The 57,671-nt window shown below is 48.4% G+C and carries 45 protein-coding genes and 1 tRNA gene (2 of these 46 only partly in view); 8 read left to right on the forward strand and 38 right to left on the reverse strand.

Annotation, left to right across the window (positions count from 1 at the left end):
• The 16 genes from mltG to BO18_RS15485 form a co-directional block, all read right to left on the reverse strand.
• Window positions 1-666 carry the 5' portion of an endolytic transglycosylase MltG gene (mltG, locus tag BO18_RS15410; protein ID WP_051688810.1) on the reverse strand. The gene continues 549 nt to the left of window position 1, outside the view, so 666 of the gene's 1,215 nt are visible here — the first part of the coding sequence; the start codon lies at window positions 664-666; the stop codon falls past the left edge of the window.
• Window positions 667-699: 33 nt separating this feature from the next.
• Window positions 700-2,550, reverse strand: coding sequence for a translational GTPase TypA (gene typA, locus BO18_RS15415; protein WP_034447742.1), 1,851 nt, complete (start codon window positions 2,548-2,550; stop codon window positions 700-702).
• 129 nt (window positions 2,551-2,679) lie between these two features.
• The gene (gene der, locus BO18_RS15420) at window positions 2,680-4,011 is read right to left on the reverse strand and encodes a ribosome biogenesis GTPase Der (RefSeq protein ID WP_034447745.1); all 1,332 of its coding nucleotides are present in this window, start codon (window positions 4,009-4,011) and stop codon (window positions 2,680-2,682) included.
• A gap of 83 nt (window positions 4,012-4,094) precedes the next feature.
• Window positions 4,095-4,280: a 50S ribosomal protein L32 gene (gene rpmF, locus BO18_RS15425; RefSeq protein ID WP_028507159.1), complete on the reverse strand. Its 186-nt coding sequence runs from the start codon at window positions 4,278-4,280 to the stop codon at window positions 4,095-4,097.
• 45 nt (window positions 4,281-4,325) lie between these two features.
• Window positions 4,326-4,742, reverse strand: a complete 417-nt coding sequence (locus BO18_RS15430) for a DUF1934 domain-containing protein (protein WP_185752477.1) — start codon at window positions 4,740-4,742, stop codon at window positions 4,326-4,328.
• An 11-nt stretch (window positions 4,743-4,753) separates the two neighbouring features.
• The gene (gene murI, locus BO18_RS15435; protein WP_051688811.1) at window positions 4,754-5,593 is read right to left on the reverse strand and encodes a glutamate racemase; all 840 of its coding nucleotides are present in this window, start codon (window positions 5,591-5,593) and stop codon (window positions 4,754-4,756) included.
• A gap of 30 nt (window positions 5,594-5,623) precedes the next feature.
• The gene (locus BO18_RS15440) at window positions 5,624-6,601 is read right to left on the reverse strand and encodes an RluA family pseudouridine synthase (RefSeq protein WP_034447749.1); all 978 of its coding nucleotides are present in this window, start codon (window positions 6,599-6,601) and stop codon (window positions 5,624-5,626) included.
• Entirely contained in the window at window positions 6,594-7,718 is a 1,125-nt protein-coding gene (locus tag BO18_RS15445; protein WP_051688812.1) for a CPBP family intramembrane glutamic endopeptidase, read from the reverse strand. Before BO18_RS15445 ends, BO18_RS15440 begins: the two co-directional genes overlap by 8 nt.
• A gap of 79 nt (window positions 7,719-7,797) precedes the next feature.
• Complete coding sequence (locus tag BO18_RS15450) at window positions 7,798-8,652, reverse strand: DUF1295 domain-containing protein (RefSeq protein WP_051688813.1); 855 nt, start codon at window positions 8,650-8,652, stop codon at window positions 7,798-7,800.
• Between the two features lie 5 nt (window positions 8,653-8,657).
• Window positions 8,658-9,371: a 5'/3'-nucleotidase SurE gene (gene surE / locus BO18_RS15455; protein ID WP_034447751.1), complete on the reverse strand. Its 714-nt coding sequence runs from the start codon at window positions 9,369-9,371 to the stop codon at window positions 8,658-8,660.
• Window positions 9,372-9,470: 99 nt separating this feature from the next.
• A complete protein-coding gene (locus BO18_RS15460) occupies window positions 9,471-10,001 on the reverse strand; it encodes a hypothetical protein (protein WP_034447753.1) in 531 nt (176 codons plus the stop codon).
• Window positions 10,002-10,075: 74 nt separating this feature from the next.
• Window positions 10,076-10,849: a nitroreductase family protein gene (locus BO18_RS15465; RefSeq protein ID WP_034447754.1), complete on the reverse strand. Its 774-nt coding sequence runs from the start codon at window positions 10,847-10,849 to the stop codon at window positions 10,076-10,078.
• Window positions 10,850-10,975: 126 nt separating this feature from the next.
• Window positions 10,976-13,231, reverse strand: coding sequence for a glycoside hydrolase family 9 protein (locus BO18_RS15470; protein ID WP_034447757.1), 2,256 nt, complete (start codon window positions 13,229-13,231; stop codon window positions 10,976-10,978).
• Window positions 13,232-13,398: 167 nt separating this feature from the next.
• Window positions 13,399-13,472 (reverse strand) — tRNA-Gln (locus tag BO18_RS15475).
• 112 nt (window positions 13,473-13,584) lie between these two features.
• Window positions 13,585-14,178 carry a uracil-DNA glycosylase gene (locus tag BO18_RS15480; protein ID WP_034447760.1) on the reverse strand — a complete coding sequence of 198 codons (594 nt, stop codon included), beginning with the start codon at window positions 14,176-14,178 and terminating at the stop codon, window positions 13,585-13,587.
• A 9-nt stretch (window positions 14,179-14,187) separates the two neighbouring features.
• Window positions 14,188-14,526 carry a Smr/MutS family protein gene (locus BO18_RS15485; protein WP_034447762.1) on the reverse strand — a complete coding sequence of 113 codons (339 nt, stop codon included), beginning with the start codon at window positions 14,524-14,526 and terminating at the stop codon, window positions 14,188-14,190.
• Between the two features lie 52 nt (window positions 14,527-14,578).
• On the opposite strand from BO18_RS15485, the gene BO18_RS15490 reads away from it, so the two are divergent.
• Window positions 14,579-15,319, forward strand: a complete 741-nt coding sequence (locus tag BO18_RS15490) for a pseudouridine synthase (RefSeq protein ID WP_034447764.1) — start codon at window positions 14,579-14,581, stop codon at window positions 15,317-15,319.
• A 5-nt stretch (window positions 15,320-15,324) separates the two neighbouring features.
• Here the strand turns inward: BO18_RS15490 and BO18_RS15495 are convergent, their stop codons facing one another.
• From BO18_RS15495 to BO18_RS15520, 6 genes are all read right to left on the reverse strand, one after another.
• Window positions 15,325-16,713 (reverse strand): hypothetical protein, encoded by a 1,389-nt coding sequence (locus BO18_RS15495; RefSeq protein ID WP_034447767.1) that lies wholly within the window; start codon window positions 16,711-16,713, stop codon window positions 15,325-15,327.
• Between the two features lie 12 nt (window positions 16,714-16,725).
• On the reverse strand, window positions 16,726-19,299 hold the full coding sequence (locus BO18_RS15500; RefSeq protein WP_051688814.1) for a glycoside hydrolase family 3 protein: 2,574 nt from the start codon (window positions 19,297-19,299) through the stop codon (window positions 16,726-16,728).
• Between the two features lie 159 nt (window positions 19,300-19,458).
• On the reverse strand, window positions 19,459-20,634 hold the full coding sequence (locus BO18_RS15505; RefSeq protein ID WP_034447769.1) for a hypothetical protein: 1,176 nt from the start codon (window positions 20,632-20,634) through the stop codon (window positions 19,459-19,461).
• 71 nt (window positions 20,635-20,705) lie between these two features.
• A complete protein-coding gene (locus tag BO18_RS15510; RefSeq protein ID WP_034447771.1) occupies window positions 20,706-23,873 on the reverse strand; it encodes a hypothetical protein in 3,168 nt (1,055 codons plus the stop codon).
• Between the two features lie 207 nt (window positions 23,874-24,080).
• Window positions 24,081-25,109: a sugar kinase gene (locus tag BO18_RS15515; protein WP_034447772.1), complete on the reverse strand. Its 1,029-nt coding sequence runs from the start codon at window positions 25,107-25,109 to the stop codon at window positions 24,081-24,083.
• Complete coding sequence (locus BO18_RS15520) at window positions 25,106-25,741, reverse strand: bifunctional 4-hydroxy-2-oxoglutarate aldolase/2-dehydro-3-deoxy-phosphogluconate aldolase (protein WP_034447773.1); 636 nt, start codon at window positions 25,739-25,741, stop codon at window positions 25,106-25,108. Before BO18_RS15520 ends, BO18_RS15515 begins: the two co-directional genes overlap by 4 nt.
• Before the next feature lie 105 nt (window positions 25,742-25,846).
• On the opposite strand from BO18_RS15520, the gene uxaC reads away from it, so the two are divergent.
• Window positions 25,847-27,253, forward strand: coding sequence for a glucuronate isomerase (uxaC, locus tag BO18_RS15525; RefSeq protein WP_034447774.1), 1,407 nt, complete (start codon window positions 25,847-25,849; stop codon window positions 27,251-27,253).
• A gap of 495 nt (window positions 27,254-27,748) precedes the next feature.
• Here uxaC and BO18_RS15530 read toward each other — a convergent pair whose 3' ends face one another.
• The 4 genes from BO18_RS15530 to BO18_RS15550 form a co-directional block, all read right to left on the reverse strand.
• Window positions 27,749-29,488: an extracellular solute-binding protein gene (locus BO18_RS15530; RefSeq protein ID WP_051688815.1), complete on the reverse strand. Its 1,740-nt coding sequence runs from the start codon at window positions 29,486-29,488 to the stop codon at window positions 27,749-27,751.
• 68 nt (window positions 29,489-29,556) lie between these two features.
• Window positions 29,557-30,510: a carbohydrate ABC transporter permease gene (locus tag BO18_RS15535; RefSeq protein WP_051688816.1), complete on the reverse strand. Its 954-nt coding sequence runs from the start codon at window positions 30,508-30,510 to the stop codon at window positions 29,557-29,559.
• A 12-nt stretch (window positions 30,511-30,522) separates the two neighbouring features.
• Complete coding sequence (locus BO18_RS15540) at window positions 30,523-31,497, reverse strand: ABC transporter permease (protein ID WP_034447775.1); 975 nt, start codon at window positions 31,495-31,497, stop codon at window positions 30,523-30,525.
• 436 nt (window positions 31,498-31,933) lie between these two features.
• Window positions 31,934-33,451: a sialate O-acetylesterase gene (locus BO18_RS15550; protein WP_034447780.1), complete on the reverse strand. Its 1,518-nt coding sequence runs from the start codon at window positions 33,449-33,451 to the stop codon at window positions 31,934-31,936.
• Window positions 33,452-33,577: 126 nt separating this feature from the next.
• Here BO18_RS15550 and BO18_RS15555 point away from each other — a divergent pair, with 126 nt between their 5' ends.
• The 5 genes from BO18_RS15555 to BO18_RS15575 all read left to right on the forward strand — a co-directional run bounded on the left by BO18_RS15555 (window position 33,578) and on the right by BO18_RS15575 (window position 38,574).
• On the forward strand, window positions 33,578-34,333 hold the full coding sequence (locus BO18_RS15555) for a YesL family protein (protein ID WP_034447781.1): 756 nt from the start codon (window positions 33,578-33,580) through the stop codon (window positions 34,331-34,333).
• Window positions 34,323-34,721 carry a hypothetical protein gene (locus tag BO18_RS15560; protein WP_034447783.1) on the forward strand — a complete coding sequence of 133 codons (399 nt, stop codon included), beginning with the start codon at window positions 34,323-34,325 and terminating at the stop codon, window positions 34,719-34,721. Before BO18_RS15555 ends, BO18_RS15560 begins: the two co-directional genes overlap by 11 nt.
• A gap of 297 nt (window positions 34,722-35,018) precedes the next feature.
• Window positions 35,019-36,089 carry a mannonate dehydratase gene (locus tag BO18_RS15565; RefSeq protein WP_034447785.1) on the forward strand — a complete coding sequence of 357 codons (1,071 nt, stop codon included), beginning with the start codon at window positions 35,019-35,021 and terminating at the stop codon, window positions 36,087-36,089.
• 109 nt (window positions 36,090-36,198) lie between these two features.
• Window positions 36,199-37,821, forward strand: a complete 1,623-nt coding sequence (locus BO18_RS15570; protein WP_034447788.1) for a mannitol dehydrogenase family protein — start codon at window positions 36,199-36,201, stop codon at window positions 37,819-37,821.
• Window positions 37,822-37,899: 78 nt separating this feature from the next.
• On the forward strand, window positions 37,900-38,574 hold the full coding sequence (locus BO18_RS15575; RefSeq protein ID WP_034447791.1) for a GntR family transcriptional regulator: 675 nt from the start codon (window positions 37,900-37,902) through the stop codon (window positions 38,572-38,574).
• A gap of 120 nt (window positions 38,575-38,694) precedes the next feature.
• Here the strand turns inward: BO18_RS15575 and BO18_RS34370 are convergent, their stop codons facing one another.
• The 12 genes from BO18_RS34370 to BO18_RS15640 all read right to left on the reverse strand — a co-directional run bounded on the left by BO18_RS34370 (window position 38,695) and on the right by BO18_RS15640 (window position 57,269).
• Window positions 38,695-42,156, reverse strand: a complete 3,462-nt coding sequence (locus tag BO18_RS34370; RefSeq protein ID WP_051688817.1) for a bifunctional diguanylate cyclase/phosphodiesterase — start codon at window positions 42,154-42,156, stop codon at window positions 38,695-38,697.
• Between the two features lie 94 nt (window positions 42,157-42,250).
• Window positions 42,251-43,396 carry an SLC13 family permease gene (locus tag BO18_RS15590; RefSeq protein WP_034447793.1) on the reverse strand — a complete coding sequence of 382 codons (1,146 nt, stop codon included), beginning with the start codon at window positions 43,394-43,396 and terminating at the stop codon, window positions 42,251-42,253.
• 141 nt (window positions 43,397-43,537) lie between these two features.
• The gene (locus BO18_RS15595) at window positions 43,538-44,227 is read right to left on the reverse strand and encodes a hypothetical protein (RefSeq protein WP_034447795.1); all 690 of its coding nucleotides are present in this window, start codon (window positions 44,225-44,227) and stop codon (window positions 43,538-43,540) included.
• A 166-nt stretch (window positions 44,228-44,393) separates the two neighbouring features.
• Window positions 44,394-46,112: a diguanylate cyclase gene (locus BO18_RS32915; protein WP_051688818.1), complete on the reverse strand. Its 1,719-nt coding sequence runs from the start codon at window positions 46,110-46,112 to the stop codon at window positions 44,394-44,396.
• The gene (locus BO18_RS15605; protein WP_051688819.1) at window positions 46,113-47,948 is read right to left on the reverse strand and encodes a CHASE2 domain-containing protein; all 1,836 of its coding nucleotides are present in this window, start codon (window positions 47,946-47,948) and stop codon (window positions 46,113-46,115) included.
• Window positions 47,949-47,961: 13 nt separating this feature from the next.
• On the reverse strand, window positions 47,962-49,443 hold the full coding sequence (locus BO18_RS15610) for a FecR family protein (protein ID WP_034447796.1): 1,482 nt from the start codon (window positions 49,441-49,443) through the stop codon (window positions 47,962-47,964).
• A 66-nt stretch (window positions 49,444-49,509) separates the two neighbouring features.
• Entirely contained in the window at window positions 49,510-51,270 is a 1,761-nt protein-coding gene (locus BO18_RS36145) for a FecR family protein (protein WP_081861086.1), read from the reverse strand.
• A gap of 145 nt (window positions 51,271-51,415) precedes the next feature.
• Window positions 51,416-53,242, reverse strand: coding sequence for a FecR family protein (locus BO18_RS15620; RefSeq protein WP_034447801.1), 1,827 nt, complete (start codon window positions 53,240-53,242; stop codon window positions 51,416-51,418).
• Window positions 53,243-53,430: 188 nt separating this feature from the next.
• The gene (locus BO18_RS15625; RefSeq protein ID WP_034447804.1) at window positions 53,431-54,837 is read right to left on the reverse strand and encodes a hypothetical protein; all 1,407 of its coding nucleotides are present in this window, start codon (window positions 54,835-54,837) and stop codon (window positions 53,431-53,433) included.
• Between the two features lie 6 nt (window positions 54,838-54,843).
• Window positions 54,844-55,350, reverse strand: a complete 507-nt coding sequence (locus tag BO18_RS15630) for a YkgJ family cysteine cluster protein (RefSeq protein WP_034447806.1) — start codon at window positions 55,348-55,350, stop codon at window positions 54,844-54,846.
• 83 nt (window positions 55,351-55,433) lie between these two features.
• Window positions 55,434-56,957, reverse strand: a complete 1,524-nt coding sequence (locus tag BO18_RS15635; RefSeq protein ID WP_034447808.1) for a PcfJ domain-containing protein — start codon at window positions 56,955-56,957, stop codon at window positions 55,434-55,436.
• 108 nt (window positions 56,958-57,065) lie between these two features.
• Entirely contained in the window at window positions 57,066-57,269 is a 204-nt protein-coding gene (locus BO18_RS15640) for a hypothetical protein (RefSeq protein ID WP_034447810.1), read from the reverse strand.
• Between the two features lie 209 nt (window positions 57,270-57,478).
• Here BO18_RS15640 and BO18_RS15645 point away from each other — a divergent pair, with 209 nt between their 5' ends.
• On the forward strand, window positions 57,479-57,671 hold the start of the coding sequence (locus BO18_RS15645) for a hypothetical protein (RefSeq protein ID WP_034447813.1). The gene runs 884 nt beyond the window's last position; the window shows 193 of its 1,077 coding nt (coding positions 1-193); its start codon is at window positions 57,479-57,481; its stop codon lies off the right edge, out of view.

Below are 57,671 nucleotides of genomic sequence, written 5' to 3' on the forward strand. Positions count from 1 at the left end.
CTTGTTCTGCATGTTGTTAAGGAACCTTCTGATGATGGACTCAGGACTTGCGTTAACGTCGAAATAATACGTATCGGGATAGAGATATCCGGAAAGGATGTAGTCTCTTACTCCCTCTTTTATCTCGATCTGGGATACGAATTCATAGTCGACGAAGAGATTAGGAGAGTTCATGCACTTGTCGAACTCCGCGTCATCGAAATTCAGTCCCGCCTTGTGCAGGATCTGTTTGATCTCATAATATGTGGAACCTTCAGGGATGGTTACCTTGACGGTGGCAGGTTCGAGCGTGAGGAAATACATGAGCTCATCATACGAAAAGCCCCTAAGCAGATAATGCGTACCGGCAACGTAAGCGCCGTCAAAACCGTTGAGCTTGCTAATGATGGAGAAAAGGAACTTGTTGGTGATAAGCCCCTGCTCATATAACTTGTCCGCAATGTCGGATGTGGAATCACCGCTCTTTATGACGACGGTGACGGCTCCCTCGGTATCGCCCTTGATGTCATACTTGCCCGCTTCGATGTCAGCCTTGAGAGCATTGAATCTCTTATCCTGAGAGATGACATAGTTGTAACCGACGTAAACGCCGGTTACGGCAAATCCGAATAATAGTACAAGGATGATCAAAATCCGGAGAGCGACTCTGACTTTGTTGGACAACATAAGTTAAAGATTCACCCCCGGGTCAGTTCTATGTCAAGCGTCCTTCTTCTGCTTTGCGAGCGTCTTGGCACGTAAGTCGTTGTTAAGTATCTTCTTGCGAAGTCTGATGCTCTGGGGAGTTACCTCGCACAGCTCATCGTCTTCGACGAATTCGAGACACTGCTCAAGGGAGAAAGAAAGCGGAGGAGTAAGACGCATCGCGTCGTCGGCTCCTGCCGAACGCATGTTGGTAACATGCTTCTTCTTGCAGACGTTAACGGTAATGTCGTCAGGCTTGGGATTGACTCCTACGATCATGCCTTCATATACCGGTGTGCCTGCTCCGATGAAGAGTGCACCTCTATCCTGGGCATTGTACAATCCGTAGGTTACTGCAGTACCGGTCTCGAATGCCACGAGAACGCCCTGGCCTCTTGTCTCGATTTCACCTGCGAAGGGTTCAAAGCCCGAGATAACGGAGTTCATTATACCATTGCCCTTAGTGTCGGTCAAAAACTCGGTACGGTATCCGAGAAGGCCTCTGGACGGGATCTTGAACTCAAGACGTGTATATCCCTTGGTCGGCGGGAGCATGTTCAGGAGCTCGCCCTTACGCTTTCCGATCTTCTCCATGACAGGACCTACGAACTCTTCAGGAACGTCGATTACGAGCTCCTCAACAGGCTCTGAGAGAACGCCGTCGATCTCCTTCATGATGACCTTCGGCTTGCTTACCTGGAATTCATATCCTTCACGGCGCATCGTCTCGATGAGGACTGAGAGATGGAGCTCACCTCTTCCCTTTACGATGAATGCCTCTGTCGTATCTGTCTCTTCGACTCTCATGGAAACGTTTGTCTCGATCTCCTTGAAGAGTCTCTCTCTTAAGTGACGTGATGTTACGAACTTGCCTTCCTGACCTGCAAAAGGGCTGTCGTTTACGGAGAATGTCATTGCGATGGTAGGCTCGTCGATCTTAACGAACGGGAGAGGCTCGGGATTCATGGCATCGCAGAGAGTGTCACCGATGTTGATGTCAGCGATACCCGCAACGCATACGATCTCACCGATCGATGCGGAAGATACTTCCTCACGTCCGAGGTTATGGAATCTCATGAGCTTTACGACTCTCGCATTTCTCTTGCCGTCTTCGCCGTATGTAACGAGAGCAACATTCTCACCCTGCTTTATAGTGCCTCTCTCGACTCTTCCTACGCCGATCCTGCCGATATAAGGGTCGGAGTCGATGTTGGATACGAGGAGCTGCATGGGGCCCTCAGGATCGCCTACAGGGCACGGTGTGTACTTTACTACGGTATCAAGGAGAGGTGTGAAGTCAAGCTCCTTGCCTGCCTCATATTCCTTGAGATCCAAAGTTGCAACGCATGTCTTACCGGATGTATATACAACGGGGAATTCGAGCTGTTCGTCATCTGCGCCGAGCTCGATGAAAAGATCAAGTACCATGTCAACGACTTCAAGAGGTCTTGCATCGGGACGGTCGATCTTGTTGATGCAGACGATAGGCTTAAGACCTAACTCGAGTGCCTTGTGGAGAACGAATCTCGTCTGCGGCATCGGACCGTCGAAAGCGTCTACAACGAGAAGAACAGAGTCTACCATCTTAAGGACACGCTCAACCTCACCGCCGAAGTCAGCGTGGCCGGGAGTATCTACAACGTTGATGCGGATGCCCTTGTAGTCGATAGCCGTATTCTTGGCGAGGATCGTGATGCCTCTTTCGCGCTCGAGATCGTTGCTGTCCATTACCTGCTCTACGACAGCCTCGTTCTCACGGTAAACGCCGGCCTGCTTGAGCATGGAATCGACGATGGTCGTCTTGCCGTGGTCAACGTGAGCGATGATCGCAATGTTCCTTAAGTTCTCGATTGTTGTGACTGCCATAAAAATTCTCCGTAAAAAATAGATCAGTTTGAACTGATTAGCTCATGCGCGTATATAATAATAATTTAAACCGAGTAATATTTTGCTACTGATAACGCTTGTTTTGTGACTGTGATATTTCACAAAATATCAGTCTTCTTCGCCATTCTTATTACGCAAAAGGAGACGCAGCGGAACGCCTTCGAAACCGAAGTTCCTTCGAAGCTGGTTTTCGAGATAGCGTTCATAGGAAAAATGCGACAATTCCTTGTCGTTGACAAAGAGCGCGAAAGTCGGAGGCTGAACGGATACCTGTGTTCCGTAATAGATCTTTAAGTGCCTTCCCTTGTCCTGAGGAGTCGGTACCTGTGTTACCGCCTCAGAGATCATCTTATTCAGAACGCTCGTTGTAAGACGCTTTCTGGAATTCTCATACACCATCTTTATCAGCGCGAAAAGCTTGTCCACGCGCTGTCCGGTCTTAGCCGAGATAAATAAGACAGGCGCATAATCCATGAAAGGAAGACGGTCTTTTACGATCTTCTCCATGGTTTCCAACGTACCTGTCTGCTTTTCGATCAGATCCCACTTGTTGATGACGATAACAGATGCTTTTCCGTTATCGTGAGCGAGCCCTGCGATCCTCGCATCCTGCTCGGTAACTCCCGCTTCGGCGTCCACGAGGATAACGCAGACATCTGCCCTGTCGACTGCCGCAAGAGCCCTTACCATAGAATAGCGTTCTATGACGTCCTCGATCTTGCCCTTCTTGCGCATGCCGGCCGTATCAACGATGGTGAACGATCCGTATTCGTTCTCGATAAGGGAGTCGATGGTATCTCTGGTAGTACCGGCGATATCGGATACGATGCTCCTCTCGGCCCCTGCAAGTCTGTTGGATAATGAGGACTTGCCGGCATTTGGTCTGCCGATGATGGCTACCCTTATGGTCTCTTCAGCACCCTCATTCTCATCTGCCGGCGGGAATTTGGAAACAACGAGATCGAGCATCTCGCCAAGTCCGAGCTTGTGGGCAGCCGAAATGGCGCACACATCCTCAAGTCCCAGATTATAGAATTCATAGAATTCCGGCGGCTGTTCGCCCACATAGTCTGATTTGTTGACGCATACGACCACGGGACGGCCTGCCTTCCTGAGCATAATCGCGATCTCTTCGTCCGCTGCCGTAAGTCCGCTCTTTAAGTCGCACATAAATAAGATGACATCCGCAGTCTCTATTGCGATCTCCGCCTGGATACGCATCTGCTGCAATATGATGTCATCTCCCGTGTCGGGCTCAATACCGCCCGTGTCGATCATGATGAAGTCTCTTCCGCACCAGGAAGTCTCGGCATAGATACGGTCTCTCGTGACACCGGGGGTGTCATGAACGATGGAGATACGCTCACCATATATGGTGTTGAACAGCGAGGATTTGCCTACGTTCGGCCTTCCCACTATTGCCACTACAGGTTTGCTCATGCCATTATCCTTCCTTTTGCAAAAATAAAAGGCAGTGCCTATATCCTAAACACTGCCTCGCTAACAAATACTTCTTATTTATCTCAGATCTCTTCGTCGACTTTGATAACCTGTCTACCGTCCAGGTAACCGCAGTTCTTGCAGACCGTGCGGCGAAGCATCTTAGCATGACACTGGGGACATTCAACGAGACCCGGCATGTTAAGTTTCCATGCGCTTCTATGACGGGCTGTCCTTGCCTTCGACCATTTACGCTTCGGATGTGCCATTTATCTTCACCTCTTTCTTTTACACAAATGCTTGAAGATAATACATTATATTTCTTCGTTTTGCAAGAGCCTTTTTATGGAAAAGATATTTCTTATCGGTTCTCCACTGTCAGGATCGAGAGAATAACTGATCTCCGCCCCGTTTATAAGGCCTCCCGGGAAGTTAATATAATCTGTATCTATCACTACGTCAATAACCCCGAACGAAGTTTTCATGGAACTTGTCGTCTTATTTCCGGCTTCGAAGACCATTCTTGAGGTTACATCGCCGTTTCTTACGACTATTGCTTTTGACTCTTCTTTAATAAGAGTGAGCATGAAATGAGTTTCCTGCTCCTGCTCACTGTGCTTTTCGGTCCACTTATATATTGTCCTGTTTCCCTCGGTGCTCATGGTCCCTAATGTCTTCAAAGGTTCTGTGTACATGCCGGACCTTATCTCGAACAGGCATTTTTCTTCCATGTTGTTCTCCATTAATTGTTTACCTCATATTTATCCGTGGAAAAATGTCTTGTTCCCGAAGGCAGCCCTTCTCCCAGGAAAGGCGCCGCAACCTGCTCAAAGAGCTCGGGCTCGTCGCTCGTATAGAATTCCCTCACAGGATTCCCGTTGTCTCCGGAAGAGATCCCTTCCTTTTCCAGAAGGTCCCTGACTACCTTTGCGGTAGCCACACCCGTATTGACGAGTTCCACTCCGTCTCCCATTACCTCTCCGATGACCGTCGAGAGCAAAGGATAGTGGGTGCAGGCCATGACGAGCGTGTCGACGCCTGCATCCTTCAGCGGTCTTAGATATTCTTCAGCCGTGAGCCTCGTGATCTCGGTATCCCACCAGCCTTCTTCAGCCAATGAAACGAAGAGCGGACAAGCCTGCTGGAATATCTCGATATCCTTCATGCCGAGTTCAGCAGCTCTTCTTTCCACCGCTTTTTTATATACGCCTGTCGAAATGGTGCCCTTGGTGGCGATTATGCCGATCCTGCCGTTCTTTGTGGCGCGGCAGGCCTCATCCGCACCCGGAGTGACCACCTCAACTACAGGGGCGTCAGTCCTCTTCTTTAATTCCTCATATGCATATGCGCTCGCGGTATTGCACGCGACTACGATCATCTTGACGTCTTTGCTCTCAAGAAACTTCAGGTTCTGCAGAGAATAGCGGATTATGGTGCTCCTCGATTTGGTGCCGTAGGGCGCCCTCGAGTTGTCACCGAAATAGATGGTGCTCTCTCCCGGCACCGTATTCCATATCTCGCGGAGGACCGTAAGTCCTCCTATACCTGAATCGAAAACTCCGATTGGTCTGTTATCAGTCATATACCCTTCTTCCCCTGCGGCCGGTGATCCTCAGCCGAGGCGGACGTTATAATCAGGCTTTATTTTATAGGTTTTGCCCGACACGTCAACATGCATATTGCCCGAAGGGATCCTGCCGAACATTATCTGGCATGAGAACAGCTGCTGATATCTTACCTTCTTTCCGTCAGCTGTCTCAAAATGCATGTTGACCTTGTTCCTGCCGTAATTGCCGTCTCCTATCACGGGGTGCCCCAGGTGCGCAAACTGCGCCCTTATCTGATGGGTCCTGCCCGTTACGAGCTCGAGTTCAAGATCGGATACGTTCTCGCCGTCAGGCCCTGCACCGTTAAAGACCTTGAGTATCCTGTATTTCGTTGCTATGTCGAGATCGCCCAGCTGCTTTGTGTCGTGGATATAGACCTTGCCCGTCTTCGTCTTTTCGAGATAACCCGTTACTTCCTTATATATCGTCCCGTCGACGCCTACCGCAGGCTCGCCTTCATCGGGCTCACCGAGAACCAATGCCCTGTACCTCTTCGTCACAAGATCGCTCTTGAACAGAGCGACACAGTCAGCAAGTGCTGCTTTGTTCTTGGCTATCAGAACGAGTCCGCCCGTATTCATGTCGATCCTGTGGCAGAGCTCAGCTTCCTTGAACTTCGTATTATTTCTAATCTGGTCTATTAGGGTATCTTCAATGTCACTCTTGCCTGAATGTACCGCGATGCCCTGGAATTTGTTGACTATCAGAAGTCCCTTTGTCTCCGCCACGATCTCATACATCTTCTCCGAAGTCTTGGCGGGAGCCTTTTTCGAGACTTCGAAAAGTTCGTCGGGAAGCCATATTTCAACAACATTTCCCGTCTTTACCGCCATGTCCTTATTGATCTTTTTCCCGTCGATCCTGATATCGCGGCGCTTGAGCGCATGGAAAAGATCAGCTGACTTGAGCTGGGGAAATGCCTCCAAAGAAGCCTTGACCACATGGAGTCCGTCCTGTGCTTTTGTTACCGTAAAATCACGCATCTGCTGTTTTCTCTTTCTTCTTTTCTTTATATTCCTTTGCAAAGATAAACAATCCGAATATGATCACATCGATGATCAGCACCTCTACAAGGTAGCCCCACGGCACATGCTGGTTCTCCATGACCTCAGCCGTGAACTGTCCCGTGATTATGGGGATCAGATTATTATTCAGGAAATGCATGCAGACGGGGATCCAGATATTGTTCGTCTTAAGATATACGAATCCGAAGAAGATACCCAGGAATACGCATGTTATCCACTGACCTATTATCATCTGCGGTATGGAATCTTCAGTATAGAAAAAGACATCCACGGGCAGGTGCCAGATACCCCATACAAGACCCAAAAGGATAATGCCGGCTTTCATTCCGAACTTCTTCTGCATAACAGGCTGCAGATAATATCTCCATCCGTATTCCTCGCCTAAGAAAGCGATGATGGTAAGCGGATAGTTGAACGGCAGACTTACTATGGCAAGATAGAATGTCGGGTTCTTCAATAATTCCGCATACTGTTCCGTAAACTCTGACATGGAATCTGTGACCGCGTATTCGATGACCGCAGGCAGCAGCGTTCTTGCAAGGTAGAGAACCGTGAAGAGCAGAACCATAAGTATTCCCGTCTTCTCATTATTCCTGCTCAGTCCGGCAAATCTGCGGCGCTCTTTTCCCGCAGTGAAATATCCGATCCAAAGAAGGACAGAACCTGCTATCAGGACATACTGCCCGATCAGAGAGAAGACCTGTCCGAGAGGCAGTTCAACACCTTCCGCTATCGTGTAGACTTCATCAGGTCTGAACGGATTCGCGAAAACGCTGAGAAGCCCCAAAAGGACCTGGATAAGATAGTTAATGACGAGCACGATCATGAACATCTTCGGAACGCGCTTCTCGCCCTTCATGAAAAGGAGATAACCCAGGGCAACGCCTGCCGCGGGAGAACACATCTGTGCGTTTACCAGTTGCGTCAGATCCAGTCCTTTCTGCTTTCCGATATACATCGGTATCATCATCAGGAATGAGATCCCGTAAGCTACGGCTATGAATGCGAACAGTCTTTTCTTATTATCTGAGCCCTGACTGAGTTCTTTACCGGCTTCAGCATTGACAGTTTCCATGCGGACCTCCTTCACGTTTACGGTTTTCCTTTATCCGGTTAACTCATTTTAACACAAGGAAAATGAACAGTTTCCGGCATTACCTGGGTATCGGCAAAAGACTCCTGGTCCCGGCTCTGTATTCATCGTATCCGGGCTTTGCAGACTGCCTCTTGTCAGCCATCGGTATGCTTACAGTGAAAAACATTATGGTATTGGCGAGCGCCCCGGCAAGTAGCCACCAGCGGCCCGGCATGACCGATACGGCCTGTATGCCTATACCCCACCACATCAGGATCTCGCCCAGATAATTGGGATGCCTTGCATACTTCCAGAGACCGGTGCGGATGAGGGACTTAGAGCCGCTCTTTCTGAACTTATGCATCTGTCCGTCAGCAAAGAGCTGCAGCGTTGCTGCGCCGATGCAGATGACCGTCCCGGCTATGCTTCCCGCATTTGCACGAACTTCGGAAACGGCCGTAAACACCGCGGGAAGGATGCACCCGTAGACGACCAGTGTCGGGAACATGTGAATGCCCGCAAAGTTGATAAAAGGATAAAGCTTTCCGGTATCCTCCTTAAGCTTTGTATAACGCCAGTCCTGATGGTTGAGCCCTCCGAACCCGTACGCCCAGTTTGCCGTAAGCCTTATGCCCCAGTATATAACAGATATGAGAAGGAGAAGTGTCGCTGAAGTCAGTCTGCATGTGAAAGCATAGCCCGCGATTATCACCACCGGCTGAACGCTCCAGTAAGGATCATACACAGACGCATTTCCGAGTATCACGCTGAAGATAAATACGAATACCGTAGCAACAACATCAGCGATCAGCAGATCAGCCCAAAACGAAAACGGGAGCCTGATGTAGACATACAGGCCCAGAGCAGCTGCCATGATGTAGATCATCGTTATGATAAGGAGACTGAAAACCTTGCTGTTCTTAATGGTATCCATTTAAGTCACCGGAAATTCATGACTTTGCCGACCGAGATACAGTTCTCGATAACAGCAGCAAGATCGCTGCCCTCTTCGCCCTTCCAGTCAGGCACCAGTTCGACCCTGTACTTGATCCGGTCACCATCCCGCGATATTTCCTTATAAGAACCTGTAAAGAATGTTCCCTGCGAAATGGTACAGCCGTATCTCACGCCTTTGAATTCATCCAGCGCACAGCCGGGGAAATTGACATTCCATATCTCGTTATCCCCTAACGGCTTGTCTATCAGTTCGGCAGCCAGGCTCTCAATATACCTGTCAGTGACTTCGTGAGATCCTTCGTGACTTTCCGAAAAAGCGATGGCATGCACATTCTGGTTAGCTGCTTCGAGCGCAGCGCCCACGGTAGCAGAATACTGAATCCCGGATGCCACGTTATATCCCTTGTTGATCCCGCAGAAGACAACGTCAGGTCTTCCCGGAACGGCGGTCGTGATGCCGAATGAAACGCAGTCGGATGGTGTTCCCGTCGTCGCATATGCGTGGACACCTTCAACGGGGAAATCAACAGGCCAGACTTCCATCGGCTCCCAGAAATTAGCCGCATGAGACATTGAACTGAACTGCCTGCACGGAGCGACCACCCAGACTTCGCCGAATCTCTTCGCCAACGAAGCCAGTCTCACCAACGCTTCTGAATCTATCCCGTCATCGTTGGATACAAGAATCTTTCTCATATGAAAACCGCCCTTGCTGATAAAATAAAGCCGTTCTCATATTAAAGTAAAAGGGATTTTTGAGCAACATCCGGTCTTCAGTATTCTTAATCGATCCTCTTAATCCCAGTCATAATTAAAATCCAGTTCGAGGATCTCCCCGTCAGGTACGCTGTAGAAATGCTCACAACCGTGCGGATCAGCTATAGGCATTACCGCCATGCAGACATAAAACTTTCCGTCATCTCCAATGATCATGGGCATATCAAGATTTATCCTCTTGGCAGAAAGGCTTTCTTCCACAAGATCCGCGAACTCATAAGCAGGATTTGCCTCACCGCCGATGACGGCTTCCTCACCGTTTACCTCTCTGCCCTCCAGCTGCTTTATCGTCGCCTCTTTTACCTTACCGTAAAAATCCTGTTCGGATAACCCCGCAAGCCTCAGCAACTGAATGCTGTTCAAGACCTGTCCGTCAGCTGTAAAAGTATAAGTCAAAAAGACTCCTGTCCATCCGTCATAATTGTAATCTATCAGGAGCGAATAGATGCCGTCATAGTAACTGAAGACTTTATAACCGATATGCCAGTAATCGTAAACGCTTTCGGGTCCCAGCTGTTCATTTGCCTCAGCTATGATCTGTTTGTTCATGTTCTCGATATCTTCGGAATCTATGTTTACCTGCGGTACCTCGAAATGCTCTCCCAGTCCCAGATCAGTGACTGTTATGAGTTCTTGAGTTTATATACTGCATTGAGATTAAGCTGCCTGAAATTGCCGTCATCCGGCGTCAGAGTGCGCTCAAAGCCGATTCCCTCATGATCGAGGCAGATATCAAGGAACAGCATGAATATCCCGATGTCTATGCTGCCGAAATATGCGAGCCTGAACGGAGGTATTATCCCGTGCTTTCCAGGCCTCCTGTAGCGGTATACGTCGAGAGTTCCGTCACCTTTGTTTACCACCTTCCACGGCTGGATATTGCATGCGGTGGGAGTCAGTCTGACATTTTCGGTGATGCCCTTCATGACAGGGCCTTCCCAGAATTTTTCCACCTGCACACGGTTAAAGCTCGAAAGATCGCCCGGCGTCCTGAACTTGGAATCATCGTCGATCTTACGGATGGCCATCATGATGACATAATCGAGGCCCTCATATCTTCGTTCTTTGGTCCTTCCTACGCCGAACCAGAGCGGACCTATCCCCTTTGCCGTAAGATAGAGATCCAGCTGCTCGCCTATATATCCGATGTTCTGGAGATATCCGGGCTTCTTCTCGCTGTAGATAAGGATGCAATATTCCTCTCCCCTGTTGCAGCTCGTCTGATTCCCGGGAACGATCTTTATCTTCGTGCCTATGCCTTCGAAAAGAGGCGTAAACTTATACCACATGGTCCTGATGTCATCTAATTCTTCAGGTGTTATCTTCTTGCCGTCCGGCTCACCGTATCTGTGAAAAGACTTACGCTTGAAGATCATGTCGTAAAAATTTTTATCCATATGCGGCCTGCCTCCCGGAAACATTTCAGGAATAATTTTAACACACGATATGAAAGGGTGCCTCAAAGTGAACAAGTCACTTATGAGACACCCTTTTCGGTCAGTTATCAGTTAACTTAAGAAAGGTCAGCCCTGGCTCTCCACATAAGCGAAGAGGAAGACGACAGGTGAATTCCAGTAGATCGTAACCTCGTTGAGAGAGTATGCCTGATCGTTGTCTGCATAGCACAGAGCGGGTGCAGTACCCTCGAGTGTGGTTGCATACGGATCTTCGAGGTTCTCATTAGGACCGCCAGCGATCATGCCGGGAACAGCGGAACCGACAGCCTCGGAAGGTCTGTGGTGGGGAGACTCAGGAGATACGGTACCGAAGCCGGAGAGGAAGCAGTAACCTGTTCCGTTCGTACCGAGCAGGTAGTTGAGCTGCTCTCTTGCGATCTCATCGCCCTTGTTTCCGCCGCTGATGGCATCATACATGAGCAGATACATACCGTTGTTGGCGATCGTCATGTTGGAGCCCCAAGGATATTCCGTAAGTGATGAATTGTAGCTGTCTGATGCGGCAGCTGCCTCGATCGATGCAAGACCGCTCATGAAGCTTGCGAGGACTGCATCATAGGACTTGCCCTTTTTAACCGTTGCGGACAGGTAAGCATAGCCTGCATAAGCTCCTACGCCCTGCCAGCCGAGATCTGATGCGCAAGGAACTCCGCTTCCGATGAGAGCGCAGAACTTGTCATCATACTTTGAATCGCCTGTAGCCTTAAAGAGTTCTGCATAAGCCCAGACTCTCTCGTCCTTATCGTTATAGTCGGGATATTCGCCAGTAACGATGCCGTCAGGGTTGGAAGTGCCTTCGATACCAGGATGTGCATCGAGATAATCTGCAGCCTTCTTTGCAGCTTCAAGACACTCTGCAGCGAAATCCTGATCGATTCCTGCAAAGACATTTGTAGCCATTGCCATGACTGCTGCGAAGTCGCCTGTTGCTGTCGTGGATACGGGAGTTACGATGAGTTCATCCGTCTCCTGTTCAGGCATTACGAAGCCCGGGAAGTTGGCGCATGTAACCTTGTGATATACACCGCCTTCCTCATTCTGCATCTTGAAGAGCCACTCGAGCTCGAACCTTACTTCGTCAAGGACATCGGGAACGCCGTTGCCGGACTCGGGGATGCCGAGATCGTCATCGAATGCGTCGGGATAGAGTGAATATGCGAGCATAAGGTCTGCTGCTGCCTTTGCGCCGGATACGACATATCTGCCGTAGTCGCCCGCATCATGCCAGCCGCCTGATACGTCGATCTTCTTATCTGTTCCGTAGACCGTAGCCTCGCCCATGTGGCACTCGGGATGTGCAAAGTCGCCTGCAAGATCGGATGTCAGTTCAACGCCGCATCTCTGCAGATAGAACATGCGGAGCGTTGCATCGAATGCGTCATCGTAAACGTCTTCGGCGATCTTGAATTCATAAGACTCAAAGTCACCGGAAACGATCTTGTATGTACCTGGTGTTGTTACACTTGAGAAATCAAATCTCGCTTCGTCCCTGCCCGTTGACTCGTTATAGTTTGCCGCGTCGACAGGACCGTCGTAAACGCTGTTGCCTGAATTTACGTCAACAACAGAAGCTGTTGCGCCGATAGCGTCACCGTTAAGTACGGCAACCTTTGATGCGTTGGGAAGGAATCCGACCTGGTTCAGGTTGATGGCGGGAGTTTCAGCGCCGGCGATACCGCCGTTTTCAATATATCCCTTATCGTCAATACATCTCAAGTCGATGTTATCGAAGCATACAGAGTGAGCGGGATGATCTTCAGCACCGTCGAACTTACCCATGTTGAAGCAGAGCCTGGGTGCAGGATCGCTGTCTTCCTCCATGACGAAAGTAAATGAGAAATGCTGGACATCGGGTGTTACCGTGATCGTCTCGATGTGATAAGGGTGATAGTCCTTACCGTTGATCTGGATCCTGTACTCAACCTGACGCTCTACAGTGGAATAGACATCGAACTCGATCTGATATTCGCAGTCCTTGTAGATGCTGAACCCGTCGTAGTAGATCTGGTTAGCCCAGTTAACCTTGCCTTCGTTCGTGATATCGAGCTGCAGCTCGCCCTTGTCGTTTACTGCAAGAGTGGATTCGCCGCCCTCGAGATAAGTCATCCATGTGTGCTCCGCAGAAGCGAAATCGCCATTCTCGATCATGTTGAAGCCCATGATGGAATTGGGATCGTACGTAGGTTCCGTCTCCTCTGCAGAGGTCTCGGTCTCCGTCTCGCTCTCCGTCGGCTGTTCCGTCTCGGGAGGTGTCATTACACATGACGTCATGCTGATGAGCACGGAGCCCGCCATGATGGCACTTACTATCTTTTTCTTCATAAACTGCCTCCAAGTAAAATGGTATTACTTTACAACACAGGGATTATATCATCACGAAAAGGCAAATCATATCAAAGAAACATTAAGTATTTAATATATATGGCCGAATACTGCCCGAAAACAAAAACCGCAAACGTCATAAAGACATCTGCGGTTCTGGATCAAGTTGGCTGCCGAACAAGGATTCGAACCTTGACAAACGGTGTCAGAGACCGGTGTGCTACCGTTACACAATTCGGCAATGCTTTTAGCAACTTCGGAATTATAGCAAATAGATTTCCGAAAATCAATAAGCTTTTTGAACTGCGGTCCCGAAAAATCAGAAAATCCCGGAAACCTTTCCGTACCGCCCCTTAAACATTCTCCAGAGGAGGCATCGCGCCTATCTCGGTAAGCTTCTCCCTGACCTTGCCCATATCCTCATAGATCGGCATCTTGTTTGCCGGGTTGCGCAGCGCATATGCCGGGTGATAAGTGGTCATGATGTAATAGCCGTTCTTCTCGATAAAACGGCCCCTTACGTCATGCATTACGGGCTTGGTGCCGAAGAAACCTTCATATGCTGTCGAACCGCACAGGAGGATGACTTTAGGTCTAACGAGCATGAACTGCTCGGCAAACAGAGGCTTGCACGCATGTATCTCCTCGGGCGTCGGACGCCTGTTCTGGGGCGGCCTGCATTTCGCGATATTGCAGATATGGTAATCGTTGTTTGTAAATCCGTAGCTCCCCAAAAGATTCTGCAGGAGCTGGCCCGACCTTCCGACGAACGGAAGTCCCTGTATGTCCTCGTTCTCGCCTGGAGCCTCGCCTATTATCATCAGAGGAGCTCTCCTGCTGCCTCTGTAGATAACGACATTCGTGCAGCCGTCTCTCAGTCCGCAGTTGCGGCATGCCCTGCACTTCGCCTCGAACGCTTCCCACTTCATCTCAAACTCATCAGCCATATAAACCTCTTACTTAAACATGATCACCGTTATTCCGTCGTTCTGTAATCCCCAGTCCCTGTCACGCGATGCCTCGGGATGCTTTGCGCTGATCTCGCGCCCTGAAGAAGAAAACGGACCGAAATCCTCGCCCGGACAGTATGCCTTTATCATTCCGCGCGAGATGTATTTGCGGAGCTCGGTCCCCAGTGCCTGCTTTATCGCACCGCCGGTGCCCGAAGAACCGTAACCGTGGACTATTTTTGCGAGGGGCTTTCCCGTCGCCCTCGCCCTGTATATCCCGTTCTGGAGCTTTACCATCGCCTGCTGCACAGTCGGGTGACCCTGTTCGATATTTATTATTTCCATAGTTACCTCTCGAAAAACATTTCAATTATACAGCATGAGTTATAATAATCTCATGAGACTCGACAGATTACTTGCAAACAGCGGCCTCGGCACCAGATCACAGGTCAGGGACAAGATCTCCAAAGGCAGCGTCAGCGTTAACGGCAATGCCGTGACCGACGCTTCTTTTCATGTCTCGGAGAAAGATTCCATCACTGTCGACGGACAGGAGATAAACTGTCAGACAAAGCTCTACTATCTTCTGGACAAGCCGGACGGAGTCCTCACCGCGATGGAGGACAAACGCCTTCCCTGCGTTGCAGACTACATTCCTCCCGAGCTCCTTTCAAAGAAGCTGTCGCCCGTCGGAAGACTCGACTACCACACATCAGGTCTTCTCATCATCACCAACGACGGGGAGCTCTCGCACCGCCTGCAATCCCCCAAATACGAAGTCCCGAAGATCTACCTCGTGACTTTCAGAGGCCTCGAATGGACCGCTGAAGAGATCGATACGGTATCGAAGGGTTTTTCCATACATGACAAGGGCTACAGCGAATCAATTGCGCCCGCCGTATTAACGCCGCTCGATCATTCCGCTGACGGGACATCAAGAGCCTGCCTTACCCTGCACGAGGGAAAGACTCATGAGGTAAGAAGGATCTTCGCTCATTTTGAGAAGGAAGTCACCGCGTTAAGAAGGATAGAACTTGCAGGCGTAAAAGTATCCGAAGACACGGATTCATGCGGAACGTTCAGAGCGCTCACACAAGACGAACTGAATCTGCTTTTCAAAGCAACGGGAATGGTCTGAGTCACTTACTCAAACGCCGCGTTCAATATAACCGTAATAACCTTTGCCGTAAGATCGGGATCATTGCTGTTTTTGTACTGCCCCAGTACGAGTGTCGTCTCCCTGTCCTGCCAGTAGCAATCGACTCCGAGCTTACTTGTCAGCTGGGGATCTGTTATCCTGAAACCTATGAGAATCGGAGTATCCGGATAATCCGAAGGATCCAGAAGATCACTGTCGTCAGCATAGTTGTCTTCAATAAGGATATTCTGGTATCTCGCATTATCCTGTTCGGACATGTATACAGGCTCGATGCCCGCCTTCGCCTTTTCAGTGAGGCCGTTCATTATCTGATCCTCGATGGGCGACAGATCCTTGAACACATAGAAGTAGTAAGGATAAGACTCCTCATCCGATATGAGCACGCATGGCTCCGTGTAGAGCATCGCGTCGAAAAGCGTATTCATATACTGATCTCCGACCTGGTCCTCATCGTTAGGTACAACGATGTCGGCGGCACCGACATAAGGTCTCAACAGATTATTCTCGACAAGCGTGTCTTTAAGGTATGTGTTGTCGAACTGCATGTGACCGAAAAGGACAATCGCGCAATCGGATTTTGTATTATTCAATACGCTGACTATGACGATTATCGCTGAAACGGTAACGACGGCGGCAAGAAGCCAGTTGCGCCAGTTATACTGTATTATGTTCTGCCAGTCACTCTTGTATCTTCCGAAATATTTCGGCTCGCTCTCTTTGCGCTTCTCCTCTTTCAGTCTTGCGTCGCGTCTGCCGGAAGCGATGTCATACACTTCGGCTATCTCATCTTCCATCGCCATGGATTCAGGATCATCCTTGCCCCTGTATAGCTTGGACATCTGCCAGAAACGGTCGTCGATCTCTTTTATGTCGGCTTCATGTGAAAGCCCCATGTAATCGAGTGCTTCCTCACGCGTCATCTTTGAGACCTTGCTTTCAGGCTTATCGGTCACATCAGGAGCAGCGGTATCCTCAGATGTCTTTTCCGCCTTTGCAGCTCCGGTCAGTTCCCTGGCCTCATCGTAGCTCTTGCAGACCTTTACATCGAGTCTGTCCTCACAGAATTCCGCGCATTTCTTTACAACGGGAAGACCGCAGCTGTCTATCAGGACCAGAGTCTCAAGACCGCTCTTTTTGAGGTTCGCCAGAAGAACTTTCTTGCACCATGTGGCATCGTTTTCGCCGAGTTCGATATCGGCTCCGACATCGACGGCCATGACCTTGCATGAATGCCTCATGACCATGTCGGCGGCATGCATCATCGGTGTCCTGAAATGATCTCTTATCGCGGTGCCCTTCAATACAACAAGGACGATGTTATCGTCCTTCCTGTATTCTACGTTTATATGTTCCGAATCAAATACTTCGTTCATTTATCTCCTGCATTACAAGCATTTGATCACGAGACGCACAAAGTTCATGGCGGCATTCTGAACGTCGCTCAGGGTAAGTCTTCCGTGGTTAACGGCAGTGACGATATCCCTAGCGTTCTTTTCACATCCGGGCATCTGCATATCGCATCCCGCATATACGCAGAGTCTTGAGAATGCCGGCGGATACTTGAGGGCTTTCTCGTCGTAACCCAGGAACTCGACATCTTCATATGACGAGAACCAGTCGGTCATGACAAGACCTTCATAATCCCATTCATCTCTTAATACGCTCTGGAGCAGCTCGTAATTGTTTGCTGTATGTATTCCGTTGAGAAGATTGTAAGAAGCCATAACGCAGAAAGGCTGCGCGAGCTTGACTGCGATCTCGAATCCTCTCAGATATATGTCGCGCAGAGCTCTTACCGATACGTGAGAGTTGCAGAACATTCTGTTGTCTTCCTGGTTGTTGCAGGCAAAATGCTTGATCGTGACGCCTTTGCCGTCGACGGACTGGACACCCTTTGTGTCAGCGGCCGCGCAGAGACCCGTTACGAGCGGATCTTCCGAATAGTATTCGAAGTTTCTACCGCACAGGGGATTTCTGTGGATATTCATTCCCGGAGCCAGCCAGAGATGTACTCCGTACTCTTCCATCTCTTCGCCTACGAGATGTCCGAGCTGTTCGATGAGATTAAGGTTCCAGCTCGAAGCAAGTGCAGTTGCCGCAGGGATCATGGTGCAGTACTGATAGTAGTCGATGGCATCAGCCGGTGTATCTTCCGGGAAAGGATTCTTATTGAATCCGAATACCTCTCCGCCCCTTAACAGATCGCCGTTCCTCGTAGCCTTGAAATGAGGCTGGAGCCTGAGACCCGCAGGGCCGTCTGCCAGTACGAGTACGGGGATCCTTCTCTTGCCTTCGAAAAGCGAAGTTGTTTCAGCTGCGGCACCGGGTACGTGCATGGCGGCAGAGAAGATCTCATCCTCATCGATGTCTCTTATGTAGTTGCCGACGAGAAGTTCCGCAAGTTCCTCCAAAGAGAACTGAGCTACGAACTCGGCTACGCCTGCGTTGCGTCCGATAACGGAACCCAATGTCAGCGTCTCGCCCTGTCTCTGATCCATGTGCGTCTCGCTGACGCCTCTGTATCTGATGATGCTCCTTCTGACGCGCGATACGTCGAGCGTGAATCTTCTTGAACATGCAGCGAGCTGTGCCTGATCTACCGCCTGGTGCGCGAGCTTGCCCGTACCGGGATTCTTCAGATCCTCGAAAAGATATCTTGCATCATCTTCAAGGATCCTGTCGTACTTCTCCTTGACGACGGTGTCGGCGATCGTAAGCACTGCTTCAATTCTGGTCTCGCGTGAGCTTGTACCGACTCTGATGATGTACTCGCCCTGAGGGATGACCTTTGCGGGATAATCCTCATCGAAGCACGCGAAATTGTCGATAGGGAAAGAAACCTCAAGGTTCATGCTCTCACCGGGATAGATAAGATCAGTCTTTGCATATCCCGCGAGTTCCTGATAAGGTCTGTCCATCTTGCCTTCAGGTGCCGAAAAATATACCTGGATGACCTGCTTGCCCGCGAACTCCGAACCGGTATTCGTAACCTTCACCCAGATCTTGATGTCGGTGCCTTCCTGCGTAACGCTGAGCACCTCATTGGTGAATGTCGTATAAGACTTTCCGTATCCGAAGGGATACAGAGGCATGATGCCGAATGAATCGAAATATCTGTATCCGACGTAGATTCCCTCTTTGTAGAACTCATCGTCGGTGTTGCCGTTAAGGCTTGAATACTCATTTGCGAACGGATAGTCCTCGTATGCCCTTGCCCATGTGTCGACGAGCTTTCCGGACGGATTGACCTTACCGCTGATGCAGTCGGCAACGATATCGCCCGTGAGGTTGCCTACCTGGCCGACCAGAAGGATCGAGTTGATGCCCGGGCGGTGCTTGAGCTTGGCCATATCGATTACCGCGCCTACGTTGAGCAGGACGATGACCTTTTCAAAATGATCGGAAAGGAAATCGAGATTGCGGTCTTCCTCATCGGTCAGATAGTAATCTCCCTTTGTCGGAGTCCTGTCTCTTCCCTCAGTGGAATCGCGTGAGATGACAAAGATAGCCGTATCGCATGCCGCCTCGGCACAATCATCTTCCGTGATGTCAGGCATAACGGGAGCTTCGGGAGCCATCTCAAAATAAACGCTCGTAACGGGCACGCCGCGCTCTTCGGCGGTAGCCTCGACCTTGCTTATGTATTCGGCTATGGTTGCATCGTAACTGGCATCGTATCTGTCGAGCCAGCCTCTTGAAGCGATCTCAAAACCTGCTGCTTCAAGTCCGTCGCAGATATTTACGTCATTTCTCGTATTGACCTCTCCGGAACCGCCGCCGCCTTTTACGGTATGTCTTGCGCCGTTGCCGTAGAGCGCGATCCTTCCGGGGATCCTTAAGGGCAGTGTGCCGTCATTTTCGAGAAGTACGAGACATTCTCCCGCGAGTTCTCTTACGGTATTCAAATGTCTGATTTCCATCTCGGTAATCGCGTCACTGGTCTTTGCGAGAAAATCCATATAGCACCCCTCCTATACGGCAGACATCAAAAGATCTGCTCCTAAATCGAAAATTTACGAGCATATTATATTATAAAAAGCCGTGAGCGCAAAATTACAAATGTATGATAAAAAACGCGCGGCAAAAAAGCTCATGAGAGCCCGTGGACTTCCGAGCGGTTATCTGAAATCCGATATCGAGATAACGCTGCCGCCGGCCTTGTAATCGTAATTGTTTACCGTCTGGCCGCCGTAGTATTTCATGTCTCCTGCCCCGTATATCGAATACTTGAGAGTTCCTCTCGAAGCATAGCATGGTTCTATCCGGATGACGATCTTGTAGACGTCATTACTGTCTCCGCTGTAAGGCGTCACGTCTCTCTTGAGGTAAAGCGTACGCTCATAAGCACTCTTGTCCCAATTGGGATAGACTGCGATATTGTCCAGAGATGCCTGTTCCGAAAGAGTGCAGCAGCTGCTTATGCGTCCGAGATATTCAGAGCAGTCAGCGTCCTTATAGACCGAATATGAAAACTCGCGGTCATTGCCGGTATTGTCAACATAGAAGCCGACATTCAGAGGGTGATCCGTCAGCGGGAGGATACCGACATAGTCAAGGACCTGAATGTTGTAAGTGACGTCTTCAAGGCTCTGCTTTACGACCTTTCCCTGGACCGATGATGCGTGCCACATCATGGGAACGCCGTCCTCCATGCCTGCATAAAAACCGATGTGCGCCCAGTAGGTGCGGTCATTGTCGCTGTCCCAGAACATCAGATCGCCGGGCTGAATGCCCATTTCCTCAATGTATTCGACCCAGTCGTCGTTATCCCATCCTTCAACGTATTTTCTGCTGACAATAGGATCGACGATCTCGTTGAAGTAATGCTTGTAAAGCCATGTGACAGATGTGCCGCCCGGTCTGTAGACCTCATACTTATCGACGTTGCTGTCGGCAACTATGTGCTCTTCGTGATAATCGAACTTGCACCAGTATTTATCCCTGTAGCGCTCGTATTCGTATACGGTTCCGAAAGTCATCCTGAACACGAGGCTTACGTAACCGTCACAGGCAAGATAGTGCTCCTGTGTGCCGTACGTATATGCTATTCCCTTGAGTTTGTTGCAATAGTAGAGAACGTCATCGACGAACTGGTCCTCTGTCATGAAGTTTTCGGGATCTCCGCTCCTGTCCTTAAAGACATCGTAGAGATTCGTATAGAGTTCGTCCTCATCCTCATCGGCGGAAACATCGACAGGCTGCATATATGCGCAAGTAAAGCCCGCACAGACTGCGGTCACAGATAACAGCGCAATTGCCTTAACGGCAATGGTCCTTATTTTCTTAAATAACATCAAGCCTCGCTTTTTCCCCAGAACAATATTTTAGCAAGGCAGGTATGATATGTAAATCGCTTTTGATTACATCACCATGTCCATTCTTCGAAGAAACGTTTCTTCTTTCCTTCCGGATTGTGGCGCTTGCCCCACTCGTTTACTGCCGCCATAACGATCAGTATGCTGCCGGCAACGAGCAGATAGATGAGCCATACGAGAGACGACCAGAACTCAAGCGACAGATAGACCGCGATGGAGATCATGGAGACGATCCCGAGGATGAACCACAGGCGGTTCCGTCTTATGAACGCATAGATGAATATTCCGAAAGAAGCAGTTCCGACGATTATGAGATCGAGCGCCTCGCCCGTAACTGCGGCAGATATGCCTTCAGCTATTATGCTCAGAGCAACACCCGTAAACCAGAGATACTTCATTACGCCTGCGGGAGCGGGTTTTATCACCCTGCATATAAGGAGCAGCGTTCCGAGCAGGAGAGCGATGTCGTATTCTAGCGATATCAGATCCGGTATCGTAAAGAACGGCTGCGTGATGACCGCCATGCAGATAAGGCCTGCAAAACCGCTTAAAAGGATCCTCACGGATACAGGGCATCTGTTCGCAAAGTTCATGACAAGGAGCGATGAAGCAAGGAATACCATCATCGGAACGTAATCCTCATTGTAAAGTCCGAGCATGAAAATGAATGACGTAAACGACAGATAATCGATCGCCTTCGACGAGGCCACTGCCTTCCTGAAGATAAGCCGTCCGGCGCCGGCAACCAGTATGGCAGCGGCGATGAGCAGTACATTGGTAAGGTCACGGTTTCCGAGCTCGCGCAGTTCGTATATGACGGAAACCTCCGCTGCGAGCACAGGCAGCACCGCAAAGAATTCGGCGTCGAGAAGTGACAGCAGAACGGCGGTGACAACACCCGCGATGAGCAGTCCCCACGATGCATCGAAAATGATCCAGGTAATGAAGAACCACCACATCGAAAAACCGCAGAAGAAATACTTGAGTCCGGCGGAATATGCCGAGATGAGATCTTCTTTTCCCCTGCGCCTGATAAAGAAAGTTACGGCCAGCGCACCGATGTTAAGTCCGAGGAAAGCAAGTGCCGCGATCTTCCGCGCAAGATGGATCATTTCATCCGGGCCTACCACCAGACCTGACGTCCGCTGCGAGAAGTTTTCGATCATGAGGAACACTCCTATCGAAAGAGCATTCAGGCACAGCGAGATCCAGAACATGGCTCCGCCGGTAACCTTTTTCGCTTTGAGTGATCCGACCGCAAAGAATACGCAAAGGGTAATGACTGCAAGAGTCAGTATCCATGCGCAGATATTGATTTCATCGCAGAATATGCACCTCGAGTGACTATAGCCCGAATACGAGAAGATCGAGAAGAATCCCGCCGTAACCGAGATCACCGACAATGTCAGTCCGGCTGAATAGAGCCTTATGTCTTCCTTTAACGCAAACCTGGCAGCGACTGCCGCGACAGCAGGAATAAGCGCCGCCAGCGTGAAATACAGATCAGCAAGAACAGGATTGTTCTCAGGAACAAAGTAGATGAGCACCGCTCCCGTATAGTAGAACAGGGCGCAGAACACCGACATGACAGACTGCATCGGAACAGGAGTTTCTTTGCAGAAGTATCCTTCAGGCAGTGATGTCCTGCCCGCGAGCACAGGCTCAACCGCCATTCTGTACACGAGCATTATTATCGTCAGGAAACATGCAACCGCTCCCATGACCGGAACATCCTCGACAGCCACTATGGATATGAAGGTGCCCGACACAACAGGGATCCCGATATCAGATGCGAACGACGATATCTTCATTACTTTGTGGATCACATAGACCGCGAAGAATATCACCATCATGACGGCGGTCACCATGTACATCTCTTCAGGATCACTGAATGAATCGCTGAATACGAGCCACGAGATTACTATCTCCAGTCCTGCCAGAGGAGTAATGAATCTTGCCCACCGTCTTCCTTTCGCGAAACGCGCAAGCATGACCAGAGCGATGAATTCGACAATCGCCGCACCGAAGACAGCGCCGTCGTCCTCAGCAATAGAGAACAGTATAAGGACTGCCGGTATGTATGTGATTATCTCGGAATAGACTTTGAAAAAGACCTGGTCGTCAAATAACGGGATAATGCCCACTATCCTGAACGCCAGAGCAAGCGTTGCAAGACCTAAGACTATCATACCCCATTCGGTAACGTCTCCGCTCGCCTGCCCGATCTGTCCTGCCAGGAACACCACGAGCCACGTCAGCGAAATATATATGGTACCGCGGTAAATATTCGTCTGCGACTTCTCACGGAAAATGAATCTTCCGCCGATGGCAGTCAAGAGGAGCACCAAAGACGCAACAGATGCAACGAACCATCCCGACCCGTTCTCAAACGAGAAACCGGGGCCCAGCAGATTAAACGTTCCCATTCCGACGATAACTATCGGACCCAGAAGACTTGCCAGAGAATAAAGCGCAAATCCCGTCTGTTGAAGCTTTAATACTTTTCCTGCAAGGAATGACATTCCGTAGACCAGGACTACGAGAACGATCAGGCTTACCGCCCTTATCTCTTCCGTCATCCAGGACCATGAACCTGTCATGAACGTCGCGCCGACTATCGTAAGGAGCAATACTCCGATACCGAATGTTATGTTGATGCTGCTGAAGAATTTCTCGCGGTGAGGTTTCACCTTGTCATCCACTTTGGTATATACGGGAAGCTCAGGCCGCTGTACTTCCTGTGCCGGAAAAGCCGCAGCGGAAGGAACGGGTGAAGGTGCTGCAGGTTGATATGCAGGCGCCTGTCCTATCATGGCGTTTTCGACTGTTATCGGAGGAATCTGAACGGGCTGAACTGCAGTTGGCTGAATAGGCAGCGTTACGACCGGCTGAACCGCCTGAACGGCAGCATCCTGAACGGGCTGTACTGCATTTGACGGAACAGGCTGTGCTGCAGCAGGCTGCTGAATACCGCCCGCCTGTGCACCGCTCTGATTGATCTGATTTTGTTCCTGATAAATATAAGGATTTCCAGGTTGGATATTCTGATCCTGACGTAGGTTTAAAAGATCCTGTGTTCTCTTAAGTTCCTTCTCAAGTTCCTTTACCCGGTTTCCCCTTATGATGGACTTGACAAGGAAGACTACAAACAGGACAACAAAAACCACTGCCGCAAATTCTGACACCAGAGTTCTGGCAAAACTCGAATAATTACCCATAAGTCGCATCCTCCTTCTCAAGAAGACTTGATACCGCGATATTAGCATTGACTGTGGGGTTTGTAAATAACTTTGACTATCAAAGTATCTTAAAAATGAGGTTATTTTGTGGCAGCGTAAAAAAGGAAATGCCCTCGGCTATCCGGGGGCAGATTGCCAAAGGCATATCCATATAAATTTTGATCAGGAAAACCTTTCAGAGACCTGTCATCTCTGAACTCTTCCCGATCCGTCACCTTTTGCGAGTTTCATAACCTCGTCTGTAGTCACTCTGTTGAAATCACCGTCTATCGTGTGCTTAAGACAGCTTGCAGCTACCGCGAACTCGAGTGCTTCCCTGTCAGACGCAAGCTCACTGAGACCGTATATGAGACCGCCCGCGAAAGAATCGCCGCCTCCGACACGGTCAACGATGTCATACATCTCATACTTGCGGCTGACCATGAATTCCTTGCCGTTGTTAAGCGATGCGGCCCAGAAATTTATGTCGGCGCTCTTGCTCTCCCTAAGCGTTATGGCAACCATCTTTACGTTGGGATACTGCTCAAGAAGGCTGTCGCTCAAACGTCTGTAATCTTCCGCTTCGAGCCTTCCGCCTTCAACGTTGCTCTCACACTTCAGTCCGAGCGACTTCTGGCAATCCTCTTCGTTGGCGATGATTATGTCGGCATTCGCGGTAAGCGCCTGCATTACTTCCTTTGCGTCAACGCCGTACTTCCAGAGATTCTTTCTGTAGTTGAGGTCGAGGGACACTGTGATGCCGCGCTTCCTTGCTTCCCTGACAGCCATCAGAGACGCATCCTTCGTTGCTGCAGATACTGCAGGAGTAATGCCTGATATGTGGAGCCACTTGACGTCGGAATAGATCTTTTCCCAGTCATAGCCGTGCGGATCAAAGAGCGAAAATGCCGAATAAGCCCTGTCATATATGACCTTGCTCGGACGCTGGTTCGCACCGGTCTCAAGATAGTATATTCCCATCCTGCCTTCAGTCCTGATTATCTTATCCGTGCCGACGTTGAACCTTCTGAGTTCGCCGATCGCGGAATCACCGATGGCGTTATCCGGAATGACCGATAAGAACTCGGCATCTAGTCCGTAGTTTGCGAGAGATACGGCTACATTTGCCTCGCCGCCTCCGAACGTAGCTTCAAGCGAAGGAGACTGAAGAAAGCGCTCCCTGCCGGGGCTCTTAAGCCTTAACATCAATTCTCCGAAAGTCAGGAACTTACTCATACTCTTGTCTCCTTGATTATCTTGACTGCATTATCAGCCAGCATCGTTATCTTATCCCAATCACCGTTTAATATATCGTCCTTTTTGCATACCCAGCTTCCGCCGACAGCAGCAACAGACTTGCTCCCCGCGAACTCGCTGAGATTGGCTTCCGACACGCCGCCGGTAGGCAGGAACTTCACCTGTCCGAAAGGAGCAGACAGAGCCTTTATCGCCTTGATGCCGCCGTATACATCTGCCGGGAAGAACTTAATGATCTTGAGACCCATGCCGACCGCCTTCATTATCTCGGTCGGAGTAACCGCGCCCGGTACCACCGGGATGTTGTTTTCGAGAGCCCACCTTACGGTATCCTCGTCAAGACCCGGCGACACGATGAATCTCGCACCGCTTTCGACCGCAAGTTTTGCCTGCTCTACATTCAGCACTGTTCCCGCGCCGACTATCATGCCGGGAACCTCTTTGCTTATCACAGAGATGCATTCAGCAGCACATTCCGTCCTGAACGTTATCTCCATAAGGTCGATCCCGCCCCTGAGCAAAGCGTTCGCGAGCGGCACCGCGTCTTTTACCCTTTCCAATACAACGACCGGAACGATTCCGGTCTCATAGATCTTATCTGCAAAAGTCATGTTATCACCTCTCATTCACGTCTAGTATTCTAGCATATTTTTAATTGCGATTACAGCAAAAATGAGTTATTTTATTAGCAGTATAGTATTAATTTGAGGTATACCATGAATAAATTGATCTCTGATGATTTTCTTCTCGAAAACAAGACCGCTTCCGAACTTTATAACGACTTCGCGAAAGATCTTCCCATCATTGACTACCACTGCCACATCGATGCAAAAGAGATAGCAGAGGACATTTATTTCGAAAACATCACGGAGCTCTGGCTTAAGGGCGACCATTACAAATGGCGTCTCATGAGAGCATGCGGCATAGACGAGAGATTCATCACGGGCGACGCTCCCGACAAAGAGAAATTCATGATGTGGGCAAAGGCCGTAGAGGGCGCATTCGGCAATCCCCTCTACCATTGGACATGCCTTGAACTCACGAGATATTTCGGCATCAAAGAACCTCTTACCACGGAAAATGCGGATTCGGTCTGGGAAAGAGCAAATGAGATCCTGAGATCGGGCAGACTCTCAGCAAGAAACATCATGACGGATTCTTCTGTCGAGATGATCTGCACCACTGACGATCCGTGCGACACACTCGAATATCACGAGCAGATAAAAGCATCCGGATTCGCAACGGCAGTCCTGCCCGCATTCAGACCTGACAATATCGTCGACATCGAAAAGGACACTTTCGGTTCTTACCTCGCACGTCTTGAAGAAGTATCGGGGATGAAGATCGATTCCATTCAGAAACTCGAAGATGCCCTTACATCAAGGCTTGATCATTTCGCATCACACGGATGCGTCATTTCCGATCACGGGACCGAATACATCTGGTTCGGCAATGACTCGGGAGTTTCCGCAGATGATGTCTTAACAAAGAAACTCTCAATGCCCGGAACCGCGCTGACAGCAGACGAGCTCACGGCATACAAGACAGAACTGATGCTCTTCTTTGCCCGCGAATACGCAAAGCGCGGATGGACGATGCAGCTTCATTTCGGCTGCAAGCGTAATGTCAACTCGGTCATGTTCGGCAAAGCCGGCGCAAACTGCGGTTGCGACACCATCACGGGATCTTTCGACTTCCTCACTCCCCTCGCGGGTTTTATGGACAAGCTTAATTCAGAAGGACTCCTTCCGAAGATGATAATCTACTCTCTTAATCCCGTGGACAACACGGTCATCGACACACTCTGCGGAAGCTTTAACGACGGCAGCGTTCCCGGCAAGATACAGCACGGTGCCGCATGGTGGTTCAACGACAATCTCGCAGGCATGGAAGACCAGTTAAGGTCATTGTGCTCTCAGAGCCTCCTCCCCTGCTTTGTCGGCATGCTCACGGATTCAAGATGCTTCCTGTCTTATACCAGACACGAATACTTCAGAAGGATCTTCTGCAATTTCTTAGGCACAGAGATCGAGCGCGGCAGATTCCCTTACGACAGACGCATCCTAAAGGACATCATCGAAAAGGTGTGCTACAGGAACGCACGCGACATGCTGACAAGATAATCCTGCATTAGTTCCCGCGCCACGAGCAGTTTGCGTTAAAATCAAGGCATCAGCAGATACTACGGCTGACGTACTATGTTCTGATTTCCGTTTTTTCAATTTCAGAACATACTTTTTCGAAAAAACTATGTTCTAAAACTCAAAAATCGTTTTTTAGAACTACTTCTCTCACGGCAGCCAAATGCAACATAAAACTCTGCCTGATTTTCAAAACATGCAACATACCCGCCCGGTCAAAAGCCAAAGCGGGTATGTTACAGCTAAATACTCGTATGGATAACCTGCCGGCACAAAACGCACGGCAGATATATGTCTAATTCTTCCGATCAGTAATGATCTTTTTCGAAAGGTACATCCGGTAGTAACTGACTTCTGATCAGTAATGATCCATTTCGAAATGCACGTACGCTCATTACTGATTTTATAAAGAGGGGCATCCCAATCTTACATCGGAATGCCCCGTCCTTGTGCTTATAAAGGTTCAGCTAATGAATATCAGCCTGTGTAAAGCTCACCGTAGATATCAACCAAGCCCTGAACGTTGAGATCTGTGCAGGACTGAACGTATTCATCCCACTGTGAGTCAACGTCTGCCTGACCTGTAACGAACTTCAATGTCCAAGCGTTTACGTTACTGATGAGAGGTGTAGCGATGAGATTGATCTCTTCGTTCTGGTCTGCCGTAGGAGCAATACCGGGAGCGAGCGGAGGTGTATCTCTGTCTGTGTAGTCACGGTTAACGTAATCTGCTACCGGAGGAATGAGGTTGTCAGACATCTCTGCAACTGTACCGCCGTACCAGAAGTTACCGCCTGCATAACCCCACTGGAGTCTGATGTCAGTCATGGAACCTTCCGCATCGTTACCATAGCCTAAGCCTGAGCAGCAGAAACCATCAACGAGCTTCTTGTTGCCGTCAGCGTCTTCTGTGTAATGAACGTCCTTGATACCCCACTTTGTAAGGTCATATGCCTCGTGAGAGTAGAAGAGCCAGTCAACGAATCTGAGGAGTTCGATGAAGCCGTCTTCGCCGAGCTCATCAAGAGCCTTCTGTGAGATCATAACGCCGTTCTCAAGTCTCTCAGGAGCAACTGTGGAGTTTCTTGTGGAACCGATAGGCATTGTGATTACGTAGTTCTCATAGTTGCCTGCACCGAGCTGAGCTGTCATGTTCTCTTCGTAGTTAGCCCACTGGCCCTGGTTGATGGACATGATAGCTGTCTTGCCGTTGTAGTACTGTGATGTAGCCGTAGCGTCATCCTGTGTGAATGTTTCGGGATCGAGGATTCCTGCTGCGATGAAGCTGTTTGCTGTCTTAAGGAATGCCTTATAGTTGTCTGTCGTAGGTGAGAAGATGAACTTGTTGGCATTGTGATCGAATCTCATACCGTTGCCCATGTTCCAGCCTGCATTACAATCATAAGTAGCTGCCATAACGCCGAGGAGGTTTCCGCCGCTGCCCTGGCCGGACTCGTTGCCGCACCAGAGGTCAGACCAGATGTAGTCACTCTCGGAACACATACCCTGCTCTACCATGTAAGCCTTAACCTTCTTCAAAGCTTCGAGGAGGTCAGCCCATGTCCAATCCTTCTGGATGGCTTCAACGTCAACACCTGCTGCATCCCAGATATCCTTTCTGATAACGAAAGAATAGTTGATGAGGTTAGCTTCCTTCATGCCGGGGAGCTTGTAGTATTTACCGTTAGCTCTTGTGATCGTCTTGATGTCTCCGGAGAGATCATAAGTATTGTAGAACTCTGTGAAGTAAGGCATGTACTGAACGTAGTCAGAGATAGGTACGATAGCACCGCCGTCTACGAATGCTGAATCATCATAGATCTTAGGGATGATGTAAGCAGCATTACCAGCGTTGATGTCGAGTGTGATGTTGTCCATGTAGTCGCCGCTGTCGTAAGACTTGATGTCGAGCGTTACATTCGTCCTGTTTTCGATTTCCTTGAAAACACCCTCCGTCTTCCAAGTGTCGACCATCGGATACCATGATGCATCACTGAAGAACATGGTATAGGTTACGGGCTGATCAGCATGGAATGTCTTACCAAGGCCGAATTCGTAGCCCAGATCAGCTTCCGTCTCAGCTGTTGTCTCGATCTGACTGGGGATAGTCGTAGCTTCAGTAGTTTCACCGGAACCGCCACTACAAGCAGCCAAACTTGAGAGCATTGTGATGGCGAGACCAGCACATGTTACCTTTGCAAGTTTTGTTGTCTTCATAACTGTTTCCTTTCTGTTTTTAATAACATTTTCTATTGCTGCGGGTTATCCCCTATAGCACTGATTCATTACTCCTTTACACCGCCGAGCATCATGCCCTGGACATAATACTTCTGGATGAAAGGATATACGCATATGATCGGAAGTACCGTAAGTACCATTGCGCACGATTTGATGTTTGCCGTCATGTTCTGGGCGTCGGGATCGGACGCGCCGGCACCTCTGATGATCGTCTGGAGGAAGTAAGCAACCGGCCACTTGACCTTATCCTGCAGGTAGAGTTTTGCATTGAACCAGTTGTTCCAGTACATAACCGCGTAGAACAGCGTCATGGTTGCTATGATGGGCGTCGAAAGAGGTCTTGCGATGAACCAGAAAACGCCCCACTTATTAAGGCCGTCGATCTCTCCGGCTTCTTCAAGATCCTTCGGGATGCTCATGAAGAACGATCTCATGAGGATTACGTAATAGGTGCTGATGAGCATCGGGAGAATGAAACCCCACATGGAATTCTTGAGTCCGAGTCTTAAGATCAAAACGTAGTTTGCGATAAGTCCGCCGCCGAAATACATCGTGAAGATGATGAACGGGGATAAGAACTTATTGACCTTGAGATTTGTCTTCGAAAGAGGATATGCCAGGATCGAAGAAAAGAAGAGTGACAATACCGTACCGATCAGCGTGTAGACGATCGTGTTGATGTAATAAACGATGAATTCAGGTATCGCCAGATTGGGGAATATATTAGGAAGAGGCTTGATCGGGTTACGAGTTATTACGTAGATGTACGTGTCGATGTTAAAGCCTTCCGGAATAAGTCCCGTGTGTCCCGCGATGATCGCCTGCTCAGATGAGAAGGACTGTGATACGAGATAAAGGAACGGATAGAGTGTAAGGAATGAGATTATGATCATTATGATAGTGTTGACTACCGTAAAGACCTTATAACCGGTTGATTCCTTGATCTTGTTCTTCGGATTATGTACGTGGATGCGACCTGATGTGTTATCGATGATGCTCATATAGGTCCCTCCTTACCACAGACTCGTCTTTGCAACTTTGCGTGATACAAAGTTTGCGCATGTGAGAAGCACAAGGTTGATCAATCCCTCGAATAGTCCTACTGCGGTCGCGAAGTTGATGCTTCCCGACTCGACACCCATACGGAAGACGTATGTCGAAACGATATCGGATGTCTCATATGTCAGAGGGCTGTAAAGGAGATATACCTTCTCGAAAGCTCCGCCCGATCCGACGAGTCCGCCGATATCGAGAATGAGCAGTGTTGCGATCGTAGGAAGTATGCAGGGTATCGTTACGTGGATTACCTGCTGGAAGTGTGAAGCACCGTCAACCGTTGCTGCCTCATAGAGTGAGGGATTGATGCCTGACATTGCTGCAAGATAGAGTATCGTGCCCCAGCCCAGGCTCTGCCAGATACCGGATGCGACGAATATCGTTCTGAACCATTCAGCCAATGAGATGAAGCTGATCTTTTCTCCGCCAAGCTTGAAGATCAGGTCATTGATAGGACCGTGCGTCGAAAGGAGTTCTTTGAGCATGCCGCAGACGATGACCATCGAGATGAAGTGCGGAAGATAAGATACTGTCTGAACGAATTTCTTCCAGTGAAGATTTCTGATCTCGTTTAAGAGAAGAGCGAAGATGAGCGTAAGCGGGAATCTGAAGAGCAGGTACAGACCGTTGAGGATCAGCGTGTTTGAGAATGCCTGCCAGAAAGGCTTAGCCGTAATGAACTGCTTGAAATACTTTAAAGTCAGGGGACCCTGACCGAAAATGCTTCCGCCCGGATTGTACTTACGGAAAGCAAGTATATTACCGAACATCGGAATATATCTGAAGATAACATAATAGATTACCGGGAATAAGAACATGACATAAAGCTGCCAGTTGATCCTGAAATCCTTTGAAACCCTTTGACGGAGAGTCAACTCTCTAGGAGACCACTCCGCAATCTGCTGGTGCTGATAATCTTCTCTGTTTCCCATTTCATTGACCTCTTTAAGTCCTTTAATCTAACAAAATGTTAATTGTCAAGCGTTCTTGTATACTTGTATGTTAGTTGACTTGCTATGAGATTATCACCACGTCTGTGATATGTCAATACTTTCTTCAGTTAGAATACTAGAATTTGTGCATGGTGAATAAATGGACAGCCTGGCAGAACATGAAGCAGCTTTTGAAGCCTGATCCCGCTATCTTTGACCTGCTCTTCCGCTTAGCTGTATCAATACAGGCAAAGGCTCTCCATAAAACTTCAAAACAGAAAGTCTGGCTGTCTCTAATGGCACTGAAGCGCCGCACCGGTTTTCAATTTCGAGCACTCAAATATTTAATGGGTGCATCACCAGTGAAGACCATCACTTGTGATACACCCACTATAGTTAAAACTACAATCTAAAACTGTTCAGCGACTGATGAATATCAGAAACTCATCGAAGCCTTAGCGAGATCCTCGCCTATCTGACTCTTGTTCTGGGGATGAAGTTCGAAAACAGGATCCGGACGCGGACTGTTTACAACCTTTACATTACTTATATATTCAGGTGCCCTGTCCTGAAGTTCCTGTATCTTTCTCCAGCCTTCCGGTATAGATGTATCCTTGAGCGGATTGATATAGTCAGCTATCCTGACGATTACTGCAGGAACATCACCGAGCTGCTCGCGGAACCTGCTGAACAGAAGGATCATCTTCTGATCGTAACCTTCAGGGAAATCGGCATTCGATTCACCCTGACACCACCAGATCTGCGATATCTTTATATTCTTCAATGTCAGTATTCCTGCATAGTATAGTGATGAAGGGATGTTCTGTGCCATCTTGTACGGCTTGTATATCTCAGTCAGCTTCTCTACTGCCATCTTCCACTCGCCTGTCATGTCGATATTGCCTTCAGGCGTTTCGAGCCTGTAGGGATGTCCGGGGACAAAACCGCCCGCTCCGCTCTCGATAATGAGCCTTGTGCGGATGATGTTCTTCCCCTGTTTCAGGAGCGAGCCGTCAAATCTGTATTTGCGCGGCGGATACTGATACTCGGTCCTGCCGATCTCTACGCCGTTCAGATAAGTGACATCGGCATCGATCAGGTCGCCCAGCCTCAGCATGCACTCCCCGTCTATCTGTTTATCAAGTTCGAATTCCTTTTCGAACCAGACGCTTCCGCTGATATCCTCAGCAATAATGCAAGGCATCTTTAACTTGACCGCATCTGCCATCGCCTCATCAACGGAGAAATCTTTATCTATGGTGTTCTCTCGCCATTCATTGCACTTTACCGCGCCTTCGGCGACATAAGCCTTAAGGACACCCTCTCCTCTGAACGGTGCTATCTCATCTTCTTTTGTTCCTGTGGCGAAAAGGTCTTCCTCGCTCATCCAGGATTCTATATTTGCACCGCCCTGGGCATTCAGGATCAGACCTACCGGGACATTCTTTTCCTCGAATATCCTTTTCGCCGTATAAAAACCAATGGCACTGATCTCGTTCTTGCCGTCTCCAGAAGCACTTACCCAATCATTTTCCGGGAGCTTACATATCGGAGCCTCGCCCTTAAGAGGGATCTCAAGGTCAGGCGTGAGTCTGTATTGTCTTATATACGGATAATCTTTTGATTCGACCTCTTCCCTGTTCAGATCTATAGTCCTTATTACCGGGAGTTCCATATTGGACTGGCCGGACAGCATATAGACATCGCCGATGCATACATCCTTGATGGTGATCTCTTCTGTTCCGGTTACTTTCAGTTCGGTATCGAAAAGAGCCTCCATAGGTGGGAAGACAGCCTTGAACTTTCCTTCTGCAACAGCGGCAGTAACCGTATTGCCGGCAAGTGTTACCGTGACTTCAGCCTTCGAACTCTCGAAGCCTTCGATAATGATCTCTTCATTTCTCTGAAGGACCAGTCCGTTTGAATAAATACCGAGAAGATTTGTTGCAGGCATAATGTTCACCATCCTTCCATAATGCTATTCTATAGTTCGCAAATCTTTTTGTCTAGTATTCTAGTTGACAATTCCATTGATTTTTAACTGATCAACTTTTATACTGACATACAAGGATGCAGAATTATGAAGAAATCTTTTGACCACATCACGAACAGCTGGCTATACAGGCTCTGTAAGACGATAGGAGATATAGTTATCATCTCCGCTCTTTTCCTGCTGTTCTGCATTCCCGTTATCACCATAGGAGCATCAGCTTCGGCTCTGTATTATACTGTATATAGAAAACATGTTAAGAAGATTGACTCCGTTTCGCATGACTTCATGCATTCTCTTAAGGACAATCTTAAGAACGGTATTATATTAAATCTTATTTATCTGATCTTCAGCGCTGCCGTCGGATTCAACATCTACTTCGCATTCTGCGGCATGGGCGACATAAAGCTTCCGGACTGGTATACGGTCGTATCTCTTCTTCCTCTTATACCTATTATATTTACGTTCCCTTTTGTCTATCCTCTCACTGCAAGGTTCCAGAACAGTATAAAGGCGACCATCACCAACAGCTTTACCCTGTGCATGATGAACTTTCCGAAGTTCCTTCTTATATGGCTCATCATCATCATGGCACTCGCAATAACCATTGCTTTCCCGCCCGCCGTACTGGTTACTCCGGCAGCAGCAGCATATCTGATCCAGATGATTACGGAGAAGGCTTTCCAAAAGGCCATGAACGTAAAGAAGACTGCTGAAAGTGCAGCTGCAAAAAAAGATAGTCAGGAAGATACTGATACTAAAACCAGCGCAGAAGATGAAGCTGATAATGGCTCTGACGATGAAGACGCAGATGATGAAGACGTCGAGGTGAAAGATGATGAATGATTCTTATTTAAATTATATACAGATTATATCCGGTATCCTGGCAGCGGCCCTCATCTTTATCGGCATCTTCCTTACGGTCAAGAAGCTCAATCCCGAAAAGCACGAGACGATACCGGTTAAGACAACTGTCATATCGACTGCTCTGATAATCGCGGGACTTCTTTGCTACACACTTACCAAGACATGCACGAACTACACGATCGTTACCGACGAACAATATACTTTGGGAGCTCTTTATTTCGCGTCTTTGGAAGAAGTCGTAAAGCTCTTTGGCTTCATAGTATTCATTCCCGTTCTTTTCAGGCTCTTCAAGCCCAAGTCACGAAAAAAGGATCCCGACAGTGAGTTTGAAGAAGAGATCGTTGAAGAAACAGAACAGGATCTCTAATATTTCCATTTCACAGGAATACTGCCTCAAAATGTACAGATCACTTTTGAGGCACCACTCATTTTGCGCAGCATGATTCGGTGCTGTGCGATAATCCGCTCCAAACGTCATTAATACAATAACTTATCCCCTGTTTTACTGTATTTTGGCGGGTTTCACTGTCATTTCCGATACGATAATATTCTATATGTCACAATCTATTGACAGTATTCAAGCCGTCTAGTATACTAGTTAACAGATTAGGCTTGAGTATTATTCAAGTATTCTCTTTTAACATAGATTCGGGGTGTTATAGACATGAAATTGGTTTTACGGTGGTTTCCATACGGCGATGACAGCGTATCGCTCAAGAACATAAGACAGATTCCCGGCGTCAGCGGTGTTGCCACACACCTGACAAGGATCCCGGTAGGCGATATTTGGACAATGGACGAGATAAATCTCGTAAAAGACGAGGTCAATTCCTATGGTCTCGAAATGGAAGTCATCGAGAGCCTCAACATCCACGAAGACATCAAGAAGGGGCTCCCTTCAAGAGATCAGCTCATCGACAACTACATAGTATCGATGAGGAACCTCGCGAAGGCCGGAGTAAAGTGCATCTGCTACAACTTCATGCCCGTCATGGACTGGTACAGGAGCAATCTTGCAAAAGAGCTCGAAGACGGCAGCAATGCCATGGCTTACTCTCATAACGAAGCAGTCAATCTCACACTCGAGAAGATCACGTCTTCCATGATCGACGGCTCAAACAATTTCAGCCTTCCCGGATGGGAACCGGAAAGATTCGGCCAGATGGCTGAAGACATCAAGTTCTATCAGAGCATGTCCTCTGAAGACTATTTCAAGAACATCAAGTATTTCCTCGATGCCGTCATTCCCGTTGCAGAGGAATGCGACATCAATTTCGCAGTGCATCCGGACGATCCCCCGATGCCTCTTTTCAATCTCCCTAAGGTAGTTAACAGCAAGGAATCGATCAATACATATCTGAACCTCAACACTTCCAGGAGAAACGGTCTTACGCTCTGCACCGGAAGTCTCGGCGCGGGCATCCACAATGATGTTCCCGACATCGCGAAGACATTCACAGCCGAGGGCAAGGTTCATTTCGTACACTTGAGAAACGTCAAGCACGAGACTGAGAATGATTTCCACGAATCAGCACACCTTTCCTCATGCGGAGATCTTGATATGCTCGCCATCGTCAAGGCGCTTTACGAGAACGGTTTCGACGGATATATCCGTCCGGATCACGGACGCATGATCTGGGGCGAAGTCGGAAGACCCGGCTACGGACTTTACGACCGCGCTCTGGGTGCTGCATACATCAACGGCTTATGGGAAGCCGTAACCAAACTTTGTTAACTATTATTCGGCAATAACTCCTCCCTTGCCCGCAAAACCGATGATCTTATAAGCACTTATAAGGTTATCGGTTTTGTACAGGAAGAGGCTTTATGAAAGGAATCACAAAATGGATCTGTCAAAGGCTAATCTCAGCAACAAGGAATTCTGGAAGAGCATAGATGTTGTATTGCCCCAATACGATATAGATGAGGTAAGAGCAAAGACCGCGGCAAAGCCCACATGGGTCCATGTAGGCGGTGGAAACATCTTCAGGGCATTCATCGCACGAGTCAATCAGAGGCTCCTGAATCAGGGACTCGCCGATACGGGCATTATCGTGTGCGGCACTCAGGATTATGAGAATTTCGAGCGCGTATATAAGCCCTTCGACAACCTTACGATAATCTGCGACCTTAAACCTGACGGCAACACGGGTTACGAGATAATCGGCAACATCACGGAAGCGATCGCGGCAAACTACGACATCAAAGAGAATATCGACAGACTTAATGAGATCGCATCCGATCCTTCACTCCAGATGATCTCTTTCACGATCACGGAGAAAGGTTATGCGTTAAGAGACGCGGACGGCAGGCTTTTCGATTCCGCGGTTCACGATATGGAGAACGGACCTTCAGCACCCGTAACCTGCATGGGATTTATCGCTTCTTTCCTTTTCGAGAGATTCAAGGCGGGCGCATATTCTCTGGCACTTGTCAGCATGGACAACTGCAGCCACAACGGTGATAAGCTAAAGTCATCCGTGCTGGAGATAATCGATGCCTGGGTTGAGAATGGTTTCGCTGACGCATCTTTCAGAGCTTACGCCGATGATCCGTCACGGATAGCATACCCCTGGACGATGATCGACAAGATAACACCGAGACCTTCAGACGAGATCCTGAACAAGCTTACAGGCCTCGGCATCAGCAATCTCAAGAGCGTTAAGACTACAACAGGCGTATTTGCAGCGCCTTTCGTAAATGCGGAAGTTCCGGAATATCTTGTAGTCGAGGACCTCTTCCCCAACGGCAGACCCGACCTCGCAAAAGGCGGCGTCATCCTGACAGACAGGGATACCGTTGATAAGTGCGAGCGCATGAAGGTCACTGCCTGCTTAAATCCGCTCCACACTTCCCTCGCCGTATTCGGCTGCCTTTTGGGATTCACGAAGATATCGGATGAGATGAATGATGAGGACTTAAAGTCTCTCGTTACGAAAATGGGATATAACGAATGTCTTCCCGTCGTCTGCGATCCGAAGATACTGAACCCCGAAGCATTCCTTAAGCAGGTTCTCGAAGAAAGATTCCCGAATCCCTTCCTCCCCGACACGCCTCAGAGGATCGCGACAGATACGAGCCAAAAGCTCCCCATCAGATTCGGCATCACCATCAATTCATATCTGACGGAACAGCCGGAAAAACTCAAGGAACTGAAGCTCATTCCGCTCGTTATCGCGGGATGGCTCAGGTATCTTCTCGCGGTCGATGACAACGGTAATGCTTTTGAGATCAGCCCCGATCCCATGGCGGGATTCTTCCAGGATGAGCTAACGGCTGCAGGCATCAGCTACGGCATGGAAGGCAGCGTTTCCGGAAAACTTTCCTGCATTCTTTCGAACGAGACTGTCTTCGGAGTCGATCTTAACAAGACCGGATTGGTGCCTGTCATCGAGCAGTATCTTGATGAATTGATGGAAGGAAACGGAGCAGTAAGGAAAACACTTCACAGCGCTGTTGCCAATTAGTATGTAAGTCCTAGACATAAAAGTTTTTTTATGTTAATTTTCATATAGACTTCGTATATTGTTAAAGGGGATTTCTGTATGATCATCACGCCAAAGAATACTTTCGAACCGAACCGCGAATATGCTTTCCGTATCGTAAAAGACAACATCATCAATATGGAGATCAAACCCGGTTCACTCATCGGCGAGCAGGAGATCGCAACCCAGCTCGGCATCTCGAGAACGCCCGTTCATGAGGCATTCCTCGAACTGTCAAAGTCCAAGATAGTCAACATCCTTCCCCAGAAGGGCTGCAGCGTTTCGCTTATCGACTACGAGCTCATCAAGGAATCCAGATTCCTCCGAATCGCGGTTGAGGGCGCGCTACTTAAGGAAGCATGCGACGTAGCTACCGAAGAGGATATCCAGAAGCTCTATGCAAACATAAAGCTCCAGCAGTTCTACATCGAGAACGATCCTCCGAAGTTCTTAGATCTCGACAACGAGTTCCACAAGGATATCTATGTCGCCTGCAACAAGATGCAGTGCTTCTATATGGTAGGTCTCATGAGCCTTCATTTCGACCGTGTAAGATCTCTTTCACTCAAGACGATCAAGGATGTTAAGCTGGTATCCGATCACAAGGCAATAGCAGATGCTATCGCCGCACACGACAAGGATGCCGTTGAGGCTGCTTTCACCAAGCACATGTCGAGATTCGACCTTGACTGGGACATCATCAAGAAAGCTTACAGCGAATACATCGCAGAGTGATCTGATAATTCAACATAAAAACTAAAGAGGACTGTCTCATTGCTGTGAGGCAGTCCTTTTTGAAATTTTGGTGAAACTCGTCTTTAAAAGAGAATAATTTACAGAACCCGCCGTCAGGGATCAGGTTCCCTTATCCGCCTTCTTCTCCCACTTGAGGAAATCGTCGAGCATGAGCGGCTTGGCGTATAAGTAACCCTGGAAGCTCTCGACGTGGAACTTCTGGAGGATGTCCCTCATACCCTCGGTCTCGATGCCCTCCACGCAGACCTTTGCGCCGAAGAGCGATGCCAGGCTCGAGAAGTATCTTATGAGCTCCCTGTCGACATCATCTTTCTCGATGCTCATGACAAAGCCTCTGTCGATCTTTATGATGTCGAAAGGAAGTTCCTTTACGATGCTTACAGAAGAGAAGCCCGTTCCAAAGTCATCTAATGCTATCAGCACGCCTCTCGATTTGAGGTTGGCGATAACATTCTTCAGGAGCTGCATGTCGAGAAGCCTGCATCTCTCTGTAACCTCAAGGCAGATGTGCTCCGGAGGATATTTCATATCTTCGAGGATGCGGAGGACCATGTCGACAAAGTCGGGCTTTTCGAGCTGGGTATATGAGAGGTTGATATTCATGACGAAGTTCGGATTCTTCTTCAGGACCTTCTTCGCAGCGCTGACGGCTTCTGCTATGATCCACTCGCCGAGTTCAGGGAACAGCGGATCCGATTCGAGCAGAGGGATAAACTGATCGGGAGGCACAACGCCATACCGGTCGTTCTTCCAGCGGAGGAGCGCCTCAGCACCGATGAGTTCTTCTGTCTTTGCATCAACGACTGGCTGATACAAAAGGTAGAATCCCCTGTATCCGTGCATGATCGAAGCGCGGATGGCGTGAAATCTCTCGAGCTTATGCTTGTTATCCTCATTAAGATTGTCGCCGAACATGACCATGTCACCCTGATGACGTATCTTCGATTCATCGTAAGCATAGTTCAGGCAGGCATATACGGTCTGCGAATCGATCTCGAAATGATCGACTCTCAACGCGCCGCAGTTTACTTCAAGGAGTATCCTCTTGTCATCTACCTGGAAGACTTCACGGAAATAGTTGCGGAACTCTATGTATTTCTCCTGGATCTCATCAACAGAAAGAGAGTTGCTGATAATGGCGAACTTCGTTCCGTCTATCCTGTAGCAGCTTCCCGTATTACCCGTAACATCAAATACTTTTCTCGCATAGAGCTGCAGGACACGGTTGCCGAAGTGATATCCGTAAACTTCATTTATCTCGGAGAACTTGCTGATGCCCACAAGGATGACGTAAACGGCAACCTTTCTCTTGATGCAGCCGTCGAGATCATCAAAGAAACCGTACTGATTCCTGAAGCCGGTGAGCGCGTCGATATGTCCCTGAGTGCTGTGGCTGCGGATGGTGCCGACGAAATAATCCGGTTCGCCGTATGTATCTCTTATTACAACGCCCCTGCATGTGCAGACGTCGTAATCACCGTTGAGTTTTCTCGCACGGTACTGCATGTCGTGACCGGATGAGTTTCCTGCGAAGATCTCATCGATGCCCTTGTGATAGGCATCACGGTCATCCGGATGGATGAAGTTCTCCCAGATGTCTCCGGCACCGTACATATACTCGGAAGGAAGACCATAAGTATCAACGGCATTTTTCGACCACTTTGAGAAGTCGTACTTCATGTCGCAAAGATAAACGTAAGTACCCTCGGCAACGACATCGTAAGACTTGAAGAGCGAGTCGAGCAACTTCTTTCTCTCTTCGGTTATTTGCTTGGCATTAGCTGTATCCTTGAGGTTGTGGCTCTCACGCAGGAGTTTTAACTCCTTAAGGTAAGTCTTATTCTCATACATGCGGCCGTCCGCGCGTTTGAATACTTCTTCTACCGTATTGTCGATATTTGGCTGATATTCCGCAAGACCGGAAGCAATTACGGGACCCTGGCCGAGCCTGATGTTCTCCTCGATCTGCTTCTTGAACGATGAGATGAGGTCATCTCTTCCCGCATAATCCTGTTCCCTCAGGACAACGGCAAACTCATCACCGCCGACCCTGAATACCGGACTGTGCGCAAACGTTCTGCAGATGAGCTTGCAAGCTGCCTGGATGTATTCATCGCCGGCCTTGTGACCCTGAGTATCGTTGATGATCTTGAGATCGTTCAGGTCACAAATCAGGATGCCGAAAGGCTTGATGGTCTTATCGTCAATCTCCTTCTGGATATCCTTTTCAAATTCAGCAAAAGCAGTCTTGTTCCTGGTACCGGTGAGACTGTCTCTTCTTGCGATCTCATTGGCACTCTTAAGAGCCAGAAGGTGTTCCTTCTCTTTCTTTACGGCTTCCTCGCGGTTCTCGATGCAGATGATGAAATGCGATTTGTCCGAAGACCAGCTGACCGTCATCCTCGTGTACTGCGGTTCGTTTCCGCCGACGACCATTCGGTAATCCTCAGTCAGCTGAGTGTTGTTTTCGAGCTGCGAGATGAAGTTATCTTTATTTACGAAGAGTTTGATCCTTTCCCTGTCCTCAGGATAGATGATCCTGTCAGCATTCCTTTCCGCTGTGCCGAAAAAGTCTTCGCCCTCTTCCTGTATTTCCAGTTCGCCGTATAGTTTGTGCGTTGCAAACTCAATATAGTATGTGGTCTGCACGTCAACATAATAGATAAGGTCATAGTGCGACGCCAAGGTCTCGGCGATCTGTGAGTATGTCGCGCTCTTCTGCTGGCTCTCCTTCAGTTCGAGACGTGCCCTGACCTCATCGTCGATGTTCTCGATACAGACAATGAGATGCTTTCCGTCGCTCGCCATTATCTCTGTATGTCTGATGTGACTTACCTGACCGTTTACGACCAAACGGTACGCTACGGAATAGGAATTCCTGTGTTCAAGGTTTTTGAGCATCGCATCCTTATAATGGATCTTTATGATGCTCTCCTGATCCTCAGGATGGACATATTTGCGTATGCTTCTCCTGCTCTCCGCGAAAAAGTCGCTTCCCGTCGCCGGAACATTCAGCTTCTTATAATCGTCGGTCGAAGATATCTCGACATATGTACTCGACTCTATATCGATATAGTAAAGCGTGTCGTATTGTTCAGCGAGGCTTGCCGTGATCTGGTTATAGACCTCTTTCTGACGGGCCAGTTCCTTTTCGTTTTCCTTTCTCTTGTACTCCTCATCAATATTTATGACGCCAAGGATGAAATAGTCGGAATCGTCGTCCAGACCGCGGATCATCCTCAGAGAGTGCCATACGGGAACACCGTTGAGCATCAGGCGGTAATCGATGTTATGCATGCTGCCCTTTTTCATGTCGCCCAAAAGTTTTTCCTTCTGAAGGTCCTCAAGGAAGATATGCTGGTCTTCCTCAAAGATCGCCAGTCTGCAGTCGCGCTCAAGATTTACGAAAAAGTCGTCACCGCCCGGCTCGAGCTTCAGCGAATGAAACTCGGGATTAACGGAATACCAGTAATACTCATTGGTGACCGCATTAACATAGTAGACACTTGAATAGTCCACAAGCAACGCTTCAGATATTTTTTTAAGTATATCGTCGTTCATTATAATGATCTCCCGGAGCACATCACTGGGTTGTAAATTTATTCTTACATTATAACAAGAAACGCATGGTATATCTTTACGCAAAAATGAACATTCAGTTATTAATGTTCAATATCAGGTACATCACAAAAAGGATTATCAGTGCAGCTATGTTTATCAGTGAGAAACAGAGAATATAATTATTCTTTTTCCCGTCATCGCCTTCCTTATGACACTTGATATATGCAGAGTGGAATCTGTATGTGATTAGACTCGCCATGCTCGCGATGAGCGTTCCCAGACCGCCTAAGTTCGTGCCTATGATAAGCGATCTGCCGTCTTCCGTAAATGCCGAGAGGAGCATGGCCGCAGGAACATTGCTTATTATCTGAGAGGACAGTATGGCGGCAGGAACGGGATACTGCGATACGAGTCCGGACAGTGCTCCGGTTATGGCATCGATGCGCCCGATATTTCCTATGAGTACGAAAAAGAAAACGAACGTCAGAAGGAGATTATAGTCGACCTTAAGGAATGCCTTCCTGTCCAGTATCAGCATAAAGACGGCGGTAATGAGGAAAGATATCCAAAATTCGATGACGCCCACGACCGTCAGGATGTTCAGTACGAAGAGAACAATATAACAAACGAGCTTCGGTACTGAGATGCGCTGTACCTCAGTTTTCTTGTCATTCGGAAGCCTGTTGTTTCCCCTTACCAGGATAAGCGTCAGCGCAGTAACGATCGCCAGCGAGAGCGCAGAATAAGGCAGCATCAGGAGGAAGAAATCTCCGAGGCTGAGTTTATATGTCTCGTAAAGATACAGATTCTGCGGATTGCCGATCGGAGTCAGCATGCTTCCGAGATTAGCCGCGACCGTCATGATGATCAGCGTGAACATCAGCTTCCTATTATCGCCGAACGGTGCAAGCACCAGGAGCGCGAAAGGAACGAGCGTTACCAATGAGACGTCATTTGTCAGGAACATACTCATGAAGAAAGCCATGAGCGACATGAGAAGGCTTATTCCCCTGTATGTCTTTATCTTAGCCAGCAATTTGTTTGTCAGGATGTCGAAAGTGCCGATGCGGCTCATTGCCGCGACTATCAGCATCAGCGCAGAGAGTATCGCGAGTATCCTGACATTTATGTACTCAAGATACTGCATATCGGGCTTTACGATAAAGCACGATATCAGAGCCAAAAGACCCGATATGTACAGGATGGCATTATTCTTTATGCTGTTTAATATCTTCTGCATTCTGTTCCTCACCTGACCAAGGGTAGATTTTACATCTTTTCGGAGAGAATGGAATATCGTGTTTTTGCCGAAAAAGACCGCCCCGGATCATTTGCTCCGGGACGGTCCTTTTTATCGTGCTATCGCTTAGCGGTTAAAACTTCAGAGAAGAGCGACTGCTTCGTCTACTGTCTGTGCCCTGTCTTCTTTTAATATCTGGATTATCGATCCGACATCAGCGGAATTGCGGTGCTTTTCGGGAACCATTGTCTCGTACTTGTGCATCTCCTGGATGTTGGACTGATAGAGATTGATCATCTTCTGGTTCTGGAGACCCTTCTGATATCTCTCGGATGCCTGTCTGTTCATGAAATCGGCATTGCTGTTGAAGTCTGCCTGCTTCCTCTTGGAAGTCTTTACACCGAAGAAGATGATAACGGCAGCTACGATAAGAGCGATTACCATTCCCAACATCGTATCACCATATAAGCTTGCTTCCGAAACATTGCGGCCTGTTGTCGAAATGGTATCGATCGCCGAATACATAATGATGAACGTGGATGCCAGGTAGATAACATAGAACGCAACCGGAGCCGCAATGAGGAACGGCCAGAAATACCTGATAAATGATCTCTTCTTAAAATCCGTCGACTCCGACATGGGGAAATCGCTCTGAGGTTTCATCATCGTCTTAAGTTCTTCACACTCGGAAAGAAGAGTCCTGTATTTCTCGAGTGTCCTGATGAGTTCATTCTTGCCGCCTATATCACTCGCATCCACCGGAGCGCCGCATCTTCCGCAAGCGGTCTCAAACCCTGCCATAATGGCACCACATTTTCTGCAAAAAGCCATAACTTACCTCCCAAAATAATCTATCCTTTTTCCTTTAGAAAAACCTGTGTATGAAACACAGGTTCTTCATAGTACAAATATACAGTAATTAATTATTTTTTACAATATTTTTTGCGCATGGTTGAGTAGATTTGTTAGGTTATGTTGACACCGGAATGTTCAACTTTTACTCGCCGGCTATGCATACCTTGTTTCTGCCGGTCTCCTTTGCATTGTAAAGTCCCTCATCTGCGGTGCTGATGTTTTCTTCTATCGTTCTGGAAGGATCGAAAAGAGTTACTCCGAAGCTCATCGTACACTTGATCATGTTGCCGTCGGCATTGATGTCGGATTCCATCAGCTTCAGCCTGATCTCCTCGGCTTTCTTTACAGCTCCCTCAAGGTCGGTGTCGCGCATGACCATTACGAACTCCTCACCGCCCCATCTGTAGACGGAATCTTTTTCGCCGCAGGAAGACTCTATGAGAGATGAAGCGAATGCGAGAACATCGTCGCCGGCGTTGTGACCGTATGTATCGTTGACTCTCTTGAACTTGTCGATGTCGCCGATAAAGACTGACATCTGCTTTCCGGAATCGGGGATGAGATAGTCCTTGAACTTTCCGCCGAAATCATAATAGAAACCCATCCTGTTCTTGAGACCGGTGAGCTTGTCGTGATGGGACTCCTCAAGGAAAGTCTCTGACTCCAATGCGATGCCGCACATGAGTGCCGCGAGCGAGAGTTTCTTAGGGTCTGCCTCATCGTCAAAACCGTTGTCGTCCTTCTTGTTAATGAGCTGAAGGGCACCGATGAAGTTGCCGTTGATGTCTGCCACGGGAAGAACCAAAACCGACTTGGTCTTATATCCCGTCTGAAGATCGATCGCACGGTTAAAGTCAGGATCTGAATATGGATCGTTTGTGATGACAGTCTTCTTAATTCTTAACGCTTTACCGACAAGTCCGGTGTCGTCGGGTATGGCGATCTTATCGACACCCGTTGCTGACATGGTCCATATCTGCCCGCTCCTCTTATCCCACTTCCAGAAGCTTGCCCTGTCAGCATTGACTATCGTCTTGCTGAGTTCTGTAAGATAAGAGAACAGAAGGTTGTGATCCTTGCTGTCATTCATGCACATATCCTTATAAAGACTGTCGGTGATATCAAATATCCCGCTCAGCATTCTTCCGTTATCTTCCATCGTAAGTCCTCCCCGTGCAAGAGGCGCGAACTCCGCGCCTGTACCGGCCATAACTTTCTCTATCCTCTTCTCATCGTCCATATGCATGAGATAGACATGAACACCCATATCAGTGTATTCCCTGACTTTCGCCGCCATGTCGCTGCAGTACAGATGGACTGGTGTCTTATATGCTGATATCTCCATATAGAGGTAAGCGCCCTTTTCGAGATATTTCTCGAAAGGAAGGATGGTATTTGTATCGCCCGTGTATATTACCTTGTTACCTTCGACATTAAGGCAGTAGCCGAAGCATTTCCCCTCAAGTTCTTCCGTGTGATGGGTAGGGATCGGACAATCGAACCATTCCTTATCAAGATCTTCCGCATTGATCAGGTCAAACCAGGAACTGTTGCAGCCTTCGATCCTTGAGAGCAGATAGAAAAGGTCTGCTTCTACTTCCTTTGAAGGTGCAACAACTGTGATGGGTGTCTTTACGGAGAACTGCAGGAGATCCACCAAAAGGCCGATCCCGCTCGAATGATCCCCGTGCGTATGAGTGACCAGAAGGTATATGTGATCGAAAAGCGCGAGATTCATGTCGTTAAGCCGTGCGAAAGTGTGCATCGGACAATCGATCAGGACCAACTCATCGTTTGCCACGAAATACGCACTGTTATGCTCATCGGCAAAAGCGGAACCTCTTCCAAAAAACTTCAGCATTTATTCTTCCTCCGGTCCTATCAGCTTCAGGATCTCAAATCCGTCAGCCTTACCTTTAAGCTTTATCGGTTTGTCGAGCGGCTCAAACTTCATACGTCCTTTAAGGGCATCCGCAACCGAACGGCTGATATATGTCGTGCCTCCGGGGGCGTTGGCTTCGAGCCTTGCGGCGGTATTGACGGTGTCACCAATCGCCGTGTAATCCATACGTCTCTCGGAACCCATGTTACCTACGACTGCAGGTCCGTAATTGATGCCGACTCCGACGTGGATCTCTTCGTTTATCTCTCTTTTGAGCTTCTCGGATAATTCGTCCGCTCCTTTTATTATATCAATAGCTGTCAATGCTGCGTGATATATCGGATCGTCGTCCGCGATGGGAGCGCCCCAGAAAGCCATGGTAGCGTCGCCTACGAACTTGTCCAGTGTGCCCTGATGTCTCTCGATGCATGAACTGGTCATGGAAAGATACTGGTTAAGGATATGCACGACCTCTTCAGGTGAAAGCCTTTCAGACATCGTGGTAAATCCTCTGATATCGACGAAGAGCACAGCTATGTCGCAGAGCTTGCCTCCGAGCTTTAAGCTGTCGGTACCTTCCTTTAAGATCTCGCCTACGATGTTGGGCGCAACGTATCTCTCGAAGGTCCTCGTTACGTTCTGTCTCGCGATGGCGGCGCGGATGTAATTGCCTGCGACACTCACGATGAAGAGCAGGAAGAATCCGAGAGGGATCCACAGAGCATGCGTGATGTAACCTACAGAATACAGGAGCATCGCGCTTCCCACTGCAAGTATCTCACCAATTATCAGTGCCGGCACCGTGAAACGGAGCTTCCTGTTATTGCAGAAAACGAAAAATGCAACACAGCAGATCCACAGTGCGCCGATCTGGAAATAATCGGGAGCATATGTCTTATATCTGCCGTCGAGGATGCACTGGATGACATTGGCCTGATACTCAACGCCGTACATCATCTTGCCCTTATCGATCGGTGTGTTGTAGGAATCCTGAAGACCTGTCGTGTAAGGTCCGATAAGAACGAGCTTCCCCGCATAATAAGATGGATCCACCTTACCGTTTATAAGCATGCTCATGTTCACGCCGTCGTAGAAATCGCCCGGCTTTCCTATAAATGGAACATAGAAATATCCGCGGGTGCTCGTTTCGGGCATCTCGACGTCGTAACCCTTAGACAGTGCATACGCCCTTGCGGCTTCGAACTGCATGGAATATACACGTTTTCCGTCAGGCTCGACATAGAGCATTGCGTGACGGACGACGCCGTCGTCATCGTACATCGTGTTGATGTGTCCCTGAGTTGTGACCCTTCTTAATTCATCGTAGGGTTCCTCATATTTCTGCACTGCGAAATCATCGATTATGACGGATGCGCTGCCGAAGATCCTTCTGGTACCGAAGGTGGCTTCCGTAGCCGTTATGACGTTGCCCAATTCCTCGGCGGCTTTAGCGAGCCTCAGATCGGATTCCTCTTTTCCTTCGATATTGCCGGCGTACATAGTATCGATCGCGACCACTGCGGGACGGCGTTCCGGATCTGATGCAAGGACTTCAAGAGCTCTTGCCATTATCGATCTGTCCCATGAATTGTAATAGCCGAACTCATCGAGATCGTTCTCGTCTATTCCGATTATGACGATATCACTGGGAACTGCCTCAGCTCTCTGAAACAGAAGATCCTCGAGCCACATCTCGGGTCCGTTCAAAAGATCGAAACGCCGCAGATCCGGCCAGAGAACGTCAAACGCGCACAGAACGGTAATGACCGTCGCTAAGATAATGGAGATTATCAGATTCTTCGTGCGCTGGTTCATAGTTCAATTCCCGTCAGCCTTCGAAATCAGTCTCATACGGGATCAATTCCGAGTAATAGATAACGCCCATTCCGTAGAAAGTTATTCTGTAACCATCATCTTCTTCAAGACCTTCCTGTTCGAGCGATATCCAGTCGTCGTTGTAATAACCGATGAATTCCTCGTTATCGATGCTTGCAATGTAGACCTTATGTCCGTTATACGTGTAGCCCCACATGCTTGTCTTCGTAAATCCTTCAGGAAGTGTCTCATATCCGGGCACAGGTGTCGGAGTCGGTGAATTAGTAGGAGTCGGCGTATTGGTATTTGTCGGCGTCGGAGTATTCGTATTCGTAACAGAAGGCGTCGGTGATACCGTCGGTTTCTTTGAAGGAGTCGGAGTAGCCGTTGAGGTACTCTTTGCAGTCGGTGTGGCAGTTACCTTTGAAGTCGGCGTTGCCGTAACCTTTGTTGTCGGTGTTGCTGTTGCCTTTACCGTAGGAGTTGCCGTAGCATTTACCGAAGGTGTGGCTGTCGCCTTTGCAGACGGTGTTGCCGTTGCAGAAGGAGAAGGCGTAGAAGTACCTGTCGCTCCCGGAGTCGGTGTCGGCGTCTCAGAAAGGGCCGGCGTTGGCGTGCCTGATACATCCGGCGTCGGTGCCGGAGTTTCCCCGGTTGTTTCCGCAGTCGTCTCATCGGTCGAAGGCGTAGGAGTATCTGTTATGTCATCTCCTCCGATCTTCAGAACGATAGCCTTATCTATGAGCTCTCTGAGTTCCGTCTTATCCCAGCCTGTAAACTCACAGACTCTGTCCAGGAGCTCTTCATTTTCGGAGAGCACCTTAAGCGGAAGTATCGGCAGATCTGAAGGCTTTATATCCTCCACTTCGAAATCGACCGTATCGTGCAGCCTGTAGGAATAAAGATAGACGGTAATGATCTGGCCGCCGACGACTTCGGCGTATTTTGTCTCGCCGGTCTCGGGATTTGTCGCCGTAACGATAACCTTGCCGTCGGTAACGATAAGTGAATCTCTTCCCTCTTTATCGTAAAAGACCATGCCCGACGTGCCTCTGATGCCGGCGGTCATGGTGGAAGTCTTTATATCGAAAGACTCGTCTTCCTTAAGATGTTCCGTAACCTCGAAAAAGAGGGCGCCCTTAGTGAGCTTGAGTTCGAGCTGTTTGCTCTTCTTGGAGAACTCCGCCCTGCTGTCAGACTGGAGAGTAATGATCTTGGTGTCGTCCAGGCCTACCGAAGCAAGACCGTCAGAACCCGTATTCAGGGCATCTCCTGACTGGAATCTGATGTTTTCCATGACGGGTTTTGTCCCGCCCTTTGAATCTTCGATATTTACCGTTCCTTCGACGCGCAAAAGACGCATTGTCGTGGCAAGATAATTGCCGCGCGCGAAAACTACACATACAACGACGGCTGCAACAACAGCCGCCGCGATTACCGAGTATATGATCTTCAGACCGAGAGGCATCTTCCTGATCTTATCGAACAAACCCATAAGTTAAGACTTCTCCTCTTAAGTGGTTATAACTTCTTAAGTAATTATATCAAATAAGAACCGGTCTTACGAAGGCGCATAGTATGTAATTCTTCTGTCGCCGTAATCAAATGTGAATGTGTGACCACCGTTTATAGAGCTTAAATAAAGCTTTACCCATTCGCCGTTAACGTAACCTCTGTAAGTGTACGTTCCGCCACCACTGTCATTCGGAGTCATATAATAGATGACATAGGCCGGATGTCCGTCGTAATACAGTACCCAGTCTGCACTCGCCTTATACTTCTCCCAGCCTTCAGGAATATCAGCATCTGTAGGGATCTTCGAATAATCAGGCTCGACAGGTGTCGGGATGGGTGAAGGTGTCGATGTGGCTGTCGGCGTGGGTGTATCCGAAACGAATACCGGAGACGGCATGCCTTCCAGGACTTCTTCAAAATAGAGTTCATCGTCACTTGTGTAATATCTGTAATATTCCGACCAGCCGTCTTCGGCAATCTCTAAAGTGAGACTGACCCATCTTCCGCTTACAAGACCTTCATAGACCGCAGTGCCGCCCGTTCCGATGGATTTACGGATGGTAACACTATGTCCTTCATACGTCACACCCTCAACGATTATGGTGTAAGCAGGCGTCGGAGTGGATGTTGACGTCGGCGTTGAAGTAGGTGTAGACGTCGGTGTGGATGTCGGCGTAGCCGAAGATGTGGCCGTAGCAGTAGGCTTCTTCGTAGGCGTTGCCGTCGGCGTCTGTGTTGCAGTCGACGTCGGAGTTGCCGTAGGTGTCTGTGTGGCAGTATTAGTCGGAGTTGCCGATACTGTAGGCATTACCGTTCCCGTAGGTGTAACTGTAGGCGTTACGCTGGGTGTTGCCGTTGCTCCCGCCTTAGGCGTGGGCGTCGGAGGAGGCGTGAGTGAAGGCGTAGGTGTCAGCGAAACTGTCGGTGTTACACTCAGTTCCGGTGTGGGGGATGGTGTATCCGTCGGTGTGTCTGCCGGAGTTTCTTCAGGTGTCGGAGTAGGTGTCTCCGTTATCTCGATGCCTTCAACATTACCAGCCAATACATCGTTTACGAATTCTTTCAGATCTTCCTTGTCCCATCCGGTGTATTCGCAGACTCTGTCCATCAGTTCTTCGTCTTCGGCAAGCCTCTCGAGCGTGAACTCGGGGAGTTCCTCAGCTTTTACTTCCTCAAGTGAGAATTCAACAGTATTTTCTGTCCTGTCGGAATAAAGATATACCTTTATCTCCTGACCGCCCTTTACTTCGGCAGTCTTCGTCTCTCCCGTAACGGGATTGGTCGCGGACACTTTTACCACACCGTCAGTTATGACCAGTGAATCTCTTCCCGTGCTGTCGTAATAGACATAACCGGATGTGCCTCTGATGCCGGCCGTCATGGTTGATGTCTTTATCTCGAAAGATTCATCGGGCTTGAGCTTCTCTGTTACGTTAAAGAAGACAGCGCCCTTTGTAAGATTGAGCTCCAATTTCTTTCCCTGTTTTGTGAACTCGACCCTGCTGTCGTTCTGGAGAGTAACGATCTTCGTATCGTCAAGGCCGACGGAAGCAAGTCCGTCAGAGCCGGTGTTCATGGCATCGCCTGACTGGAACCTGATGTTCTCGATGACAGGCTTGGTGCTGCCATCCGAAGTCTCAATGTTGACTGTTCCCTCTATGCGCAGAAGCCTCATCGTGGTCGCCAGGTAATTATTCCTGGATAACACGACTGCAACAACTACAGCTGCAATAACAGCAACTGCGGCCACGCAAATAATAATCTTTGTCTTTGTGGATAAACGCTTGATCTTGTCACTAAACATCATAAGGTTCCCCTTCTGGTTTGGCACTTCAAGCAAACCATAGTAGAATATCAAAACATTCCCGCTATTGCAATCCCGTTTTTCAGTTTCAGTTACTTATTTATAGTTTATCCCAAGCCTTCAGTTTTTTCAGCAACAGCAATAACTGCTATGCCGCATAATATGATTCCGTATAATACAGTTCATTAGAACCTACAAGGTAATAATCGATCGTAGTCATCTGAGAACCATCGGCATAATCTTGAGAATGGGTAACATCATAGATCGGGAACCAGCTCCCTTTGTAATGACCTTTTCGCAGGATCGTACCGTTATCGTTCTTGTAGCAGATGTAGACAGTCCTTCCGTCATATGTTTTACCCCAAGGATATCCTGCACTCTTTGAATATCCTGAAGGGAGATTTTCAGGACTTACATACTGGCTTGCTCCTCCGATATATGACTCATCAGAATAGTAAACCCCATAGACGTATGTATCGCCGGAAGTTACATATTGATATTCGTTTTTACTCGAGTCATAAGTCAGATCGTACCAGCAGCCGCCCGAATATCCTCTGTATTGAGCAGGACTTCTGCCGTAGCTTTCCGCAGAACTTGAATCAGTCAGTTTGGCTATGTATACATCATGACTGCTGTACGTAGCACCCCAAAGATCAGAGGGTTTGTATCCGGAAGGACATTTCGGTCCGGTCGGAGTAGGCGTAGGTGTTGATGTAGACGTCGGTGTTGGTGTCGGCGTCGAAGTAGGTGTCGATGTAGGAGTCGACGTCGGCGTAGGTGTTGAGGTCGGTGTTGACATAGCCGTAGGCCTCTTCGTAGGCGTTGCCGTAGGTGTTGATGTCGCCGTAGGCTTCTTTGTTGCCGTAGGCGAAGGTGTAGCCGTTGCCGTGGAAGTAGGCTTCTTGGTGGGCGTAGCCGTCGGCGTCTGCGTAGCAGTCGACGTGGGAGTTGCAGTTACAGACAGCGTGGGCACCACGGTTCCTGTCGGCGTAACAGTAGGTGTTCCGGTCAACGAAACAACAGGTGTGGGCGTAGCTGTTGCACCGGCACCCGCAGTCGGGGTCGGAGGCGGAGTTAACGAAGGCGACGGTGAAGGCGTCACGCTGATCTCCGGTGACGGAGTGGGGATATCCGTAGGTGTCTCCACCGGTGTTTCTTCAGGTGTCGGCGTAGGAGTCTCTGTTATCTCTACGCCTTCAACGTTACCTGCCAATACATCATTTACGAATTCCTTCAGATCTTCCTTATCCCAGCCGGTATATTCACAAACTCTGTCCATGAGTTCCTCGTCTTCGGCAAGTCTTTCGAGCGTGAACTCGGGCAGCTCTTCAGCTTCGACCTCCTCGAGCGTAAACTCGACAGTATTTTCCGTCCTGTCGGAATAAAGATATACCTTTATCTCCTGTCCGCCCTTGACTTCGGCGGTCTTCGTCTCACCCGTATCGGGATTGGTCGCAGATACCTTAACAGCACCGTCAGTTATTATCAGCGCATCCCTTCCCGTTTCATCGTAATAAACGTAGCCGGATGTGCCTCTGATGCCGGCGGTCATGGTGGATGTCTTTATCTCGAAGGATTCATCGGGCTTGAGCTTCTCCGTTACATTAAAGAATACGGCGCCCTTCGTAAGCTTGAGTTCAAGTTTCTTTCCCTGCTTGGTGAATTCGACTCTGCTGTCGTTCTGCAGAGTAACTATCTTGGTATCGTCAAGACCGACGGAAGCAAGTCCGTCCGCGCCCGTATTCATGGCATCGCCTGACTGGAATCTGATATTGTCTATGACGGGTTTTGTTCCGCCTCCCGCTGTCTCGATATTGACGGTTCCCTCAACGCGCAGAAGACGCATCGTTGTGGCCAGATAATTATTCCGTGACAGCACGATAGCCGTAACGGCAGCTGCTATGACAGCCAGCGCAACAGCACAGATGATTATGATAGTCTTTTTGGATAATCGCTTGATCTTATCTGCCATCATAATATAGATCCCCAATCTGGTTCGGCACTACAAGCGAACCATAGTAGAATATCAAACATGTGTGATTAAAGCAACTGGTTTACATAATTTCTCTGTTGTCGAAATTGTTCTTTTGCAAAACGTGTTTTTGGACAGATTTGCAAGAGCAATCAGTAAACCGGCAAAGGCAGATCCGAGATCAGAACACGCTACAGCCACTCGATCTCCTGATATCCTTCAGCGATCCTTTCCCGGTTAGCACGGTACTGATCGATGGTTACCTCTTCCCCCATCCAGTAATAGCGGTCGGGATTTGAGGTGTATTCCGGATCGATCTCATCCGTATCGTGAGGATACAGATCCTGTTTCTCTGCAATAAGGACAAGCACCTGATCACGCACTTCATAGATGAGTTCGGTAATCACATCCTGACGTCCGCCGTCACAGAAGATCAGGGGATATTCATGTTCTTCGTCACACGGGATGTAGCCTCTGACATATACGCAGTTATAATTGCCCCAGACCTGATAAGGCTTTTGATTTTCGGCATCATAGAAAACGATACGGGTCGGTCCGGATGCCTCATCAAGAAACGGGCCGTAAAGGAACAAGACCGGCATATTGCCGTCCTTAAGATCCACGACAAGGTATCTCAGTCTGTCCCCGTCAACATAGCCTTCAGCTCCGTCACCGTATATCTCCATCCAGTTATACTCGCCATCACGCAGCATCTTTATATATTCCAAACGGACATCATATTTCCGTACTCCGGGATCATTTTCATAAACTCTGCAGTATCCTGTGGTGAACACAAGTCCCGCCAGTGCTGAGACCAGGATCGTAAGAGCGCATTTGCCGAATCCTGCACGCTTCTCATTTTCGGTATTCCTGCTGAGCCAGAAGCCATAGAACAGGAAAGTTAACGCAAGCACTGCATCGGGAACAAAAGACAGGATCTTGGTCAACGGTTCTTCCATCGGATAAAAACCATCTTTAATGAATGCCGGATATAAAACCATAAGCAATGCTGTATTGACAGTAAGATATCTTGAAATAATCTTATTCATGCGCATAAACGGGATTGTCTCTGTCATCGTTATGTATACGATCAGAACCCAGGCAGCGTTGTAAAGAAGCGTGGATACCCGATATCCATCAAAACGCTGAACAAGCATCGTGAACACGATTGCCTGCAAAATGAGCAAAATTGCGCAGAAAAACCTGCACAAGAACATGAGCAGCCGGTCTTTGATGTGAAATCCAGTTATCACCGCACCTGCAATAACGACTATCATTAACCCCACGGGTATCGTCAACTGCAGGATTGCTATAAGCGTTGACCGCCAATACATAAGTGACACGGAACAAAAACCATATGGAACCATCCAAAGGAAATTAAATATCTGATGCTTTCTCTGGTCGATCAGCATCGTAAGCCCCAGGAACAGACAGAGCAAAGAAAAGCTTAAAGCGAACATCTTCACCTCTTCCGTTGCAAGGACTTTTCCTGACAGATAATCCCTGAAAAAATGGTACAGGCTGCGGACACCCGAGAAGATGAACCCCGACGACGCCAATATCAATAAACTGTTTTTGTTATTCTTATTTTTTTCCATTTCCAATTACTTCTTGTATTTGAATCCGTATTCTTTCTTAAGTTCTTCCAACATCTCAAATACGACCGGACAATAATCCGCATTTTCGACTATCCCAAATAAGCTGCCTATTCTGTCAGGCTTGTCAGTAAAGGGAAAATCTTTGCAATCCTGCGGTTTTGCATCACCAAGTATGCAGGAGCCGTCACCATTAAGGAAATCACACGGAGCATTGTTGGTAACATATCCGATGCCATTATTTCTCTGCAAGTATTTCTTTATCAGCTCTTCCTCGGAAATGCCCAAGGTAACGGCAGCTGCTCCGATATCACTTTCATGAAAATAACCGCAATACATCTTGCAGCAATTCCTGCATTTGCAGCAATCGTATCTGCCGAACAAATCTTTGTGCAATCTTGCAAACTGTCTGTCAAGAGTATCCGGATCGGCATGCATTTTCAGATAACTCCTGAAAGCATAGTTCTCTTCTTTCTTTTGTGCCGCAACAGCCAAGATATCTTTTGGATCGATCATTGCATGTTCTCCTTCTTCAGTGACTCTTTCTGCGATCACTTCAGTTACAATATAGCACTAAGGAAACTGATTCATTTTCAGTATCAATAGAATCCCGCCGGCAGCTCTTCAAAATCAGCCAACAGCTCAAATATATCTTCGGGCGCTTTATGCTCGCCGAACAGCTCGGGATATTTCTCGAACATGGATATCTGACCTTCCATGACCATGGTCTGCCTTTTTATCCGTTGCCTGACGGCTCTTCTCTTCCTGTTGAACTTCTTCGTATATTCGCGGACGGATCTCCTGTGTTCGGCATCTTTGAACTCATCGTATCCGGTGAGCTTACACGGGTCATAATCCAGACCAAAGATTTGCGAATAGAGTTCGAGGAACTCATATACCTCGACTTCCGGATAATTATTGAACCTGGCAAAAACCTGACCGACATGCCCGTTGGAAATGTCCACCGTTACATAAGATCTGTCAACGCATTCCTTCCTGCGAATGAATATGACCGTTCTGTATCCGTATGCACATTCCTCGACGAAAGTAAGAAGGCAGTTGTGCTGCGCCATCGCCTCATCAACGAAATCCTCAACACACTCCGGCACGATAACGACAAACTGCCCGAATGAATACTCAAGTTTCAGTTTTTCCTTCTGCTCCCTGAGCCTCTCGTCCAACGTCTCGGCATCGTCATCGTAGTCGAGAACACAGTCAAGCTTATAGAGCATATCGAAGACATCTTCGGGCTGAGGGATCCTCAGTTTGCAGTTTTCGCTTATCCTGGAACGGATTTTATAGAATGTCTTATATGCAAGCGCCTCATTGGGACAGCAGTCCTCGAGGAAGTTAAATATCTTCTCGTTAAAACCCTCTCTCAAGCCGTTTCCGTCAGGCGCGCAGATCTCCTCCAGATAGCGCCACTGCGCTTTAGTGATCTTCTTTTTCCCGACATGGCTCAAACAGAGTCTGTATGCATTTTTAAACTTTGTCACCGCTTCCGTTGAGGAAAGGCAGCCGACAAGGCGGTGCTCATTAATGAACCTGAGCATCTTAAGCGACAGATCATGCCCGATGATCTCCGTCGGAGATGTACCTATAAGGTTATACGAAGCGATATCATCGAGGTGATATGCGATATATCCAAGTCCGGCCTTATAGAGCGTCTCCTTCGGACCGGAGCGGTGGCTTGCATAGTAGATATGTTCCATCATGATCCCGATCTGGTTAGCTCCATAGTCACTTACATGCCAATCCGGGAAAGCATCCTTAACCTGTGAGACAAACCTTGAATTCCAGTTCGTTTCACAAGTCCTTACGATCCCGGCATATGCAAGATAATCCCGTTCTTCCTCAGCAGTCATCTGCTGACCTTCGCAAATAACGAAACGCTTATACGGTTCCGGATAATTCAAATAGTCCCACACATAAACTGTAATGTAGGTCTCTTCACACATATTGGTGCACAGATATGGAAAAACATAGATGCCTGACCTGTCAGAGATCATGGAATCCATGCAGTTGAAAGCATCGTCATCCACACCGGGGAAAGACATATAATCGGAACTGTCCGTCTCAGGACAGGAAAAGAGCATTCGGTCCAATGATAATGAGATATCCATCTTAATCTTCCTCCTCATCTCATTGTGAATAACATATAGATAACCTCTGATGCAAAAACAACTTGTGATACAAGTGGTGATAAAAGTGACGGCAGCTGTGGATAAAGATCAAAAATCCAGCGGCAGACCGGAATTAAACTCCAGTTGCTTAAATGTCACCTTGAGGTTATCGGAAAAACAAAGGAACGAACCAAACAGCGAAAGTTCCTGAACAGCACGCCAAACAGGACCCGTAAAAGGTCTGTTCTCAACAACAGATATTGAGTTGTCAGAATAGCTTACCTTACTGCAAGCCTTCTTGATCCGTGCCATATGATCCGTCCTTAAAAAGATCTGCCACAAGACCAAAAGCCACAGTTTTAGGCCTTGTAACAATGTTACGGATTAATATAGCACCGATTTTCGAAAAGAAAAGGGCAGATTTGAAAATTGTCCCAAAAACGGGATTGGCAGGATACAGTCCAGCCCCACCATTACAAATATAGAGACTATAATAAAATAAAAACAAAGTGAGTTCATAGATGAAATACTTTAGTTGGTCTAAAAAAACAAGTTTGCTTATAGCGAAACAGACGAAGATTCTGATCGAAGAAGTTACTAAGAGACCGGATATTGTCTGGCTGTCTGAAGAAACTGTACAGTATGGTATTGGACTATTTGAATCTGTATCAGATGCTCTAAATAATTGTGAATTTGGTGTGTTCTTCCCTTTTA

Source organism: Butyrivibrio sp. AE2032 (genome assembly GCF_000702965.1).

Coding starts and splice junctions, on each gene's coding strand:
- typA (WP_034447742.1), bottom strand. CDS start 2,550: ATGGCAGTCACAACAATCGAGAACTTAAGGAACATTGCGATCATCGCT.
- der (WP_034447745.1), bottom strand. CDS start 4,011: ATGAGCAAACCTGTAGTGGCAATAGTGGGAAGGCCGAACGTAGGCAAA.
- rpmF (WP_028507159.1), bottom strand. CDS start 4,280: ATGGCACATCCGAAGCGTAAATGGTCGAAGGCAAGGACAGCCCGTCAT.
- BO18_RS15430 (WP_185752477.1), bottom strand. CDS start 4,742: ATGGAAGAAAAATGCCTGTTCGAGATAAGGTCCGGCATGTACACAGAA.
- murI (WP_051688811.1), bottom strand. CDS start 5,593: ATGACTGATAACAGACCAATCGGAGTTTTCGATTCAGGTATAGGAGGA.
- BO18_RS15440 (WP_034447749.1), bottom strand. CDS start 6,601: ATGCGTGATTTTACGGTAACAAAAGCACAGGACGGACTCCATGTGGTC.
- BO18_RS15445 (WP_051688812.1), bottom strand. CDS start 7,718: ATGGAAACTGTCAATGCTGAAGCCGGTAAAGAACTCAGTCAGGGCTCA.
- BO18_RS15450 (WP_051688813.1), bottom strand. CDS start 8,652: ATGGATACCATTAAGAACAGCAAGGTTTTCAGTCTCCTTATCATAACG.
- surE (WP_034447751.1), bottom strand. CDS start 9,371: ATGAGAAAGATTCTTGTATCCAACGATGACGGGATAGATTCAGAAGCG.
- BO18_RS15460 (WP_034447753.1), bottom strand. CDS start 10,001: ATGAACAAACAGATCATAGCTGAGGCAAATGAACAGCTGGGACCCGAA.
- BO18_RS15465 (WP_034447754.1), bottom strand. CDS start 10,849: ATGGATAAAAATTTTTACGACATGATCTTCAAGCGTAAGTCTTTTCAC.
- BO18_RS15470 (WP_034447757.1), bottom strand. CDS start 13,231: ATGAAGAAAAAGATAGTAAGTGCCATCATGGCGGGCTCCGTGCTCATC.
- BO18_RS15480 (WP_034447760.1), bottom strand. CDS start 14,178: ATGGCTGATGAGTTTGAGATGAAGTGGGAAGCGTTCGAGGCGAAGTGC.
- BO18_RS15485 (WP_034447762.1), bottom strand. CDS start 14,526: ATGGAAATAATAAATATCGAACAGGGTCACCCGACTGTGCAGCAGGCG.
- BO18_RS15490 (WP_034447764.1), top strand. CDS start 14,579: ATGAGACTCGACAGATTACTTGCAAACAGCGGCCTCGGCACCAGATCA.
- BO18_RS15495 (WP_034447767.1), bottom strand. CDS start 16,713: ATGAACGAAGTATTTGATTCGGAACATATAAACGTAGAATACAGGAAG.
- BO18_RS15500 (WP_051688814.1), bottom strand. CDS start 19,299: ATGGATTTTCTCGCAAAGACCAGTGACGCGATTACCGAGATGGAAATC.
- BO18_RS15505 (WP_034447769.1), bottom strand. CDS start 20,634: ATGTTATTTAAGAAAATAAGGACCATTGCCGTTAAGGCAATTGCGCTG.
- BO18_RS15510 (WP_034447771.1), bottom strand. CDS start 23,873: ATGGGTAATTATTCGAGTTTTGCCAGAACTCTGGTGTCAGAATTTGCG.
- BO18_RS15515 (WP_034447772.1), bottom strand. CDS start 25,109: ATGAGTAAGTTCCTGACTTTCGGAGAATTGATGTTAAGGCTTAAGAGC.
- BO18_RS15520 (WP_034447773.1), bottom strand. CDS start 25,741: ATGACTTTTGCAGATAAGATCTATGAGACCGGAATCGTTCCGGTCGTT.
- uxaC (WP_034447774.1), top strand. CDS start 25,847: ATGAATAAATTGATCTCTGATGATTTTCTTCTCGAAAACAAGACCGCT.
- BO18_RS15530 (WP_051688815.1), bottom strand. CDS start 29,488: ATGAAGACAACAAAACTTGCAAAGGTAACATGTGCTGGTCTCGCCATC.
- BO18_RS15535 (WP_051688816.1), bottom strand. CDS start 30,510: ATGAGCATCATCGATAACACATCAGGTCGCATCCACGTACATAATCCG.
- BO18_RS15540 (WP_034447775.1), bottom strand. CDS start 31,497: ATGGGAAACAGAGAAGATTATCAGCACCAGCAGATTGCGGAGTGGTCT.
- BO18_RS15550 (WP_034447780.1), bottom strand. CDS start 33,451: ATGCCTGCAACAAATCTTCTCGGTATTTATTCAAACGGACTGGTCCTT.
- BO18_RS15555 (WP_034447781.1), top strand. CDS start 33,578: ATGAAGAAATCTTTTGACCACATCACGAACAGCTGGCTATACAGGCTC.
- BO18_RS15560 (WP_034447783.1), top strand. CDS start 34,323: ATGATGAATGATTCTTATTTAAATTATATACAGATTATATCCGGTATC.
- BO18_RS15565 (WP_034447785.1), top strand. CDS start 35,019: ATGAAATTGGTTTTACGGTGGTTTCCATACGGCGATGACAGCGTATCG.
- BO18_RS15570 (WP_034447788.1), top strand. CDS start 36,199: ATGGATCTGTCAAAGGCTAATCTCAGCAACAAGGAATTCTGGAAGAGC.
- BO18_RS15575 (WP_034447791.1), top strand. CDS start 37,900: ATGATCATCACGCCAAAGAATACTTTCGAACCGAACCGCGAATATGCT.
- BO18_RS34370 (WP_051688817.1), bottom strand. CDS start 42,156: ATGAACGACGATATACTTAAAAAAATATCTGAAGCGTTGCTTGTGGAC.
- BO18_RS15590 (WP_034447793.1), bottom strand. CDS start 43,396: ATGCAGAAGATATTAAACAGCATAAAGAATAATGCCATCCTGTACATA.
- BO18_RS15595 (WP_034447795.1), bottom strand. CDS start 44,227: ATGGCTTTTTGCAGAAAATGTGGTGCCATTATGGCAGGGTTTGAGACC.
- BO18_RS32915 (WP_051688818.1), bottom strand. CDS start 46,112: ATGCTGAAGTTTTTTGGAAGAGGTTCCGCTTTTGCCGATGAGCATAAC.
- BO18_RS15605 (WP_051688819.1), bottom strand. CDS start 47,948: ATGAACCAGCGCACGAAGAATCTGATAATCTCCATTATCTTAGCGACG.
- BO18_RS15610 (WP_034447796.1), bottom strand. CDS start 49,443: ATGGGTTTGTTCGATAAGATCAGGAAGATGCCTCTCGGTCTGAAGATC.
- BO18_RS36145 (WP_081861086.1), bottom strand. CDS start 51,270: ATGATGTTTAGTGACAAGATCAAGCGTTTATCCACAAAGACAAAGATT.
- BO18_RS15620 (WP_034447801.1), bottom strand. CDS start 53,242: ATGATGGCAGATAAGATCAAGCGATTATCCAAAAAGACTATCATAATC.
- BO18_RS15625 (WP_034447804.1), bottom strand. CDS start 54,837: ATGGAAAAAAATAAGAATAACAAAAACAGTTTATTGATATTGGCGTCG.
- BO18_RS15630 (WP_034447806.1), bottom strand. CDS start 55,350: ATGATCGATCCAAAAGATATCTTGGCTGTTGCGGCACAAAAGAAAGAA.
- BO18_RS15635 (WP_034447808.1), bottom strand. CDS start 56,957: ATGGATATCTCATTATCATTGGACCGAATGCTCTTTTCCTGTCCTGAG.
- BO18_RS15640 (WP_034447810.1), bottom strand. CDS start 57,269: ATGGCACGGATCAAGAAGGCTTGCAGTAAGGTAAGCTATTCTGACAAC.